The organism is Acinetobacter sp. BIGb0196 (genome assembly GCF_011759595.1).
Lineage (GTDB): Bacteria > Pseudomonadota > Gammaproteobacteria > Pseudomonadales > Moraxellaceae > Acinetobacter > Acinetobacter guillouiae.
Genome location: NZ_JAAOZA010000001.1, coordinates 519,043 through 576,713 on the forward strand (window position 1 = coordinate 519,043; position 57,671 = coordinate 576,713).

Genomic DNA, 57,671 nt, shown 5'->3' on the forward strand with positions numbered 1-57,671 from the left:
GCATGTTGTCTTTGATGCAAATGGCGCGTACCTCTGCGGCGATTCAAAAAATCAAAGATGCGCATCTTCCGTATATCGTGGTATTAACCCATCCAGTGTATGGTGGTGTAACAGCATCATTGGCAATGTTAGGTGATGTACATATTGCTGAACCTAAAGCGATGATCGGTTTCGCGGGTAAACGTGTGATTGAACAAACAGTACGTGAGAAGCTGGAAGAACCGTTCCAACGTGCGGAATTTTTGCTTGATCATGGTGTAATCGATCAAATTGTTCATCGTCACGCATTACGTGATACTGTATATCGTATTGTAGCGAAACTGATGAATTTGCCTTGAACAACCAAACAGCACCTTTAAATACTGATGATTTACAAACATGGCTCGATTATTGGAGCCATGTTCACGTTACAGGGATTGATTTAGGCTTAGAGCGCGTGATTCCTGTGGCAGAACAACTCGGGGTGATTAACCCTAAAGCCAAAGTGATTACCGTTGCTGGAACAAATGGCAAAGGTTCAACCACAACAACACTCGCTGCGATTCTGAATGCGCAAGGGCTGAATGTTGGTTTATACCAGTCTCCACATATTTATCGTTTTAATGAACGGGTTAAACTGGCTGGACAAGAAGTTGATAATCAAACTTTGATTGATGCTTTTGTTGCGGTTGATCAAGCCCGCCGTATTTGTGATTTATCTTTATCTTTTTTTGAAGCCACAACTTTGGCTGCATTTGTTATTTTTAAACAAAAACAATGTGATGTTTGGGTACTTGAAGTTGGTCTTGGTGGTCGTTTGGATGTTGTCAATGTGATTGATCCAGATGTGGCTGTGATTACCAATATTGGTTTAGACCATACTGATTGGCTTGGCGATACAATTGAAAAAATTGCTTATGAAAAAGCCGGTATTATTCGAGCAAATATCCCTGTCATTTTTGCCGGTACACAAGACATACCACAAGCGATACAACATAAAGTACAAGAAACCAATGCCACGCTGTATGCGCTAAACCATGATTATTTTTATGATAATTCAGAAGATGGTCAATCTTGGAATTTTGCAAGCTCAGGAACGACTTTAAAACTTCCTTTAGGACACTTGGCACTGGAAAATATTTCTGCTGCTGTCGCTGCAATTTTGGTGAGCGGTTTAACGGTTTCACAACAGGCGATTTCGCAAGGTATTCAGAACGCACAATTGTCAGGGCGCTTTGAAATTAGAAAAATACACGATAAAACAGTAATTTTTGATGCGGGACACAATCCGCATGGTGTAGAATTTTTGTTAAAGCAATTGCGAAAATTCCTAGAATACAATAAACAGTACACAGAAGTTGTCTCTGTTTTTTCAATGTTGTCCGACAAAGATGTAGATTCTGTGGTCAAGTTGTTGAAAAATACTGTATTAAAGTGGAAAATTGCACCGTTAACTGTGCCTCGTGCGGCATCATTGGAACAATTACAAACTGCTTTACAGCATGAGACAGTTGAACAGTTTGATTGTGTACAAGCAGCATTTCAATCAGCGCTTGCAGAAACCAATAATAATCAGCTGATTTTGGTGTGTGGTTCATTCCATACCTTAGAAGCGGTCTGGGAGTATTTAGACGAATGTCAATGAATAACAAACAACGCTGGATGGGTGGTGTTGTTTTATTAAGTGGTGGTGTTCTATTGGCGGCATTGCTTCTAAAAGGTAAAGAAGAAATCCACCAAAGCCAAGCAGAGACACAGCCGACAAGCCAAGCTCAGCAAAATAAAGCGGCACCTGCTGGTGAGCCTGTACAATTGCAGCCGTTGACTGTCGATGTTGCGACTGAAAAACGTCTGTTAGAAGAGCAGAAGCGTGCCCGTGAAAAAGCGGTTGCTGAACAAGAAGCAAAAGCAGCAGATTTTTTACGTATGCAACAACAGGCAGAAGCAGATGCTGCACGTAAAGCAGCTGAAGAGTATGCTGCTGCAAATGCAAGACGTGGTGCAGCTGCTGCGGCAGCACAGGAAGGGGCTGATATTCCTCCTGAGCTGGTACAGGATGAAAAAGCCAAAGCACAACAGAAAGCAGCAGAGCAGAAAAAACTTGAACAGCAAAATGCTCAATTAAAGCAAAAAGCCGATGCTGAAAAAAAGTTAGCTGAGCAGAAGCGTCAAGCTACCGCAGAAGCAGATAAAAAAGCCGCTGAAGAAAAGAAACGTAAATTAGAAGAACAACAAAAAGCAGATGAAAAACGTAAGCTAGATGCTGAAAAGAAAGCCGCTGCTGAGAAAAAGCAAGCGGAAGACAAGAAAGCAGAAGCGGATAAAAAACACAAAGCACAAGAAGAAGCAAAGAAAAAAGCGGAAGCTGAAAAAGCACGTGATTTGCTTGAAAATGGTGATAAGCAATGGATGGTACAAGTTGCGCTTGCCGCCAATGAAGCCAATGCCGATGCTGTCGCTGCTAAATTACGTGCCAAAGGGTATAAAGTGACCAAGAGTCCAACCTCAAAAGGTATTCGTATTATGGTTGGACCATCGAAAGATCGAGAGACTGCGGATTCAGCACGTAAGAAGATCAATTCTGATGCGAGTCTAGGCATGAAGTCGGCTTGGGTAATCGAGTGGGTACCTCTAGACCGACGTTAAACGCTATGAGTTAGGTATTTGTGGTTAAAGATGGATTCGCGAGCTGCTCACGGATCCATTTTATATTTTCAGGGGTAAAAAGTTTTTCAATATTGCCCCAGATTGGATGAAAGCCATAACCGCCATGCTTCATTTCATTTAAAGCATCATTCACAGACCAGTTCTCAAAAATAATTCGGTACATTGCAACACTTGCCCCAGTACGATCAGAACCATGATAGCAATGGATTAAAACCTTCTGGTTGTGGGCTTTTGCGATTTGAATTGTTTTCATGACATTGAGTAGATCATGACGATCAATTGCCCAAGTATTGATCGGGATATGAACCAATTGAAAGTTTTGTTTTGAAAGTACTGTTTTATCTTTATTGCGACTTCTTAAATTAATCACGACATCAATTTGATTGGTTTTTAACTCAGGAATAAGTTCAGCACTGGGTTGTTCACTACGAAAAACGGTGTCACTGATCCGATAAAAATTATACTGTGGAGCAACGATGCTTCCCCATTGTTTTGGGCGCTCATGATCTGGAAGTGCAGCAGTTGTCATACATGCTGAAAGCTGTACGCTGAGTGCGAAAATAGTGGTATAACGTAATAATTGAGATTTAAGCATGTTTTAAATATCGGTCTAGTTCAACAGGATCGTGGGCACAGATAATTTCAATTTTTGCTTCATTCTGTGCAAGCTGTTGCAGTTGTGATAATGTTTTTAAGCGCAATGTATTATCTTCCGCTAGGAGATATTCAATTTTGTCGAGCGCGCGTAATCTATTCTTGGGGTTGAGTTCTAGATGATTAAAATAAGCATCGCCACAGAACAATAACCATCTATCTTGTTGTTTGATCGCTATACCGCAGTGTCCTACAGTATGGCCGACTAAAGGAATCAATAGAATTTCATCATTGAAAATATTAAAACCTTGAACTTTTTGGAAATTGAACCATGCTTCGCCATTTTTAGGTTCAAGAAAATTCCAGTAACGATGATTTTTAAATTGTTGCGGCCGATAGCGCAATTTGTTCATGACTGAAAGTTTTTGTGCTGCATTAAACTCACTGGATAAGATGTGAACTGTTGCATTGGGAAAGTCTGAAATACCACCAGCATGATCTAAGTCTAAATGACTCACCAAAATATGTTGAACATCAGATGGTTTAAAACCCAATTGTTGAATTTGAGAAATGGCTGTGAGATTGAAATCAGCTTGTATCCCACTGATTTTAGTAAAAGCTTTACCTAAGCGGGTTTGCGGATGTAGGTAGTCTTGCATCCCAAAACCGGTATCGACCAATACAAGACCTTTGTCTGTTTCAATCAATAGGCAATGACACACCATTTTGCCATACAAACCTTTTTGTCCGTATAGTGGTGCGCATATCGGACACATGGTTCCACAATGTAAATGATGTACCTTATAAATCATAATTAAGCATTTGTTTTTAGGATTGTGCTTTGTTTATAAACTGAATTGAGAAAAATACCAATCTAAAAATATAATTGTTGTGTAATTGATAGATCTCAAATCACAGCTCATGGAATGGTGATTTTTAAGCGTTTACGTGTTGAAAAACCAGAGCCGTTGTTTCCCCAGACCGAAACAATATAAGTTTCATTTTTTAATAAACACGGTTTTGCTGTGGGGTGTTGGAATGCACTTCCCCAAATACTCAGTTCATCATTGAACCCTTTTTTGAGCCTGATCTGTTGCTTATTATTTGCTTGATGAATGCTTACTTGATGAGTATTAACCTGTTGCTGATCTTCGGGGTGAGGCATGTGGGAGTGTTCAATTTCACAAATAAGGGTATGATTTTGTATAGATTGAATTTTTAGCTTATTGAAACCTAAATAATATTCATCCAAGAAAATGTTTTCTAAAATGATTTCATGCTGTTCATGATAAATATGAACATTGGGTGATTTAATAAAGGGATAGCTGATAAGTACCCCAAGAATAATGACCAAGACATAAAGAATTTTTTTCATATTTAATCTTAATTTTAAAGATGTTAAATAATTTAATTTTTTTCAAGGGCATGTTCGATAATTAAATAGCACATCTCTCTTAAACAAACATTTCGAGTTTCAAACTGCAAGACCAAACGTTTTAGTTCATTGACTGCTAAAAAGAACTGAAAGTTTTTTGCTAAGGGATTTTTAACGAAAGAGACATGTAACACACGAACTTGTGATTCCGGTGTCCAAGGCTTTTCAACAAATAAAATTTGATCATTTTGTACATTATTAATATTTAATAATGTGGTGAATAAATCCATCGCATCTTACTTCTATCAAGCCTTGATTCTTTAATCACTTAACAATGATTAAATATATTTCGGTACTTATTCAAAAGCGCTTACATCGCCTACACCACGACGGATAATTTCAGGGTTCGTTCCTGATAAATCAACGATACTGGTGGTGGTTAAGGTACCTAAACCACTGTCAATAAACACATCAATACGTTTTTCCAATAATTGTTCAATATCGTAGGGATCATCCATTGGTGCATCTTGACCAGGTAAAATCAAAGTACTGGTCAGTAAGGGTTCTCCCAACTCTTTTAATAGCATCTGACAGACGGGATTACTTGGAACACGTAAGCCGATGGTTTTTTTCTTGGGATGCATCAAGCGTCGCGGAACTTCACTGGTTGCGGGTAAAATATATGTGGTTACGGCTGGGGTATTGGCTTTAAGTAGACGATACATTGCATTGTCTACTTTGGCATAGGTTGCAATATCAGATAAATCTGCACAGATAATCGCGTATTGATGCTTTGCCCCTAGACCGCGGATCTGAGCAATACGCTCCATTGCACTTTTATTTCCAATCTGACAGCCGATTGCATAAGCCGCATCAGTTGGGTAAACCACAACATCACCTGCTCGAATTCTTTCGACTGCTTGGCTGATTAAACGTGGTTGAGGATTGTCAGGATGTACTCTTAAATGCAGCATATTTATTCTCCTGATTTATTGTTAATTCAATTATTACTTGGGAAAGTAAATCGTTGCAATCAATGTTTTAAAAAATTACGGGTTTAATCAAGATCGTTACGATTAAATTCAGTGCTTTGTAATGTTTTGCCACCTCGAGTACATAGACAAATACACTGAATGAAGTGCTTTGCATCGCGTGGAAGTTTGGTTTTACCCGAAAAAAAATCCTGAACTTGTGCATAAACATTGTCTTTAAATGTCGAGCCGTCACCACCTTCACCAGTCAGATTATCCAGCGAAACTCGAAATTTTCGTCCAAATGCTTTGGAAAATAACCATTCAATGGCTTGAGGCTTGATTTCAACCTGCTCAAATAAGGCTTGTTGTTCAGCTGTACGACCATCGGGTGCATACCAATAACCGAGATCAGGCAATAAACGGCGCTGTTCTCCGGCAATGCTCCAATGACTAATTTCGTGCAGAGCGCTGTTGAAAAAACCATGCGCAAACTGAATACGGGCAGGGCTGTGTTGGCTAGCAGGGAAATACTCTGGTTCAAAATCACCACGAACAAGCGTCACATTTAAGTGGGAAAACCAGTGATTAAAGTGTAAGATAAGCCAATCAACGTGTTGCACTTCTGTTTGTAAGTTAGCCCATGATAAGCGTTGCACATCGGTGGCTTGCAATGTGTTTTCAGAAGTTAAATGCGTATTGAATTGTAATGAAGTAGTGACTTCAGGTTGCGGCTGCAACTGATGCATGGCTTGTATTACTCAAGAGATCTGTCTAAATAAGTACAAAATTGTATCTTAATCTTTGACAGAGTACCTATGAATTTGTAGAATTGCCGCCTTAATTATGTCAGCAAATACCTTTCCGGCACAGATAGAGCCGTTTAAATGGGCTGAACAAGGCTTTACATGGTCAGGTACCCTGCCATTGTCTCGCTTTGTTCGTATTTCCCGTGAAGCTGTTGGATCAATTGATGATCAATTGATCAATATAGACTGTAAGCTATCAATGGATGCGTATCATCGTATTGTTTGGCTAGATGGTCATGTAGATACTAAAGTTCCAATGGAATGTCAGCGTTGTCTGGATTCTGTTGAAATTACGTTAGTTTCTGACTTCCATTTGGCTTTAATAGATGATGAGTCACTGATAGAGCGCTTGGATGAGGATGCTGATTTCATCGTACTAGGTGAAAGTGAAGCAACAATTAAAGGGGATTATCTAACCAATACTCCTTCGACTGTTGATTTACTTGCACTTTTAGAAGATGAATTGTTATTGTTGATGCCTCTGTCTCCTAAGCATGACGCTTGTGAACATAAGCATCAACCAGCCGTTCAGGACACTGTTGAAGAAAAACGGGATAATCCGTTTGAAGTTTTGGCAGGTTTGAAGGGTAAACTTAACTAAATTTTGTGTTATACTGTTAAGTTAAGACAACCGAATTTGTTCTGATCCATTTTTTCGATTTGTAAGGAGCCATCATGGCCGTTCAGCAAAACCGTAAAAGTCGCTCTCGCCGTGACATGCGCCGTTCACATGACGCTTTAACCGAGAATGCATTAACTGTAGACCAAACTACTGGTGAAACTCACCGTCGTCACCACGTGACTAAAGATGGTTTCTACCGTGGTCGTCAATTATTCGCTAAAGCAGCTGATGCTGAATAATTGGTGAACTATTAAGCGCAAGCTTAGTAAAAAAATGGGAGCGAAAGCTCCCTTTTTTTGTTTTCAATGACTGGGTTTTTTGTTGTATTTCGCAATTAAATAAATTTTTTTTTAATGTAAAATTGCGCCATCGGAAACGATCAAGATTAAATAAGGGACTTTTTATATGTCTGCCAAACGACTCGAACAAGCAGCTCAAGCAACAAAAACTGCATTTTTGTTTCCAGGTCAAGGTTCACAAAAAGTGGGTATGCTTGCTGAACTTGCAGAACAGTTTAGTGGTGTACAAGAAACCTTTACTGAAGCATCAGATGCCATCGGTTTTGATTTATGGCACATTGCACAAAGCGGTGAAGGTTTAGATCAAACTGAAAATACTCAACCTGTTTTATTGACAGCAAGTATTGCTTTATGGCGTGTATGGTTAGATCTTGGTGGTGTTGTACCAAAATACCTCGCAGGTCATTCCTTAGGCGAATACAGTGCTTTAGTTGCTGCAGAGTCGATGACTTTGGCAGATGCAGTCAAGTTGGTAAATTTACGCGGTAAATTAATGCAAAGTGCTGTGCCTCAGGGGCAAGGCGCGATGGCGGCTATTCTCGGTCTAGATGACGCGAAAGTACTTGAACTGTGCGAGCAAGCCAATGTGCAAGGCCGTGGTTCTGTTGAAGCTGCAAACTATAATGCACAAGGCCAAGTTGTTATCGCAGGAGACAAAACTCTAGTCGAAGCTGTCATGACTGTTGCCAAAGAAAACGGCGGTAAAGCAATTGCATTACCTGTATCTGTACCATCACATTGTTCTCTAATGAAACCTGCTGCCGAACAGTTTGCAGAAGCTTTGGAACAAACTGCCATTGAGCTACCAAGTATTCCTGTAATACAAAATGTCAATGCTGGAATCGCGACAGATACAAGCCAATTACGCTTAGCATTAACGGCGCAACTGTATCAGTCAGTACAGTGGACTAAAACCATGCAATTCATCCAAGACCAAGGTATTCAGTATGTTGCTGAATGTGGTCCAGGTAATGTATTGGCGAATTTAGCAAAACGTTTACCAAATATCGAAAAAGCATTTCCACTCGATACACAAAGTCGTATGGAAGATGCACTGAATGCTATCTTAGTGGCTGAAGGGAAAATTGCATGACACAAGAACGCAAAGTCGCATTAGTGACAGGCGCGAGCCGAGGGATTGGTGCTGCCATCGCTCAGCAATTGATTCAAGACGGTTATTTTGTTGTAGGTACGGCAACATCAGCAGCGGGCGCAGAAAAACTTTCAACAGTTTTTGCTGAAAACGGTGCTGGTGCATTACTTGATGTACGTGATGGTGCTGCAATTGATGCATTGGTATCTGACATTGAACAAAAATATGGTTCAGTGATGATACTTGTGAACAATGCAGGGATTACCAAAGACAATTTATTGTTACGTATGTCTGAAGATGATTGGGACGATATTCTGAATATTCATCTTAAAGCTGTATTCCGCTTATCTAAACGTGTATTGAAAGGTATGACCAAAGCTCGCTTTGGACGCATTATCAATATCAGTTCTGTTGTTGCGCATTTTGCTAACCCAGGACAAGCCAACTATTCTGCTGCAAAAGCAGGGATTGAGGCTTTCAGTCGCAGTCTTGCAAAAGAAATGGGAAGCCGTCAGATTACAGTTAACTGTATTGCACCTGGTTTTATCGCAACAGAAATGACTGAGCAGTTAAGTGAAGATATTCGCAAAAAAATGAGTGATCAAGTTGCGTTAAACCGATTTGGTCAACCAGAAGATATTGCAAATGCAGTAAGTTTTTTGGCTTCTGACAAAGCCAGTTACATTACAGGCACAGTATTACACGTAAATGGTGGTTTATACATGGCGTAATGCGATGTATAAACTTTGAAAAAAGTAAATATTCAATTAAACTATCAGGCAATTAAAAGCCGCCACAAGCAATGAGGAGAATTCCTGTGAGCGATATCGAACAACGCATTAAACAAGCTGTTGCAGAACAATTAGGTATCAAAGCTGAAGAAATCAAAAACGAAGCATCTTTCATGGATGATTTGGGTGCTGATTCTCTAGACCTAGTAGAACTTGTTATGTCTTTCGAAAATGACTTCGACATCACTATTCCAGATGAAGATTCTAACGAAATCACAACTGTTCAATCAGCTATCGACTATGTAACTAAAAAACTTGGTTAATGTGTTGATTGTATAGCACGTTGTTGTTATACGTAAAAAGACCACCTTTAGGTGGTTTTTTTATGCCTGAATTTAGCTGTATTGAGTGAATGCTTGCTTGGCGATCCTTAAGCTAAAAAAGCAATTAAATAAGTTTAAAATCAAAAGCATTGGTTACATACCGTTACCTTTTTATCACCAATGACAACGCACACCCTGACACTTTTTCGCTATAAAAATAGAGTTCTTAAATTTGTATAACAGTTCACAGTAATACATTCACAGTAAAACAATTTTCAATAATGATATGGAGTACGACATATGGGTCTTTTTGATTTTATTAAAGGAATTGGCAAGAAAAATACTGCACCAGCTGAGCCACAAGCGGCACCAGCAACGCCAGCAGAACCGTCTGCACAAGAAATTGCCAATAAGTTGTTGGGGCACATTAAAGCGTTAGGCTTGCCAGTAACAGGGCTTTCGGTAAGTTATAATGGTACTTCTGATTTGGCCACGATTCACGGTCAGGTACAAACTCAGGCAGATAAAGAGAAAATCATTCTTGCTGTGGGGAATATTGACCATGTGGCGCAAGTTGATGATCAAATGACAGTTGCCACACCTGAGCCTGAAAGTAAGTTCTATACGGTTAAATCAGGCGATAATTTGTCTAAAATTTCAAAAGAATTTTATGGTGATGCCAACCAATATAATAAAATTTTTGAAGCGAACCGCCCATTGTTAAAAAATGCGGATGATATTTTCCCAGGACAAGTTTTACGTATTCCTGCATAACATTTGTTCGCTGATCTTTGATCATAAAAGGCACTTCGGTGCCTTTTTTTTAAATGATTTTGCTTTTATTTTAGTATTTGCTGTTTGGTGTATTTTGAAGGGGGAAAAGAGTTTCATTGCAATCAGTGGATATATTAAAAAAGACCACATCAAGTTTGGATGTGATCTTTTGAAGTTAGTTAGGGTCTGTTGATAATTCGTCTATGTTTGCGACTTCGAGTGGTTTTTAGATGATACAAGGCACGAAATATGAAATTTAGTCATTCTAAATGAATAGTTCGTAACGATGTAGCGGCAAAAACCACTCTAGTCCCGAAGGGTTGTGGCTAAAATTATCTCAGTCTGTGTTATGAAACTCAAAAATAGTCTCGCTATTCTCCTCGTTTCATACCTTGTCTGCTCAATTTTAACCTACAACGCAAGCCATTTATGAAATGTCAACAGACCCAAGTCCGATCTAAAAAATCAATATTGCATATTATTTATTGGGTTGTGGGGTAAGACGAAGATAAGGCTTAACCGCCGTATAACCTTTTGGGAAGCGTTCTTTAAGCTCCGCTTCATCTTTGATCGACGGGACGATGACAACATCTTCACCATCTTGCCAGTTTGCAGGTGTGGCAACTTTATAATTGTCAGTCAGTTGTAATGAATCAAGCACACGTAGAATTTCTTTAAAATTACGTCCAGTTGATGCAGGGTAAGTAATGATTAAGCGAACTTTCTTATTGGGATCAATAATAATTAAAGAACGTACGGTGAGCGTTTCACTGGCATTTGGATGAATGAAATCATACAGCGTTGACACCTTACGATCTTTGTCTGCAATGATTGGGAAGTTTACAGTAGTATTTTGCGTTTCATTGATGTCGTTGATCCAACCTTTATGTGATTCAACATCATCGACTGAAAGGGCAATGGCTTTTACCCCACGCTGTTCAAACTCATCTTTTAGTTTTGCGGTATAGCCCAGCTCAGTGGTACATACTGGCGTATAATCAGCAGGGTGTGAGAATAAAACACCCCAACTGTCGCCCAAGTAATCATAAAACTTAATTGGACCTTCACTAGATTCCTGAGTGAAATCTGGTGCAATGTCACCTAATCGTAAAGTCATTTTGAAACCTCAATATTTAAAAATGTTGTTTGTTATTTGGCTCGTCCAAACTACTATTACCCAGTTTTTTTATAATTAAAAATAGTGTTTTTGTATTTCTTTATGAAGAAAATAGATATTAATAAAAGAAGCATATGAAAAAAAACATATAATTGATCTCTACCTCACTGCAAATATCGGTTAAATTTGCTACATTAATGCGCCTTAGCTGATACGTGCTAGAACTAATCGTCAGATTTTTTTGATTGGATTTGTGCAAAACCCTTGTACTTCAAATTTCTACCACCATAATATCGTCTGAGAAAAATTTATTTCACAAAGATTTAGAGAGTTTATATGTTGGCAAGTCTGATCGGAGGAATCTTCGGTACTAAAAACGAGCGCGAACTAAAACGTATGCGTAAAATTGTCGATAAGATCAATGCGCTCGAGCCGACGACATCTGCACTCAGCGATGCAGACTTATCTGCAAAAACTGAAGAATTCAAACAAAGATATAAGAAAGGTGAAAGCCTAGATAAATTAATGCCAGAAGCGTTTGCGGTGTGTCGTGAAGCAGCAAAACGTGTCATGGGTATGCGTCATTATGATGTGCAGCTCATTGGTGGTATTACTTTGCATGAAGGAAAAATTGCAGAAATGCGTACAGGTGAAGGTAAAACCCTGATGGGTACTTTGGCTGTATATTTAAATGCAATTAGTGAGCAAGGTGTTCATGTCATCACGGTCAACGATTACTTGGCACAACGTGATGCTGAATTAAACCGTCCGCTTTATGAGTTCTTGGGCTTAAGCGTTGGTGTAATCTATTCGATGCAATCACCAATAGAGAAAGCTGAGGCATATCGTTCAGATATTACTTACGGTACCAATAATGAATTTGGTTTCGATTATCTGCGCGATAACATGGTTTTCTCTATGGCAGAGAAAAAGCAACGTGGTTTGATTTATGCGATTATCGATGAGGTCGATTCGATCTTGATCGATGAAGCACGTACACCGTTGATCATTTCTGGTCAAAGTGATGACTCATCACAGCTTTATGTTGCAATCAATAGTATTCCACCAAAGTTGCATGCTCAAAAAGAAGAAAAAGTCGCAGATGGCGGTCATTTCTGGATTGATGAAAAGCAACGTCAAGTTGAAATGACTGAAGTCGGTTATGAAACTGTTGAAGATGAATTGATTAAAATGGGTTTATTGGCTGAAGGCGAAAGCTTATATTCACCATCAAATCTAAACCTCGTTCATCACGTGTCTGCTGCAATTCGTGCACATTTCCTGTATCAACGTAATGTTCACTACATTGTACATGATGGTGAAGTAATCATTGTCGATGAGAATACTGGTCGTACTATGCCAGGTCGTCGTTGGTCTGAAGGTTTGCACCAAGCTGTTGAAGCCAAAGAAGCACTCGAAGTTCAACCTGAAAACCAAACTTTAGCAACAACCACATTCCAGAACTATTTCCGTTTATACAAAAAGCTTTCAGGTATGACAGGTACTGCTGATACTGAAGCTGCGGAAATGAAAGAAATTTATGGTTTGGATGTTGTGCTTATTCCAACCCATCGTCCGATGATTCGTAATGACCAAAACGATTTAATTTATTTAAACCGTAATGGTAAATACAACGCAATTATTGAAGAAATTCAGAAAATTCATGAAGCAGGTGTTGCGCCTATCTTGATTGGTACTGCAACCATTGAGGCTTCAGAAATTTTATCTGATAAGTTACGAGATGCGGGTATTACCCATGAAGTCTTGAACGCTAAACAACATGAGCGTGAAGCAGACATTATTGCCCAAGCGGGTTCACCACGTGCAGTGACCATTGCAACCAATATGGCAGGTCGTGGTACCGATATTTTGCTTGGTGGTAACTGGAAAGCAAAACTTGCCAAAATTGAAAACCATACTGCGGAAGATGAAGCTCGTCTTAAAGCAGAATGGGAACAAAACAATGAAATGGTGTTGAGTTCAGGTGGTTTACACATCATCGGTTCTGAACGTCATGAATCACGTCGTATTGATAACCAGTTGCGTGGTCGTTCTGGTCGTCAAGGTGACCCAGGTGTTTCACGTTTCTTCTTGTCATTAGAAGATGATTTGATGCGTATCTTCGCAGGTGATCGTGTTGTTGCAATGATGCGTGCGATGGGACTACAAGAGAATGAAGCCATTGAACATAAAATGGTGTCGCGTTCTATTGAAAATGCACAACGCAAAGTTGAAGCACGTAACTTTGACATTCGTAAAAACTTGTTGAAATACGATGATGTAAATAACGAACAACGTAAAATTATTTACTCTCAACGTGATGAAATTTTAGAAGAAAGCTCACTTCAAGATTATATTGAAGAAATGCATCGTGAAGTCGTAAAAGGCTTAATCGAAACCTATATTCCACCTGAATCAATCCATGATCAATGGGATATTCAAGGGCTTGAAAATGCATTGAATGAAGACTTAGGCATTAATCTTCCTGTAAATCAATGGTTGGAAGAAGATCGTCGTCTTGATGAAGAAGCCTTGGTTGAACGTATTTCTGATGAGATTGTCACGCGTTACCGTAATCGTCGTGAACAAATGGGCGATGATACTGCTGCGACACTTGAACGTCACTTCATGCTGGGTTCTTTAGATCGTCATTGGAAAGACCATTTGGCTGCGATGGATTATTTGCGTCAAGGGATTCACTTACGTGGTTATGCACAAAAGAACCCTGAACAAGAATATAAGAAGGAAGCCTTCAATTTATTCGTCAATATGTTGGGTGTGATTAAGTCAGACGTGGTTACTGATATTTCTCGTGTGCATATCCCAACACCTGAAGAGCTTGCTGAAATGGAAGCTCAACAACAGGCTCAAGCTGAATCTATGCGTCTTAACTTCGCACATGATGAAGTGGATGGCTTAAGCGGTACGGTAAGTAATGAGATTGTTGATGCACAATTCACTCATAGTGATGAGGTTGTAGCTCCAGAAAGCCGTAATGCACCTTGTCCTTGTGGTTCAGGTTTGAAATACAAACAATGTCACGGCAAAATCTAATTGAGTGAATAGACCCTGAAAGTGTTACAAAAAAGCAGAACAATTGTTCTGCTTTTTTTACAAGTTATTACCATGCGTTAATTTTTATTGCAGGAAATGTGATTAAGTGGTATTAAGTTGCTCAATTGGAAAAGATCTTTGGGAAGATAATGAAAAAATTATTAAAACCTTTATTTGTTGCAACTTTAGCAGTTCCAGCATTGGCATTTGCAGATACGGCACCACAAACGACGACAGTGGAAAAAGTACAAGCTGCTACAGGCGCAGTGACAGCCCAAGCAGAAGTAAAAAATGAAACCACGACTGTAATCAGTCCACGTACTGGTATTCGTTATACTTTAGGGAATACAGGCGGACGCCCAATTATTTTAAAAACTGCGGCGATTGCAGCAGTAACACCTGCTACGGTTAATCGCGTTGTTGCTTCAAATCCAGCGTTGTCAGTATCTAGTCAAGAAAAAGTAAAGCAAGCATTATTGGCTGCGGATACCACGACTGCTGTTCAACAGTAAGGTATTAATGATGTGATGAAAGCCAGTATATTTACTGGCTTTTTTATTTTATATTCAAATGAATAAGCTTTTCTTATAGTAAAAATAAATAAGCATTTTAATAAGCTCGATTTTTATAGAGAATTCTAATAAGCTGTGTTTTCATTCTAATTCATATGGACATTTGAAAATGGCTGTTGGTGACGTGTCTATGCCGCATATGCATGTGGTACAAGGTGTAAAAATTGGCTCTGCTGAGGCGTATGTCCGTTATCCAAATCGACGAGATTTAGTTATTTTTGAATTTGCACAAGATACCAATGTTGCGGGGGTATTTACCCAAAATGCATTTTGTGCAGCGCCCGTTCATGTGTCCAAAGCACATTTAGCACAAGCCAATCCACGCTATTTGGTCATCAATACCGGGAATGCCAATGCGGGTACAGGCAAATTGGGCATGCAAAATGCACAATTGACCTGTTTAAAGCTTGCTGAGTTAGCGCAGGTAGAAGAATTTGAGGTATTGCCATTCTCTACAGGGGTCATTGGCGAACAGCTGCCGATTGAGCGTTTAACGCAAGGTTTACAGCCTGCACTAAATAGTTTGAATGACGCTTCATGGCCGGACGCTGCGACTGGGATCATGACCACAGATACCACACCAAAAGGTGCCTCAGAACAGTTCGAGCTTGATGGTATAACGTATACAATGACTGGGATTTCTAAAGGTGCAGGCATGATTCGCCCAAATATGGCGACCATGCTGAGTTTTGTTGCAACCGATGCGCCAATTGCACGAAATCTTGTGCAAAAAATGTTAAAAATTAGCGCAGACCAATCATTTAACCGAATTACTGTGGATGGTGATACTTCTACCAATGATTCATGCATCTTTGCTGCAACAGGCATGGCTGGTGGTGTAGAAATTAGCAGTGAAGATGATGCACGCTATACGGTGGTCTTGGATGTTTTATCGCGTGTGATGAAGCGTTTGGCACAACTGATTATTCGTGATGGAGAAGGGGCAACCAAATTCATTACTATCATGGTTGACGGTGGAAACGACACACAAGAATGTTGTGATATTGCTTATAGCATTGCCCATTCACCATTGGTCAAAACGGCAATTTTTGCGTCTGATCCAAACTGGGGGCGTATCCTTGCTGCGATTGGTTATGCTGGCGTGAAAGATTTGGATGTTGAAAAAATTCAAGTCTGGTTAGACGACGTGCAAATTTGTAAAGATGGTGGTGCTGCTGAAGACTATACCGAAGAAGCTGGTGCGCGTGTAATGTCACAGACAGAAATGACCATTCATGTAAATCTTGGTCGAGGGCAGGCCAAAGATACGGTCTATACCTGTGACCTATCATATGATTATGTGAAAATTAATGCGGACTATCGTTCTTAATTGCTGATTTTTTAAGGAGCCTCATTCGTGAGGCTTTTTTATAACAAAACATTTTTCGTGGTGAATTTATGTGCGCTAAACCGTACAATCAATTCACAAGTGTATAAACGCTAGCATGATGCCAGCGACAAGGGAAGAGAAGACCTCTTATGAATGATGCGAATAATTTAATTGCCAACGAAGCAAAATCGGTTGTGCAAGCGCATTTAGATCGTTTAGGTGAACCTAAGGACAATAGTCTGAGTCCAGCGGTAAAACAGCAGAAGTTTGCGCAAATTAAAGCTGAGTTGCAAAAGAACAATGCTGTTTTGGTGGCACATTATTATTGTGATCCAGATGTACAAGAACTTGCGGAAGCGACAGGTGGTTGTGTTTCTGATTCTTTAGAAATGGCACGTTTTGGACGTGATCATGAGGCATCTACTCTGGTGGTCGCTGGGGTTAAATTTATGGGAGAAACCTCAAAAATTCTTTCTCCTGAAAAAACAGTACTTATGCCAACTTTGGAAGCAACCTGTTCGCTTGATCTCGGTTGTCCTGTAGATGAATTTACCGCATTTTGTGATGCGCATCCTGAGCATACTGTTGTGGTCTATGCCAATACCTCAGCAGCAGTTAAAGCACGTGCAGATTGGGTAGTGACTTCAAGTTGTGCCGTAGAGATCATTGAACATTTAGACAGTTTGGGCGAGAAAATTATTTGGGCACCAGATCAACATTTAGGCCGTTATATTCAAAAGAAAACCGGTGCTGATATGTTGCTTTGGGATGGTGCTTGTATCGTGCATGAAGAGTTTCGTGCCCGTGGTATTGAAAAGATGAAAGCGCTGTATCCGAATGCAGCTGTATTGGTACATCCTGAGTCACCAGAATCCGTGATTGATATTGCGGATGCGGTGGGAAGTACCTCACAACTGATCAAAGCAGCTCAAACATTGCCACAAGACACTCTAATTGTGGCTACAGACCGTGGTATTTTCTATAAAATGCAACAAGCTGTACCGCATAAGACCTTGATTGAAGCACCTACAGCAGGTGAGGGTGCAACTTGTCGTTCTTGTGCGCATTGCCCGTGGATGGCAATGAATGAATTAGATGGTATTTTGGCAGTTTTGCAAAAGGCCGATCAAGAAATATTCGTAGATGCTGCTTTGGCTGAACGTGCTAAATTACCTTTAGATCGTATGTTGAACTTTAGTGCTCAATTAAAACGATAGAAATTGTATAAAAAACATCTGAAATGTTTGATTAATATACATTTGACGTGTTTTTTTAACTTTTTTTCAAGATAGGTGTTGACGTCTTGTGGCGTCACGCCTAGAATGCACACCGTACCGCACGATGTGCGATACACAAAAGCTGAGATGAACGGAGCATAGCACAGCCTGGTAGTGCACCTGGTTTGGGACCAGGGGGTCGTAGGTTCGAATCCTACTGCTCCGACCAATTCTTCAAGGCAAGTTAATCTGTGATATTAGTATCATTGGTCATGCGCCTGTAGCTCAGTTGGATAGAGCATCCGCCTTCTAAGCGGATGGTCACAGGTTCGAATCCTGTCAGGCGCACCATATGTTGCTTGATACTATAGATCCTAAAACTTAATGTGACGGTGGATGTAGCTCAGTTGGTAGAGCCCCGGATTGTGATTCCGGTTGTCGTGGGTTCGAGCCCCATCATTCACCCCAATTCCTTAAGTTTGTTGTAAATTCGGAGCATAGCACAGCCTGGTAGTGCACCTGGTTTGGGACCAGGGGGTCGTAGGTTCGAATCCTACTGCTCCGACCATTTAAGCATCAGCTTAAATATAAATTATCCGCTTAAAGGCGGTTTTTTTATGCCTGAAATTTGTGTTTTTCAACGAAGCGTCAAATTCTATAGATCTAAAAAAAGATCTCCGTAGAGATCTTTTTTTTAATAAAGAGAAGATTATCAAGGAATAATAATCACCGCAACACGACGGTTTTCAGCTTTATTCTCTTCTGAATCATTTGATTTAAGTGGCTGGTCAGCCCCTTTTCCTATCACTTGGATATTTTGTGGATTAAATTTTTGCTCAATGAATATATTTGAAACATTTTGAGCACGTTCTTTGGATAATTTTAAATTGTATTCAGGATTTCCGATATTATCGGTATGACCTACAATTTTAAGCTTATCGAGATGATATTTATTTAATTGCGTGGCTAAACGAACCAATTCAGTTTGGCGCTCGGTATTAATATTCGATTCATTAAAACCAAACAATAAACGTTCTGGTAGACCTAGACTCCAGCCTTCATCCGTTAATACAAAACCTTCTTTCTTAAGTACACGAGCTTGTTTATAGCTCAACCCACCTAGATTCATACAACCTGTAAGTGCTAGGCAGAGTATTGCAAGAATAGAAAGTTGTACGTTTTTTAAAGTCATAAAAACCCCCTAATATTATGAATGGTAAATAAACCAATGATGCTGTAAAGATTTTGCTTTGTACATGGCTTGATCTGCTTGAGAAATTAAGTCTTCTGGGCTTGAGGCCTGGCTAGAGATAGCAATACCGATACTAAAGCTAAAAGAAATCGATTGTCCTTTATAGATTAAAGGATCGTCACAACATTTAATCAGATTTTCCGCAATAGAGATGAGGTGTTCAATTTTAGAAATGGAACGTAAAATAATTGCAAACTCATCCCCTGCAAGACGCGCGACAAAATCATCTTGGCGAATATGGCGTCTTAATCGAGAAGCCATTTCTTTTAAAACTTCATCACCGACCAAATGTCCATATTGATCATTAATAGCTTTAAAATTATTATTATCAATAAATAATAAAGCTAAATTTTCACGTTGATTGGTGTCTTCATATAAATTACATAACACTTGATAAAAATAATTACGATTAGGTAATTCGGTTAAATGATCATGTTGAACTTGATAAGAAAGTTCACTATTCTCATTTTGAAGATGGGTATGCCAAGATTGAATTTCATCTAAGAGTTGGTTGAACACACTGTTTAAGTCTTGAAATTCTTTTACATCACTTTTTGGAAACCTTAAGTTATACGCCTTTTGATTTCTTAAGAGTTGTGCAATTTGTATAATTGGTAAAAAAGAACCCATAATATGGCGATAGGTTAAGTTTACTGACCACCATACAGCAAAAACCATAAAGAGCATGCCAAACGCTAAGCCGGTAAAAATTTTAAAAATAAACATTAAAATTTCATTGGAACTTCCATATAGCACAACTTGACCAACCAGCTTTCCTTGATGTTGGACGTTTAACTTGATGGAATCTTTTAAAAAGATATGATCAAAAAAGTTTTGAATATAAGAATAGTGTTCAACATTTTTTAGGCTTTCAGCAACTTTATGACCTTGATTATCATAAACCTCAATCAGGCGTACTGAATGTTGAAAGGTGTATTCATTGATAATCTGCGAAATCGCGATTCTATCAGAGAACACCAGCGCAGGTTGAACACGTTCAGACACGGTGCGGCTGATTAATAATAGGTTTTGTTTCGCATAAGATTCAACGGTAAATACTGAAATCGTGACAAAAGTAGACGTACTAATAAATAAAGTGATTGCAAAGGTCGTAAATTGAGATTTACGAAACAATGTTTGTAGAGAACTCGATTTAAAAAATTTATTCATCATTATTTTAATCCGAATTCTTTGCCAGCAATAAAACACGTGGGTCAACATGTATTTTAGACTGAGCTAAACTATCAAGATTCACTTTAAAAATAGTATTTCCTGTTTTGTTGGTGGATAAGCAAAAAACGCTGCCAATTTCACATTCAGAATTACTTGAGCTAAACGATAAAATAGATGAATTTAATGATTTCCCAATAAGGGCCTGTTCGGTTTGTGCTGAAGTATTGGAAAAAAATACCGCATCACAATGACGATTTTTTAGATCGGCGGAATGTATCGCACTTATATTAAAAGGAGACTTATTTGATTTGATATAAGCAGAAAATTGGTTTGCATAAGATGCATTATCAACGACGCATAATTCTGGATTCGGAGTGTTCCATTTTGCATAACTTAATATCGACAATGTCATCATGAAAATATTATGTGACGAATTGGCTGAGGAATAGTTGCAGCAAAAGAGCAAAATTCCTAAACAGAAGCTTCTTCTATTTATAAAACGGGCCATATTCGACTTAATTTATTAAATGATAAAATTATTTCAAATAGTTTAAAGAAAAAAAACAAATATAAATAGCTTAAAATTTAAATAAAAACATGTTCTGCTTTATTAGTATGAGAAAAAATGGTGCAAAAAATAGCTAAAAATGGACTTTTTTTGCTATTTTGGTCGAAAAAATGTCCAGTTGATGAAAAAGTTTAAAAAAAGGGGTTGTGTTGGATTGGGAATGCTGTAGAATGCACATCCATCGGTGGTGATGTTAAATAAAACTTCTGATAAATCAGACACTTGATTAAGTTGTTAAGATTTCGAATTGAGATTTTAAGATGAGGTTGAAGTTGGGTTTGTTAGAAAAAATAATTAACATTATTGATTGACTTTTTAGAGATAGAGAGTAGTATAGCCGACCTAGCTTGATGCTGACGAAGCATTGAGAAGATCATTAAGAGAATATGAAGAACAACTTGTGTGGATTTTTACTGATTGATTGATCGAAATATTATCATTGATTGATTGGTTTAAATTACTCGAAGTTTATTTGAGAGAATTTGTCAGTACATTGATGAGCCAGAATTGTGACCTTAAGTCACTAATGATTTTTAACTGAAGAGTTTGATCATGGCTCAGATTGAACGCTGGCGGCAGGCTTAACACATGCAAGTCGAGCGGGGGAGGTTGCTTCGGTAACTGACCTAGCGGCGGACGGGTGAGTAATACTTAGGAATCTGCCTATTAATGGGGGACAACATCTCGAAAGGGATGCTAATACCGCATACGCCCTACGGGGGAAAGCAGGGGATCACTTGTGACCTTGCGTTAATAGATGAGCCTAAGTCGGATTAGCTAGTTGGTGGGGTAAAGGCCTACCAAGGCGACGATCTGTAGCGGGTCTGAGAGGATGATCCGCCACACTGGGACTGAGACACGGCCCAGACTCCTACGGGAGGCAGCAGTGGGGAATATTGGACAATGGGGGGAACCCTGATCCAGCCATGCCGCGTGTGTGAAGAAGGCCTTATGGTTGTAAAGCACTTTAAGCGAGGAGGAGGCTCTCTTGGTTAATACCCAAGATGAGTGGACGTTACTCGCAGAATAAGCACCGGCTAACTCTGTGCCAGCAGCCGCGGTAATACAGAGGGTGCGAGCGTTAATCGGATTTACTGGGCGTAAAGCGTGCGTAGGCGGCTTTTTAAGTCGGATGTGAAATCCCCGAGCTTAACTTGGGAATTGCATTCGATACTGGGAAGCTAGAGTATGGGAGAGGATGGTAGAATTCCAGGTGTAGCGGTGAAATGCGTAGAGATCTGGAGGAATACCGATGGCGAAGGCAGCCATCTGGCCTAATACTGACGCTGAGGTACGAAAGCATGGGGAGCAAACAGGATTAGATACCCTGGTAGTCCATGCCGTAAACGATGTCTACTAGCCGTTGGGGCCTTTGAGGCTTTAGTGGCGCAGCTAACGCGATAAGTAGACCGCCTGGGGAGTACGGTCGCAAGACTAAAACTCAAATGAATTGACGGGGGCCCGCACAAGCGGTGGAGCATGTGGTTTAATTCGATGCAACGCGAAGAACCTTACCTGGTCTTGACATAGTAAGAACTTTCCAGAGATGGATTGGTGCCTTCGGGAACTTACATACAGGTGCTGCATGGCTGTCGTCAGCTCGTGTCGTGAGATGTTGGGTTAAGTCCCGCAACGAGCGCAACCCTTTTCCTTATTTGCCAGCACTTCGGGTGGGAACTTTAAGGATACTGCCAGTGACAAACTGGAGGAAGGCGGGGACGACGTCAAGTCATCATGGCCCTTACGACCAGGGCTACACACGTGCTACAATGGTCGGTACAAAGGGTTGCTACCTAGCGATAGGATGCTAATCTCAAAAAGCCGATCGTAGTCCGGATTGGAGTCTGCAACTCGACTCCATGAAGTCGGAATCGCTAGTAATCGCGGATCAGAATGCCGCGGTGAATACGTTCCCGGGCCTTGTACACACCGCCCGTCACACCATGGGAGTTTGTTGCACCAGAAGTAGGTAGTCTAACCGTAAGGAGGACGCTTACCACGGTGTGGCCGATGACTGGGGTGAAGTCGTAACAAGGTAGCCGTAGGGGAACCTGCGGCTGGATCACCTCCTTAACGAAAGATTGACGATTGGTAAGAATCCACAACAAGTTGTTCTTCATTGATGTATCTGAGGGTCTGTAGCTCAGTTGGTTAGAGCACACGCTTGATAAGCGTGGGGTCACAAGTTCAAGTCTTGTCAGACCCACCAAGTCTACTGAACACAGAAGAGCAGATATATTAAGATCTTAAGCTGGGGACTTAGCTTAGTTGGTAGAGCGCCTGCTTTGCACGCAGGAGGTCAACGGTTCGACTCCGTTAGTCTCCACCACTAATTAAAGACTAAGTGATTACAGAACTTAGTAAGCAGATAGCTTATTAAGTTCTGTGATTTATCACAGTTAACTACTCGCTGACGAGGCGGTAGTGAATCATTAACAGAATATATTTGAGTTGAAATAATTGTTTAAACTCGTTTTAGTTGATGTTAGCAAGCAATTGTTAATGTTGAATGAAATGAGCACTAGCGATAAAACTGAATCAAGCGTTTTGGTATATGAATTAAATTGAAGCTGTATAGTGATTAAATTCACAGGCAACAAATAGAAGTGATTAAGTTCACATTGTTGATCCTCCTTGTAGGGATTAACGACTGTTTGGGGTTGTATAGTCAAGTAATTAAGTGCATGTGGTGGATGCCTTGGCAGTCAGAGGCGATGAAAGACGTAATAGCCTGCGATAAGCTTCGGGGAGGCGGCAAATATCCTGTGATCCGGAGATTTCTGAATGGGGAAACCCACTTACCATAAGGTAGGTATCGCATGATGAATACATAGTCATGCGAGGCGAACGAGGGGAAGTGAAACATCTCAGTACCCTTAGGAAAAGAAATCAATTGAGATTCCCTCAGTAGCGGCGAGCGAACGGGGATCAGCCCATTAAGTTATATGTGTTTTAGCGGAAAGCTCTGGGAAGTGCTACCGTAGAGGGTGATAGTCCCGTACACGAAAGGGCACATATAATGATGACGAGTAGGGCGAGGCACGTGAAACCTTGTCTGAATATGGGGGGACCATCCTCCAAGGCTAAATACTCCTGACTGACCGATAGTGAACCAGTACCGTGAGGGAAAGGCGAAAAGAACCCCTGTGAGGGGAGTGAAATAGATCCTGAAACCGCATGCATACAAGCAGTGGGAGCCAACTTGTTTGGTGACTGCGTACCTTTTGTATAATGGGTCAGCGACTTATATTCAGTAGCAAGGTTAACCGTATAGGGGAGCCGTAGAGAAATCGAGTCTTAATAGGGCGTTTAGTTGCTGGGTATAGACCCGAAACCGGGTGATCTATCCATGAGCAGGTTGAAGGTTGGGTAACACTAACTGGAGGACCGAACCCACTGTCGTTGAAAAGCCAGGGGATGACTTGTGGATAGGGGTGAAAGGCTAATCAAACTCGGTGATAGCTGGTTCTCCCCGAAAGCTATTTAGGTAGCGCCTCGGACGAATACCATAGGGGGTAGAGCACTGTTTCGGCTAGGGGGTCATCCCGACTTACCAAACCGATGCAAACTCCGAATACCTATGAGTACTATCCGGGAGACAGACTGCGGGTGCTAACGTCCGTAGTCAAGAGGAAAACAATCCAGACCGCCAGCTAAGGCCCCCAAATTATAGTTAAGTGGGAAACGATGTGGGAAGGCATAGACAGCTAGGAGGTTGGCTTAGAAGCAGCCACCCTTTAAAGAAAGCGTAATAGCTCACTAGTCGAGTCGGCCTGCGCGGAAGATGTAACGGGGCTAAAACTATATGCCGAAGCTGCGGATGTATACTATGTATACGTGGTAGGGGAGCGTTCTGTAAGCCGATGAAGGTGTATTGAGAAGTATGCTGGAGGTATCAGAAGTGCGAATGCTGACGTGAGTAACGACAAAACGGGTGAAAAACCCGTTCGCTGAAAGACCAAGGGTTCCAGTCCAACGTTAATCGGGGCTGGGTGAGTCGACCCCTAAGGCGAGGCCGAGAGGCGTAGTCGATGGGAAATTGGTTAATATTCCAATACTTCTGTGTAATGCGATGAGAGGACGGAGAAAGTTAAGTCAGCCTGGCGTTGGTTGTCCAGGTGAAAGGCAGTAGGCATGCATCTTAGGCAAATCCGGGGTGCTCTATGCTGAGAGCTGATAGCAAGCTAGTTTACTAGCGAAGTGGCTGATACTATGCTTCCAGGAAAAGTCTCTAAGCTTCAGTTACACAGGAATCGTACCCTAAACCGACACAGGTGGTCAGGTCGAGTAGACCAAAGCGCTTGAGAGAACTCTGCTGAAGGAACTAGGCAAAATGGTACCGTAACTTCGGGAGAAGGTACGCTGCTGACGGTGATAGGACTTGCTCCTTGAGCTATTGGCAGCCACAGAAACCAGGCCCCTGCAACTGTTTATTAAAAACATAGCACTCTGCAAACACGAAAGTGGACGTATAGGGTGTGATGCCTGCCCGGTGCTGGAAGGTTAATTGATGGGGTTAGCGTAAGCGAAGCTCTTGATCGAAGCCCCAGTAAACGGCGGCCGTAACTATAACGGTCCTAAGGTAGCGAAATTCCTTGTCGGGTAAGTTCCGACCTGCACGAATGGCATAATGATGGGGGCGCTGTCTCCAGCAGAGGCTCAGTGAAATCGAAATCGCCGTGAAGATGCGGTGTACCCGCGGCTAGACGGAAAGACCCCGTGAACCTTTACTGCAGCTTGACATTGAACTTTGATCTTACTTGTGTAGGATAGGTGGGAGGCTTTGAAGTAGTGACGCCAGTTGCTATGGAGCCATCCTTGAAATACCACCCTGGTAATATTGAGGTTCTAACTCTGTCCCGTTATCCGGGACGAGGACCATGTCTGGTGGGTAGTTTGACTGGGGCGGTCTCCTCCTAAAGAGTAACGGAGGAGTACGAAGGTGCGCTCAGCGTGGTCGGAAATCACGCGTAGAGTATAAAGGCAAAAGCGCGCTTAACTGCGAGACCCACAAGTCGAGCAGGTACGAAAGTAGGTCTTAGTGATCCGGTGGTTCTGTATGGAAGGGCCATCGCTCAACGGATAAAAGGTACTCTGGGGATAACAGGCTGATACCGCCCAAGAGTTCATATCGACGGCGGTGTTTGGCACCTCGATGTCGGCTCATCTCATCCTGGGGCTGAAGCAGGTCCCAAGGGTATGGCTGTTCGCCATTTAAAGAGGTACGCGAGCTGGGTTTAGAACGTCGTGAGACAGTTCGGTCCCTATCTACCGTGGGCGTTGGAAATTTGAGAGGATCTGCTCCTAGTACGAGAGGACCAGAGTGGACGAACCTCTGGTGTACCGGTTGTGACGCCAGTCGCATCGCCGGGTAGCTATGTTCGGAAGGGATAACCGCTGAAAGCATCTAAGCGGGAAGCCTACCTCAAGATAAGATTTCCCTAGGACTTTATGTCCTCTAAAGAGCCGTTGAAGACTACGACGTTGATAGGTTGGATGTGGAAGTGCGGTGACGCATGAAGCTGACCAATACTAATTGCTCGTGAGGCTTGACTATACAACACCCAAGCAGTTGTATACGAAGCATCATTTGATTCATAAAAGATCAAACATACTTGATTTAGTTGTAAAGCTAGTTACAATACCCAACTCAAATGTTCTGTTAAACTCATTTGGTACGAAGTAAGGCATTTAAATAAGACCCGAACAAGTCCATAACAGTTTGCTGGCGACAATAGCAAGAGTGAACCACCTGATCCCTTCCCGAACTCAGAAGTGAAACCTCTTAGCGCTGATGGTAGTGTGGGGTTACCCATGTGAGAGTAAGTCATCGCCAGCTTTTAAATCTAAAGCACCCCGATCTCTAGCGAGAACGGGGTGTTTTTTTATGCCCAGATGAAAGAAAAAGATAAGAAATTAAGAAGCAAAATAAAAGCTCTAGCCTTAGCAGGAGCTTTTAAAGACCATTAAAAAGATTCTACTTAAACAGTAAAATTATTAATCTTTAAAATGAACAGGAATCCATTGATAGCTCTTCCCATCTGCTGAGTAAATATGTCCAATGCCCGGGAATGGCAAATGTGGCGCTGCAATGGTCTGTCCATTTTTGGCATAATCTGCAAACTGCTTTAATCGGGTTTGAACAGCTGTTTTCGGGTCAATATCATATTCTATTGCTGTTTCTGGTTTATCGAATTGTACTGTATGAGAGTGGACAATATCCCCAATAAAAACAATATCTTCACCCGTTGTTTTTAGTTTGTAACTAAAATGTCCCGGGGTATGACCTGCTGTGTTGATCACTTCAAATCCATTGATGTTGTCACCCAGTTTAAATGTTTTAAACTGCTTTTTAGCTTGATAGGGTGCAAGGGCGGCTTTGATCTTTTCTACAGTTGCTAAGTAATTGGCACGTTTATCTTGTGCTATTTTTTCAGCCTGTTTCGGATTCAACCAATAATTTTCTTCATCTTCAGAGACATAGATGGTGGCATTTGGGTAGTTTGCTATGCCATTTTTACTGACACCACAAGAATGATCAGGATGTAAATGTGTCAGTAAAATCGTATTGATTTGTTCAGGTTGATGACCTGAAGCTTTGAGATTTTTTAATACAGAGCCTAGATGCGCACCGAAACAATCTGCAGTACCACTATCCACCAAAACCAGTGATTTACCTGTGTTAACTAAAAATGCATTCACCGATGTTTGTACACCTTTGGCTTGATCTGCATGATATTTCTTTAAAATTTCTTGAACCTTATCCTGTGAAATATCTTTAAATAGTGTGGGAGACATAAAGTTGGTGCCATCTAGCAAGGCGGTAATTTGTGTATTGCCCAGCTGATGTTGGTAAAATCCTGCTACTTGTGCTTGTTGTTCAATGATCGGTAATGTTTTAGTGACTTCTGCTTGTGATGTAAGAGGGAATAAGCCGAATAAAAGTACTGATAATGATAGGGCGGTTTTTTTCATTGGATTTGATCAAAATTAATTTAACGAATTATTTTTTAACATGGATTCGTTCAGCACTGCGCTTTTTATATATGAAAAAAAATCTACTTTTTTGTAAGCGAATTTTTTATTAATATGCACAATGATCGAATCAGCTATGTGAGGTCATTCATTTATATCCTGACGATTTCTGGCTCTTTTCCATTCAATAAAAGTACAAATCAGCGTTGTTGGTAGTATAAGGACAAACTGGAGGTAAAGAAAAGTGAATAAAGGGGACGGCGTGACTATAGCAATGATAAGAATAAAAGGGGCTAGCATAAAGCTTAAAAGACACCCATAGATAAAACTATAACGCCAAGAGGCTAACACTAATTTACTTGCAAAAAAGTGTTTAAATAAGAGATTGGTAATGATGGCTGGAATGCACCCTAGGAGATAACCAAATGGAGTAATCAAGATGAATGCAGCGATCATTGGAAATATAATAGATGGTGTAATGAGTCCTTTTAAAAACCGCATTGGATTATAAAAAATAATTTCGCTGTGAAATGTGATTGCGATAATAAATGTACCGATGAATGGACCACAGAGGATAAATGCAGATATTTTTCTTTTGTTATTTTTTGACATATCCATATTGAGGCTAGCCCCTTTTTTTCATTTTTATAATGATAGTGTAGTAAAACATTAGCATAAAAAAAGACTTCCGAAGAAGCCTTTTAGTGATTTATGATCGTCTAGGATGAGATAATCAATAATTAAGAAACTTTATCACCTGGTTTCGCACCAGATTCAGGTGAAATCACCCAAACACCATCACCATTTCCAGCAGCAAGCACCATACCATTTGAAATACCAAAACGCATTTTACGCGGCGCAAGGTTTGCAACCATAACCACCAATTTGCCAGTTAAGTCTTCAGGTTTGTAGAACTCACGGATCCCACTGAATACATTACGTGGTTCAGCTTCACCGACATTTAGAGTCAATTGAAGCAGCTTATCAGAACCTTCTACTGTTGTAGCTTCTAAGACTTCAGCAACACGCAAGTCGACTTTGATAAAGTCATCAATCGTAATGATTTCTGCTTCACCCACTTTGGCTTCAGGCTTTTTCTCTTTGGTTTTTTCAGTTTTCTTTTCTGCTTTCGCTGGTGTTGCAGCAGCTAAAGATTCTTTTGATGCATCAACCATTGCAGCAACTGCTTTGGGATCAACACGTTGCATCAATGGTTGGAATTGAGCAATTTCATGCGCAACTAAAACCGTTTTTCCTGAAGTAAAATCAAAACTTTCAAGTTTTAAGAAGTCTTGAACTTGTTTTGCCAAAGTTGGAAGTACTGGTGCCAAGTAAACAGCCAATTGGCGGAATAGATTGATCCCAACAGAACAGACATCATGAACTTGTTGTTCCTGACCTTCTTGTTTTGCCAAAGCCCATGGTTTTTTCTCATCAATATACTGATTTGCACGATCAGCAAGTGCCATGATTTCACGTATAGCGGTTGAAAACTCACGCGCTTCATAAGATTGAGCAATCGAATCACCCGCATCAATGAAACTTTGAACCAGTTCAGGTTCAGCACATGTTGTAGACAAGCTATTATTAAAATTGCTGTTAATGAATTTTGCACAACGACTGGCAATATTCACAACTTTTCCTACTAAATCTGAATTTACTTTTTGTACAAAGTCATCAAGATTCAAATCAGAATCTTCAACTTTATCAGAGAGTTTAGAAGCAAAGTAATAACGTAAATATTCAGGATTTAAGTGCTGTAAATAGGTTTCAGCTTTAATAAATGTGCCACGCGATTTTGACATTTTTTGACCATTTACAGTCAAGAAACCATTTACGAATAGACCTGTAGGGGTGCGGTAATTTGCACCTTCTAACATCGCAGGCCAGAACAACGCATGGAAATATACAATGTCTTTACCAATGAAGTGATAGACCTCATTTTTAGAATCTTTTTTCCAGTAGTCGTCAAAGCTTAATTCTGGGCGTTTCGTTTTGATGTAATTTTCAAAACTTGACATATAACCAATCGGGGCATCAACCCAAACATAGAAATATTTATTTGGTGCATCTGGAATTTCAAAGCCGAAATAAGGTGCATCACGAGAGATATCCCAATCGTTTAGACCATTTTCAAACCATTCATCTAACTTATTGGCGATCGAAACAGGTAAACGACCTTCGTCACGCGTCCATTTTTGCAAGTATTCGGCAAAATTTGGGAGTTTAAAGAAATAATGATCTGATGATTTTTCAACAGGTGTCGCACCACTTAATGTTGAGCGTGGATTTAATAGCTCTGTCGCATTATAGGTCGTACCACACACTTCGCAAGAGTCGCCATACTGATCTTCTGATTTACATTTTGGACAAGTCCCTTTAATGAAACGGTCTGACAAGAACATGCTTTTTTCAGGATCAAACAACTGAGTAACAGGACGAATCGCAATATTGCCTGCCTCACGGTTTTTAATATAGATTTCCTCAGAGCGTGCTTTATTTTCATCGCTATTGGTTGAATCATAGTGATCGAAATGTACGCCAAAGCCATCAAAATCACGGATATGCTCTTTTTGCACATTGGCAATTTGTGCTTCTGGGCTAATCCCATTTGCTTCTGCACGGAGCATGATTGCTGTACCGTGTGCATCATCCGCGCAGACATAAGTCACTTCATGACCCATTGCACGCATGGCACGAACCCAGATATCTGCTTGGATGTAGCCGAGTAGGTGACCCATATGAATAGGACCATTTGCGTATGGAAGGGCGTTAGTGACTAAAATATTTCGCACGGATATAACTCTCTTTCTCAAAGTTAATGCAAGGGCATTGATTTTAGCGTAATTGCTATGAAGATGCACAACAGAATAGGTGAATTCTTTTCAAATGTAGATTTTTATGCATATTCTTATATCTGCCAATTCATTATTATAGAATGACGTATTCGTGTATTTCCCAAGAGTAATAAATCTATGATTGATGATGAATATTTTGATGATGACCAGCCTGTAACTCGTATTCCACAAAATCAAAATAGTAAAAATCTGATTGAAAAAAATATTCTGAAACAAGCTGAACGCTATTTTGAAGATATTTCTGAAGATGAACATCAGTATCTTATTGAAACACTCAATGGGTTTGCTCAAGAAGAGCCTTATTTTGAAGTTCTAGCCAATCAATTGGATCAGCCTGTAGGGGCTAAAATTGCCAATGATGCTCTCAATCTATTACATTTTTGGCAATTGATACATGAAGCTGAGGATATTGCTCAGTTTAATCTTTTAGATGTGATCAACTGTGCGTTTTTTCAGTCCGAGATGTTTAAAGCTTTTGATCAATTAGCGCTGGGTGAGCAGAAGTCACAATACCAAGCTGTGTTAGAACAAAGCTTTAAACTCTATCAATTAGAGTTGTATGCGGGATGTATTCCATTGCTTTATGCCCAATTGGAAGGTTTGTTAACAGCTGTTTTAGTTCAAAATGGTTATTTAAAACAACAGGACACCAAGTTTATTGATGTCTATAAAATCGTTCCTGGGTTAAAAGGTCATGAGATTAAAAGTTTGTGGCATAAAGCTAAAATTGCCAATGAATTGAATCATTATTTTTTAGAGTTGGCTGCTTATAAGATGGATAGTAGTTCAACGGTAAGTATGACACGGCATAACATTCTACATGGTACAGATTTGAATCATTTTAATCAGGGACGCAGTTTTGTATTGTTTATTTGGCTATTTGCGGCAGTCAGTTTTATGGGAAATGTCCGATCATAAAGTTCGAATCGTGATGATTCTTCACCTAAACTTCACATCCTAATCAAACACTTTACATTTTAATTTTAGAAACTAACACCAAGATCGAAGCAGGAGAAAATCATGCGGTCTTGGTATGTCTTTGTCGCCTCAGCTTTTGCGAGTTTGGGCGCTGTTCTCAGTTTAATTGTGCCATTTTGTCTTTTTCTATATTTTTATCAGGGCGATTTATTTATTTCAGCTTCTGAACGAACTTCAAGTCGAGGCATGGAAGTCGTATTGTATTTAACCCCATTTTTATTGCTGGTCGGGTTTCTTAGTTACACAGTTATTTTTAAAGTATTTAAAGCACCTCAAAAAATTATCGAAACAACACAGATTATAAAATCTATGACTTTGATCTTTATCATGATGCTAAGTTTTTTATTGTTAGTTTTATGTTTAGATGGTGCTCTATCTAGTTTTATCGAGGCATTGAGTTATTTACTCTTCGTTTATTTACTGTTATTGCTCCCGTTTTGTATCGGTCTAATTCTCGGAAATGCAATTTATTTCATTTTATACAGAAAATTTAATGCGCAGAATATGTTTAGAAAACAAGTACATCATTGGGTTTAAATTTGCGTTTCATGTTATGTTCGAACTTCGATATCAATAAGAAATTATCTATGCTTAAACTGATTGCCGAAGACTTTATCCAAGTGGATAAAATTGATTTAGTTTTACCTTTATATCAACAATTAGTTGAGCAAACTAAACGAGAAGCGGGCTGTATTGCCTATGATTTATATCATGATTTACGCAATACAGGGCATTTTGTATTTATTGAGGAATGGGTGGATCGAGCTGCTTTAGATGCCCATGTCCAATCCTCCCATTTTCAGGATTTAGTCCCGCAAATTGATCAACATAGAAGACAAGATGGAATTTTTACCCATATGCAACATTATGATGAATTGTTTAAAAAATGAATTTTTAGCGTTCATCTTCAATCATTTTCTTAATTTTGATTGCCTTTTCAAAATGATCAAGCTGATGGGTTTTAATCCACCATTCTGCCACTTGCATTAAGGTTTCTGGGTCATTATTTTTATTGGCAAAGAATGCATAAAAAGATAAACCAACATCATCTCCCTTTTTAGCAATTTTATCATTACAGACTCGGATAATTTTTTCTTTCATTAAGTGTTGCATTCGATAAGACTCAGTGTTTGTTTTAATTCAATGATTTTCAATCAATCAGAATAGGCTATTTTATTCATTTTGAAACAAAAAAACACATCGCTACAAACTGTGTATGAATTGTTAAAGAAATGCATCTTTTTACATTTTATGGAGTTTCAGTTGTTATAACTAGGGTGAGACTTAATTAAATAGGAAGAAAATCATGACAAATTTAGACGATTTAAAAAACAAAGCTTCTGAAGTAATTGATGATGTGAAGTTAAAAGCCAAAGAAGCAAAATTAGGTGCTGAAAAGGTTGCAGATGATCTCAAACATAAAGCAAAAGAAACACTGCTTAAAGGTGAGCAAGCTGTAAATGATTTGAAGCACAAAAAAGATGATGAAAAGTAATTTGAACAATCACTGAACAGCGCCACGCTGTTCAGTGATACTTTTTAATTAAGGTTCTTTACGAATCCACTCAATTTCACGAATCTGATTATTCACCACCGTAAAAGTATAAGTTACATTCTCAATCTCATAGATATAGTTGGATACGGTAACCGTCGTTTTACCTTCTTTACGTTCATAAGTGTTCATTGAAATTGGAGATTGGCCAATACGTGTCGACATTTCCGTCAAACTATCACCTACAGAAACCAATTGCCCTGAAGATGTACGCACCGCAGTTGTAGAGGTTCCAGCAACAGCTGAACTCGAAATGATTACAGAAAAAACTAAAAATAATAGAGACTTCATAGACCTACCTTATTATTGTCAAAAACCACACAAAGTTGTTATTTACCCAACGTGACTATAGCTATTTTTTATCCAGTATTTGTATGGGAATTATTAAGAAGGTGTTTGTCATAGAAATTTAAATCGCAAAAACAAAAAGTTCATTCTGAACAATGAGATAAAATGATTGAATAGATTATTTTGGATGCTAAACCAACTAAATCAGTAGGATTAATAACAACATTCAAAAAGCTGAATAGAAGTTTGCTTAACCTCAGGTCAATTTACAGTTAAACTATCTGTTCTCAGTATTTATTGTATTTGCAAATTTGGAGCAAATCTATGTCGTGGCTTTCTTCGCTTAAATCAGTTTTTTCTCCTGCGCAGGAGGTGAAAGAGGAAGAAGTCCAATCTGTTTTGCAAAACTATATTTTGCCAAATTCAAATGTCTTAAAAGATCGTATTACTCAAGTGAATGTTGTAGGCCGAGTATTACAACTGACAATTAATACTTATCCAGAAGAGGCAGATCATTTACAAAAAATTCATGATGATCTCGCAGATGCATTGGAGAAGTGTGGTATTCAAGAGTTGAATTTGCATGTGATCCAACAAAAAATTCAACATGATTCGAGTTGTGGCAGTGACCAACATGGAAAAGCAGGGCATAGTTGCGCTTCAAAGCCCAAAGAGCAACATCCTAATCTTCCTCCAGTTGTCGATGCTTCTGCTAAAATGGCAAATACACAAGAAGATCCTAATAATCCACCGATTCAAAAAGCAGCACCACAACAACGAGATATTCCGAAACACCCTCGAATTGAAAATGTGATCCTCATATCATCGGGTAAAGGTGGTGTGGGTAAATCAACCACCACAGTAAATATCGCATTGGCTTTGCACAAACTAGGCTTAAAAGTCGGGGTTTTGGATGCTGATATCTATGGTCCAAGTATTCCAACAATGCTGGGGAATGCAGGGCAAACACCTAAAATAGAAGGTGAAAATTTTGTACCATTAGAAGCTTATGGTATGGCGGTACTTTCGATCGGTCATTTGATTGGAAAAGAAAATACACCAGTTGCTTGGCGTGGTGCAAAAGCCACAGGTGCATTGATGCAACTGTTTAATCAAGCGTTATGGCCTGATTTAGATGTTCTAGTTATCGATATGCCACCTGGTACAGGTGATATTCAATTAACCCTTGCCCAGCGTATTCCTGTAACTGGCGCTGTGATTGTGACGACACCACAGAATGTAGCCTTGATGGATGCGGTTAAAGGGATCGAACTGTTTAATAAAGTGCATATTCCAGTTATGGGTGTTGTGGAAAATATGTCGACACATATCTGTTCAAATTGTGGTCATGAAGAACAAATTTTTGGTACTGGTGGCGGAGATAAATTGTCTGAGCAATATAATATTCCGTTGCTGGGTCGATTACCTTTAAATGTTCAAATTCGTGAAAATGCTGATGCTGGTAAACCTTCTGTGATTGCAGGAGATGTTGCTGCAGAAAACTATATGGCTATTGCTGAAAAAATTGCACAAGCTTTACCTAAAGCCGAAAAAGATCCGCATAGAATTTTCTAAGAATTGACCTCTTAAGCGTCCTCTCTTTATCTTAACAATCGAATTAAAGAGAGGATACTTGAGAATGAATCAATGAAATATTTAAACTTACTCGATAATAAGATTTTATAAACATTGCCCATTTTTAATATCCCAAAGAAATTCAAATAATTACTGTTAAATATGAAGGGTATGCTACAAATAGGACTGATCAACAGATCATACTAAACTGATTGAAGATATTTTTAATTCAAAAATAAAATTTAAAAGACTTTTTCTTAAATATAGGTATAAAAATATAGAAAATTGATCAACTGGTATATTCATTGCTTAGGTATAATTTCTTATTTAAACCATTGAGTAGACCATGCTATTAAAAAAAATCTTATGTGCCTTGGGAATCTGTAGTTCGATGTTCTTGACTGCATGTAATGATAGTGATTCAGATAAAACCAATTCTAATTCAACGGCACAGAAATCATTGCAACCCATCATTATTCAAGGTGCTTTACCTGTAGAGTCTGAGCAAATGGCCTCAAAACTAAGCAATTCTACAGTCGAAACGTTCGGTGGTTGGAAGTTTTGGAAAGGCACCTACCAAGGTTATCCGGTGATTATCTCTAAAACAAGAATGGGAATGAGCAACTCTGCTGCCGCAACAGCAATTGCGATTGAACGTTATAAACCCATTGCGATTATTAACCAAGGAACATCAGGTGGACATGATCCTGATCTTAATGTCTATGATATTGTTTTAGGTCGTTACACCACCAATATTGGTGCATTTAGAACACCTAAAAAAGCGGTTGGAGAGGGTTCGAATTCTCTTGAATGGACAGAAGCTTTTGATGTGCTGCCTACGGATGAGTCTGATCCTGAACCGATTGCGATTCGTAAATTTGAAGCAGATAAAGATCTGTTATTGGCGGCGCAGCGTGCAAAAACCAATTATAGCAAGGGCCGTGTGGTTGAAGGTACTATTGGTTCAGCAGATGTTTGGAACAATGAATTGGATCGAATTGCTTTTTTCCATAAAAACTATGGCACTTCTGTAGAGGAAATGGAGGCTGCATCTGTGGCACAAATTGCCAGCCAATATAAAGTACCATTCCTTGGTGTTCGTATTTTATCGAACAATATTACCAATGGCGGTGCATATGACCCAGGCACTGGAGAAGCATGCCAGCATTATGTTTTAGATGTAGTTGTTGAATATATGAAAGCTAAACAAGCCGCTTTGAAGTAAATTTTTTATCAGAATAAGTTGGAGCTTGTTTAAAGAATGTTTGGCTGTTTTTTACGGTTATTCCATTTTTTAATCACGCTCCAACGCCAGTAAATACGTGTCACAATAAAGAGTAGCGATGCAAATACAAATGCTTCAATAAACAAACCAGTTGCAAGAATTTTGGCTAGACTAAAATCAATATGCCCATGGCCAAAGTTTTTGATCCAATGAATGATTTGATGGAAAACACCGAGTAACATTTCCTTATTGATCATATGCACATGATAAATTTTGGAACCAATCCAAAAGGCAAAAATCAAAATTGGCACAATGGTTAAGGGATTCATGATCCAAGCTAAAATTAAACCAATCGGTAAGTTTGCCTCAAAGAATAAAACTGAAAAAATAATTAATAAGGTGTGGAATGGGATAGGCAAGATGCCCCAAAAGGTACCAATAAACATTGCTTTAGAAATCGATTTTCGATTGACATACCAAAGCTGAGGACTTAAGGCTTTATCGCCAAAAATCTTCATGAATTTCAAATTGTTGACTCGCTCTGGACTAGGGAGCCAAGACTGAAAAAAATGCTTTGCCATAAAAGTAGAAAATGCAAGAAAGGTAACTATTGTGCATCAATGTAGATAAAAACGACAACCTTTCTGACAAAAAACCTAATGAGTAAGAGAGAAATATGGATAAAGAATAGTCAATAAAACTGAAAATTTACTTAAAAAGCCCTTGATTCGTACCAAAGATGGCCTTTAACGGAACTACTTGTTATTTTACCGCTAATCAGTGTGCTATTTGGGAATAAACTTACTGATTTAAAAGGTATTCTTATTGATTTTAAAGTTTGATTTTGGACATAAAAACAGCATTTCTTTGATCAGTGACTTTGCGGTTTTTATCTGACTTTACGTTTTTAAGATATTGAAAATAATATATATTTTCATTTATAGGACTGTTCTTCAATAAGTTCTCTTACAATTATTTTTTTGCCAATTCAATTTAAAAGATTTAATCTGCGATCAATCCATTGATGAGGTCATTTAATGATTTCATGGTTTTTTATTGGCTTGGTGGTGACGATTCTTTTAACACCAGGACCAACCAATACGCTTTTAGCATCTTCTGGGATTCAAGTTGGAATTCGAAAATCTCTTGCATTAATTCCAGCGGAAGCGCTTGGCTATCTTATCTCCATTACCATTTGGGGATTAATTATTGGATCTGTGTCTAAACAGTTTCCAAGTGTACCCGTTATTCTCAAATTATTTAGTGCAGGTTATATTTTATTCCTGGCTTTGAAATTATGGCGTACAGCAAATCGAGATGAAAACTTTAATCACGCGACAATTCGGGCGCGTGAGTTATTTTTTGCAACCCTTTTAAACCCGAAAGCACTTCTTTTCGCTTCTGCAATTTTCCCAACACATGTATGGCAAAATGCGTCTGCTTATACTTCACATATGTTGGTGTTTTTATTATTAATCGTACCCATTGCATTTTTTTGGACATTTATTGGTTCTGTGATTTGCAGTAATAAAGTGACGTGGCTCAATCAGCGCAATATGCAAAGAACTGCGTCTTTAGTTTTAGTGAGTTTTACTGTACCACTGAGCTATTCAGCACTTTTAAGCCTTTAACAATCGATTATAGTTGAACTTAAGTTTGTACGTTTACTTACAGACTTGGGTTGCTCTATTTCGTCATAAACATTCCTTTCAAAAGCAATTTCAGTTAAAGTACAGCGCAGTAAATAGCACAGTTTTGGGATAGAGATAAATGGCAATTAAGTCTGATCGTTGGATTCGTGAAATGAGCGAAAAGCACGGTATGATTGAACCGTATGCAGAAAACCAAGTGCGTTATGATGAACAAGGTGAAAAGCTGATTTCTTATGGCGTATCTAGCTATGGTTATGACGTACGTTGTGCACGTGAGTTTAAAGTCTTTACCAATGTTCACTCTGCTATTGTAGACCCTAAAAATTTCGATGAGCGTAGTTTTATCGACATTGAATCTGATGTCTGTATCATCCCTCCAAATTCATTTGCATTAGCACGTACTGTTGAATATTTCCGTATTCCACGAAATGTTTTGACGATTTGCCTAGGTAAATCGACTTATGCGCGTTGCGGTATCATTGTAAATGTAACGCCACTTGAACCTGAGTGGGAAGGTCACGTGACATTAGAGTTTTCAAATACGACGAATTTACCTGCGCGTATTTATGCTGGTGAAGGCGTTGCTCAAATGCTGTTTTTTGAATCTGATGAAGTTTGTGAAACGTCTTATAAAGATCGTGGTGGTAAATACCAAGGTCAGGTTGGGGTAACCTTACCTAAAGCTTAAATTAAAAATGAGTTTGGAAAAAAGCAAGTGTAAATCACTTGCTTTTTTTATGTATATATCAATATGATAAATATGTTTAATGCATTATTTTTCAATAAAAATTTTTAAATAAAATCATAATTAAACAGAACAAAATGAGATTTAAATGTATTTGAAATTATTGTTTTTTATCGGAAAGTATAAAAAATTTATCGGAATAAATTTTAATCTATGGTATAAAAATATGCTAAATATAAATGTGATTTATATTATTTTATTTGTTCAAGATTCGAATGGTAATTTAGTGTTGGTATAAAAATAAGGTCAAGCTTTGCTCAGGATGGAAGCGTACGATGTTCGAAAGAAAATATCTAAATGTTGTATTACTAATATTGAGTGTTTTAGCGATGAGTATGACTCATGCTGCGACTTTACAAGCCTTGACTGACGAACAATTGTCAGAAACCACTGGTCAAGCACTGATGAGTTTGAGTTATATTGCACCAACAGATATTGCGAATTTAGAGGCTCGCCGTACAGGTGGAGATAGTAGTGTTGGGTTTTATAAATTAGGCTTAGAAGCGAATGTTGAATTAAATGCAAATATCAAAAAACTTCAGTTAGGTTGTGGTGGTATCAATGGAAGTGGCGGTTGTGATTTAGATTTAGATAGCGTTTCTTTTGGCTGTATTACAGGCGCAGCAGGTTATTGTATTACCTCTGCAACAACAAACCCGAATCAACCTAGTGGTCTTGATAGTAATAACGCCATCAGTAATCAAAAGAATATGAAGGATTTTGTCTTAACAAATCCTTATTTCCAATTTGCAATTAAAAATCCTAATAGTGCTTCTACTCGGGAAGTGGTGGGTATACGCATAGGAGCTGAAAAAGCAGAAGGTCCATTATCTATTGGTAATTTAAATAGTTTTAGTGGTTATTTTACAGGAAAGGCAAATTTAACCATGTTAGGTGAAACAAATGTTTCTCCTGTAACTTCAACAACCTGGAATTCAAAAGCAATATCAACGCCTAGTGCTTTTCTGGGGTTAGATGATGCTACAATTTTAGATGTACTCCTCGCTTCAGTAAAATATAGTGAAATTACCGCAAATTATTCAACTGTAAGTAGAAATGGTTTAGCTGTTTCTGTCGTTGGTAACCGTGTTAGTCAAGCAAAAATAATAGGTTTAGATTTGAGTTCGGTTGTAGATGATATTATAAATGGTACTGCAACTACTTCAGCACTGGAGTTAAATACCAGTAACTCTTGTGTACGGATTTTGGGTGCTTGCACAGGATCTTTTGGGGCAAATGTTGGTAATCTTTTACTACCAAGATTAAGAGGTGGTATTTCTGATTATATTAAACAACAATTAGCAACAGGGCTTGGTACTTCTGTTTCGGGATTGAGTACCTATCAAATGCCTTATAATTTAAGTAACGTGCATCAAATAGATGTGAATTCAAATACTTTTGGTATTGCTCTATCTGCACAAAATTTACAATATCCTGACTATGCAGCAGCAGTGAGTAAAGGTTGGAGTATGTATCTTCAAGATGCTTTTACGCTTAATATTTCAGATAAAGTAAGTAATCTTGTGAGTAATATTGCTTCAAGTTCAAATGCGAAAGATGGAAATATTACTTTATTAGAACAGCCTTATCGTAATTGTTATGGTTCATTAAAATTCTGTTAATTTTTGGCTTCTAGAGGCTTAAAAATAAAGAAATTTAGCACTCATGATGAATCAGCTTTCTATATCAAACGTTTTAAAACCCACTTCATTCCAGTGGGTTTTTTATAGTTTAAATTGTATTCTCGCAGATGTCTTTCGTGTTGGAAGAATAGTTTAAAGTCATTTGGCTACGCTCAAAGATAAGCGTTTCTCTTGGTTGATAAGTGCCTATTAGCGATGTTGGATAACCACCTACAAGACCAAACATTTGGAAGCTGATTTGAGTGGCTGAGTCTGATAAGGGGGTATTGTTAATATAGCCTTTATCTATACCATTTAAATTTATTCCAATTTGTTTTGAATCCTGATCTAAATAAAGGCCGATTTTATAATTATTTGCAGAGCTATAAGCTATATCAAATTCTTTTTCATAATTAATGCCTGCACCCAAATCAGAAAAACTAACATAGACTTTTTTTGTTTTCGTATCATCTGAATTTGTAAGCCATACGAAGCCTCCATACTTCAGGTTTCCATTTTTGATACCATAAAAATTATATCCTAATGTATATACACCACTCTGATTTCCAGAATGAGATCCTATAGGGATATCTGCAAAGTTATCAATTTTTAGCTCTACTGCGTACATTCCTGTACTCGATAGATTCTTATCGCCTAGAATTGTGTTGTTTGTTCCATTTATATAGTTTTTATAAGATTGCGCAAATGAAGAAGTACTTGCATGATATTGATATGACGAATTCTCGAGTAGAAAACTAGCAGTTGCTCCATTTAAATATGGAAATTTTTTTGCAGGCGGAATAGGATTTCCAATCATCTGTTGGATTTCAGCAGCTGTTGCATCAAAATCATAACTACATGCAGCCCAACTGCTTATACAGATTGAATTTATCATTAAGCCGCATATCATTTTTTTCATGGTGTATCCCTTTTTATTTTGAGATTTTACTATAAGATTAAAATGGAATAGGTGTGAAAATATCCGATAAAAAGGTTCAAAAAATTTAAATATTAAATACTTGCTTTAAATGGATTCATTTTAATTAAAATATTTGAACTATTTTTATATCTATCATTAATTTTTTATTTATATTTGAATTTAAATAATTTTTTATCATTGATAATTTCTATGGAATATTTTTCATGTTTTGTGATGGTGCTGGATGTCTTAATTTTTAACAAAAATTACAGTCATTTTGTCGGAAATTTAACCTGTATTTGAAAACATTATGATAGATTAATCACATTATATTTCTCTATTGAAAACTAAAATACATTTCCATAACAGTAAGAGCCTAAATTATATGAAGTTTATCTAAGATTAGGTTTGGTTATTGGAATAATAGAGTTTCACAATTTTGAACATAATCTAAGGATAAGGAGATGTTCATGCTTAAAATTAAGGCTTTGTGTGTAACACTTTTTTCATTCAGTGTCTTTGCAATGTCTGCTGTATATGCACAGCCAACAACCTTAAAAAGTATGTCTGATGAACAACTGTCTGAAACGACAGGTCAAGCTTTAATGAGTTTGACTTATGTTGCACCCACCGATTCAGCAAATATGGAAGCGAAACGGACAGGTGGTGATAAAAATATTGGATTTTATAAGCTAGGTCTAGAAGCTGAGCTTGAGTTAAATGCCAATATTAAAAAATTACAGTTAGGTTGTGGTGGCGTTAACGGCGCAAATGGTTGTGATATTGATATTGATAATTTAGGTTTAAGTGGCTTAGGAAACTCTGCAACATCAAATACTGGTAGCGATGCTGATCGTGCTGCACGTGTAGGATCAAGTGCTGTTTTAACCAATCCTTTTATTCAATTTGCAATTAAAAATCCAGGAAGCGCTTCTACACGACAAGTCGTGGGAATAAATTTAAGCTCTGAAAAAGCAGTGGGACTACTGACGTTTGGTACAGAAAATAGTAGTACAAAAAATGGAATTAATTCCTTAAGTGGATATATGCAAGTTGCTGCTACCACAGGAACAGCATTGGTTAATGGTTTTGGTACAAGTACTATTGCTGGAGAAGCAGCCAGAACACAGTTAAGACAATCTGATGGTTATAATGCAATTAACGGTAAGGCTTGTTGTCTTTTTTTTGTTGGAAATTTAGATTTTACCACAACAGCATACAACTTAAATTTGCGTGACCAAGCAACGGGCAGTAATATTTTAAAAGGAGATTTGGTTTTAGAACAGCAAGCTATAACTGGTAAGCGTATTAATAGTGCGCTACTGAAAGCAAGTGCAAATGTTCGCGATATTGATTTAACAGGCAATATTATTGCCAATGTAATCGGGTTAAATTTAAATAAGGAAACACAGGGGACTATCAAAAATTTAACAGTTGATGTGGATATCAATGAGGATTTGGGATATTTCCATAAGGCCAGTTTAAATGGGACGCCTGCTTCCTTATCTTTGCAAGGACAAGATATTCAATGGACTGGAAATAAATCAGTTGCACAAAAAGGATGGTGGTTAGAATTTTCCAATCCGATTGATATTGGCAAGATTGATCCGACTGATCGGGTAGATATTCCTAAAGCCACATTAAATGAAGTGATGAATCAAGTAAGTACATATTTGCAAGAAAAGCCAGTACAGTGTGGTCCAGTGGGATTGTTAAATTGTCTTTTAGGGAGCTCTATTCCTTTAAAAGAGGTGGATTTGGCAAATGCACCTAGACCTAATATGACATTAAATAACTTACAATTAGCTAAACAGGATTTTACTCCAAACTGTTACGGCTCATTAAAGTTTTGTTAATAATTAGATGGTTATTATGCTTTGACAGTAATTGTGCCAAACCTTATGGCTGGTTTCTTGTTTAAAAAGATTCATTTGTCGGAAATGATAGATTTTAACCAAAAAAACTTTGTCATAATTAAAAAAATTACATAGTATGAAGTGTGATAGACATAACAAAACTGTATAAACAAGGATATGTGTTTTTGTGCAGTTTGAAGTTGGAAATTTAAGAAATAAAATAAAATATGGTGCGGAGCATCGTATAACACAGGAAGGTCGTGGATGACTACACTCAATTATACGGTAAAATTTCATAAAACCGTTTTGGTGAGTTTGATTGGTTTATGCTTAAGCCAATCTTGCTTCGCACTCGAAGAAATGTCTGATGAAAAGTTAAGTGATACCACAGGCGAAGGTATTGCCTTATTGCCTAGAGACACTTATATGGTTTTTCAGGGCGCTGGAGTAAACCAAACTCAAGATACTGTGCTTACAAATCGTAGTTTAGACACTGGCTATATCTATTATGTTCCTGTGGGACCATTGTCATCAATCGTTCAAGATACCAATAAAGATGGTGTTGTGAATGCCAGTGACCATTCAGTCGGCAAAGCTGATTTATATCTATATGGTTTGGCGTTGTCAAAAAATGCAAGCAATAATGCCAACCTTAGATTAGATGCGGGATCAACCAATGGCGTAGCGAACGCTGCGATTAAAAGCTGGGGAACTGCAACCAACCCTTGGATATTCAATGTAAAAACAGACCTCAATGTACCTGACTTTGGTGCAGGTGCGGGTTCTGTAACGTATTTAAATTTTGAAGCGCCGTTATATGAAAATTTATATTCATTTGCTGCTGATAAGAAAACAGTGACGACAAGTGCTTTTGTCAATGATGTTGGTGGGGAAGATGCATATAACCTTAAACTTGCATTTTGGGCAGATGGTTTTGTACGCGATCAAAGTAAGGCTGACAAAGATCCAAATCAATTTAATTTAGGCGAGGGGTTTAGTACCACTGCGACGGGGCGAGCAAACCGTATTCGCTTACAAGGTATCTTTAACGGTTTTGGATTAAATGGCAGTAAAATTCAATTATTCCAAACGCTCGGTGGTGCTACAAATACGGGTGGTATGAGTGCTTTTTATAACAATACTTTAGGTTTGGCTGGTGTTATACGACTAAATAGTGGTGATGGTTCAAAATTATTGGGAACATCTACAGCAAACTCATGGACTGCTCCAGCGAATTTGATGAGCCATGTTTTTAGAATTAGTACTCAGGAATGTGGGGTTGGTAACTTAAATGGTTGTACCACGCCTTCAGCACAAGATATCTTGTCGACTCCAGCAATTAATGGCGGAACAGCACCGACTTTTTCAGATAAAGAAGGTATTTATATTTATAATTTGAACACCAATTTGGTGCTTGGTTCATTATATCAGCCTTTGATTCTCGGATCTGATGGCACAAACTTTAGTATAGAACTGGCTAGAATCCCAAATAAAGAATCAATTTATAAGAAGATCTATACGGATTATACAGGGGCGGATACTTCATATACTGGGTCTACTTGTAATGTTTATAACTGTGGCACAAGTTCAATAGCGGGTTATCAAGGCAGTTCGGCAACACACAGTAGTATTAGTATAGGTACTGTTTATAGTATGGATGCAGGGAAGACTTTACTTGCAGATAAATCTGCAGGTGCTGTAGGGGTTTCATTTAATCAGTTAAATAATGCGACCAGTTCAAATGCACAGAATAACTTAGGATCAGCCTTGATTGATGGAATGCTGATTCAGCATATGAAAATAACCACCAAAGGCCTATAGGATAGGAAGAACTATAATGAAAAAAACAGTAATTCTTATTTTAACTAGCTTGGTGAGTTTTCATTTGGCAGCGATGGAGGCTTTAACTGATTCAGACATGCAGCAAGTTGAAGGGCAAGCTGGTGCAGATTTATCTTTAAAATTGGTACTGAATCAAATTAATGCAAGTGATTCATATTACACCACAAATAATGCCTATAAGTTTGATAATGGGTCTGGCGGTATTTGTGAGAAATTACAATTTTGCCATTTGGCATTGTCTGTCAATAATCGATATGTTGATGCAAATGGTTTAGCCAGTAGTACTGAAGGGAACAAACTTTGGGTCGTCTTTAAAGGTGTACAAGGGACGATTAATATTCAGAAATTGGGTTTGGATGGCGTTGATTTGGTCTATAAAAATACCACAGCTATGCAGATGATCAAACCCGCAATTCAGTTATCTTTTGATGCGAATCAACCGATCCAAATTCGTAATTTTGGATTCAATTCTCTTTCTATAGAAAAAGATGATTTCACCAGTAAAACTAATGCAGATGGGACAGTTACGGAAAGTTCATCGGGTGCAACAGAAGGCCAGTATGGTTATTTAAAAGCCAATAAATATGTAGCAAAACCTCAAACAACGGGTTTTAATGGCTCTACCGCAGATAATTATGATGTTGGTCGAGAAACGGGCTTTATGGGTGTACAAATGAACGGTAATCTTGTTCTGCAGGGCAAGCTGATGATGTTTAGTTGTGACTCTACAATGAATAAGCGTTGCTAAAATAAATCTGAGGGTTTAGGGATGAACATTAAAAAACAACAACATGGAAAAAGATTTATTTTAAATACATTGGCTTTGAGTTTGTTGGCTATACATGCGCCTGTTTATGCATTACAAGCTTTAGATGATAGCGATTTAAGAAACGTAAATGGCCAGGATGGCGTACATATAGAGGCAAGCTTAAAAGAAGCCAATATCAAAACATTGTACTGGACAGATCAGGCGGGTCGCGCAGAAGCAGATGCAACCAGTCAAGCGCTCGTTGCAACAGCAGATACGGTTAAAATACAACAGAGCAATACTTCTACAGATCCATTAAAAGCAGATATCAAGCTTAATATGGGCACTGTTGCGGGCAAAACTGGAGTGAATTTAGATTTATCACTCTCTCCTATGCTGATGACCGTCGATTCATTTCGTGTTTGTGATAGTGATCCAAGTGGGGCGCGTTGTAGTGCAAAGTTGGGTAATTTAGCGGTACAGACGGCTTCAAATACCAGTATTGGATTAAAAACAAGCAATGGTCTTTTAAGTAAAACAGATCAAGTTGAGCTAACTTTAGGGCTTCAAAATGCCAACATCTATTTAGGCCAAAGCAGTGCCACAAATCAATTAAATCAACTGATTTTAAAGAATTTTAACTTTAACTTTAAAGGAAAAGGTTTTGCGTTTATCGATGCAGCTGAAGGCTTTAAATTACAAACGAATTCTGGAACTAATATCGCGGGTGCAAATCAGGCACCAGATACGAACTATGGTTATGTGGATTTAACCCGTGTGGTTGATCCCGCTTCATTAAAGGCGGGTTTTATAAACACAGGCAGTTATGGAAATGGGACTTCCACAACCAATGCGGGTTTAAATCTTGAAATTATGGTGAATAATAAAGGGATCAATCCTACATCGCTTTATGATGTCGATAGCTATAATACCCCAACAGGTGCTAAAGGGCTGATTCGCGTGGGTGCCAGTGGGCGTATGGTGAATGGTTCATTGCAATTTCGTGGTGTACAGAATGCCAGTAGTTTAATTGGTTCTGCTGTTAATTCGAGTGGTGCAGACACTGGAAAAGATATTGTTGGTGGTTCTGGTATCGCATTTCGTATGAAGACGGATTTCACCAAAGAAGGTGACACAATGCTTGCTGGTGGTGGCGATGCAACCACTTTGGAAATTGGTGGCGCTGGATTAAATAGTTACGGTTTTGAGTTTGGTAATTTAACCGGTTTACAAAAGGGAACGCGTGCTTCTTTTGACACAGGGAATGTTTTTTTAAACCTTACCGACTCTAAGCAAGTTACGATACCTGTAAACACAACCTTCCAAAATTCAAGTTTTGGTAATGGCCAAGCTTTAACCAATTTAAGTGATTATAAACAAGATATTTATACGACCCTATCAGCTGGTAATCGTCCTTATGCTGTGGTCGCTTCAATTCGTGGTGGGGAATTCCAAGCCATCTCTAGACGAGGGAGATTTACCACTGCCGCTGGTGTTGCTGCTGGTAATTTATTTACAGAGAGTGGTTTAAATAATCAGTGGGGACTGGCTTTACCCTTTTATAACTTAAATGCCAATTTAGCGATGTATGGCACAACCGTTGATGCTGATAAAGCCTATTATTATTCAGCAGATGGTGCGAAAAGCAGTGTCTCAAATACAGCCGGTATGCAAACCTCTAGACTCGGTTTTTCTTTAGGTTTAAGTACAGAGGGTGTGGATAAAAATGGTACAACTAAGCTTGGCAATAAAACAACCTCGATTCTGGTGATTGATGGTGGTCAGGTGAAAAATGATGCAGGTATTCCAATTGCGGGTACCTCTAAAGACTATTATTTAGGTTTAAGAAACATCGATATGTTGCTGAAAGGTAATGGCAGTATTGGAGTTGAAAACGGAAGTTTAAATTTAAGTTTAAAAAATATGTTGGTGGTGATGGCAGCTGAAGTTGCGGCAGGTTATTTACCTGGAACAACTTATGCATCATGTGCAGGTGGTATTGCGACAGCAAGTGTCGCTTGTGGCAACAAGGGAGCATCTGATTCCAATAATTTCGCCAAAAGTGATGATGTCTTGTTTGGTCTAAAACTTCGCTTTGGTGGTGATATGGATTTGTCACTTATTCCAAATAGTGAAATTAAAGCAGATGGCACAGGCAATCGTTTAACTGTGGTCGGTGATTTAAAATTAGCAGCTACAAATAACACCATCCAGATTAGTGATCCTGTCAATGGTTCTATACTCGGTTTAGATAACTTGACGGGTGATATTCGCTTTAACAATGCTATTGTGCTCAGTAAAAACTCAACGAGTGGGACTGGTCAGGTTGGATTTAATGCAAGTTTACAATTTAATCCAACACAGTCAGTCGGCGGTGTATTTAGAGCGAGAGATTTAAATTTCTATCCTCCATCTATAAATGGTGCTTTAGTATCAGGTGCGCGCTTAGGTGAAATTGCGTTAACAGGAGGCCGGTTGACCAGTGAATTCAACATTGTTCCACGGAATTAATTCGTTATTGGTCGGCTTGTGCTTTTATCGTACAGAATTTCTGATTAGACTGTGATGTGGTAGGCAGTATATAAATTTTCCTAAGGATTAGGATAATGAAAAAAAATAGAAACCTAGGATGTATATCATTATTGATACTGAGTCCAATTGCGCTGGCAATGGAACCTATGGATGATCAAAGTCTTTCCCAAACAACGGGGCAAGATGGGATAAATGTTGGTATAAATCTGAGTAAAGTTCAACTCAATCAAATTTCAATTATTGATCGTGACGGATTAGGCTCAACTGTGAATGATGCAAATAAAGCATCGCTGGTTCTTGCGGGTAAAAGTGCTGGTACGCTTGCTGACCAAACTGTTGATATCACTTTTCTAGGGGCTTCAAATACCCCAACGATGAATATAGTTATGGATACCGATGGGGGCGCTACAGGTGGAGCAAGTGGTAAACCTTTTGCCAATATCGGAATGAGCTTTGCAAGTAATATTACCGGGATTAAAGTTTCTCCATTTGCACTTTACTTGGCTGGAGCGAGTTCATCTTCAGGGCCTGCTGGATATCAATCTATTTTTACAGGTACCAGTGAAAAATCCGATGTCATTAAATTTTTAAAACTGAGTGATGGTTTTGATATCAACTTTGCTGCATCCAAACCCACCATTAATTTACAGTTTGGCAATGCGCCTCAAGGGCGTATGATTGCCTTTGGTGGTGCAATTCAATCGATTTGTGGTACAGGATCAGGCTGTGCTATTGCACTTTTATCGGATGATAGTGATATTGGTGCAAATTTTAACTTCCAATTAACTGGAACAGATAAGGTCAATGGTTTTTCATTAAACGGTTTCTATGCTGGCGTTGAACCAACAGGTTTTGTCTTTGGTAATACAGGTGAATCGAGTAAGTTTGATCTGGGTATCAATCAGATGATTATGGGAACGAGTGGGGCAAGTGCGACAGGGACTTTTAATGGTCTGCAAAATGGCTCGATGGGGAACTTTGGGGCAATCGGAACATCAGTTACAGATTTAAAAGTAAAAATTAATGGTCTGTAATGATGGTCTATAAAATACCAAAGCATAAAAAACCCTATAAGTTGTGTGCTTATAGGGTTTAGTTTATTTCAGAGCTTTTTTAATGCGGTTGAAAAATTACTTCACCAATTTAGCCATTAAATCATCTTTGCTTAAATTTACAGATTCGGCATCTCTACGACCTTTATATTCAAAAGTACCTGCATCTAAGCCTTTTTCACCAATGACAATACGGTGAGGAATACCTGTTAGTTCCAAGTCAGAGAACTTAACACCAGGACGCTCATTACGATCATCCAGTAATACATCATAGCCTGCAGCTTGTAATTCAGTATAAAGCGCTTCAGCTGCTTCAAGCGTACGTGGAGATTTTTGCGCATTCATTGGCACAATTGCAACTTCGAAAGGGGCAATTGCAGATGGCCAAATAATACCTTTCTCATCAAAGTTTTGTTCGATCGCGGAAGCAACTACACGGGTTACACCAATTCCATAACAGCCCATTGTCACTACCAATGGTTTGCCATCATCACCCAAAACTTTACAACCGAGTGCTTCTGAGTATTTGGTGCCCAATTGGAAAATATGACCAACTTCAATACCACGTTTAATTAAAATCGTGCCTTGACCATCTGGAGATGGGTCACCTTCAACCACATTACGTAAGTCAAAAACTTCGGTAAATGTTGCATCACGGTCCCAGTTGATACCAGTGGCATGCTTATCTACTTCATTGGCACCCGCAACAAAATCTGAAAGCACAGAGGCTGCACGGTCAATAATCACAGTTAAGCCTTTCTCAACCAGTCCTTGTGGTCCGCAGAATCCCGCAGTTAAACCAAGAGCATTCAGTTGAACATCTGTTGCAAATGTTAAAGGTGCTGCAATCAGTGGATGCTTTTCAGCTTTAATTTCATTGAGCTCATGGTCGCCACGTAGGAATAACGCGATTACAGGAACATGACCCTTTTCATCAGCAATACCTTGTACAAGTAAGGCTTTTACGGATTGCGCTGGATCTGTATTTAAAAATGCAGAAACATCAGCAATGGTTTTTTGATTTGGTGTCTCTACAATTTTTAGATCTTGGGTGGGTGCTGCGCGTTCACCAGTCAATACTGCTTCAGCCATTTCAACATTGGCAGCATAGTCAGATTGTGTTGAGAAAGCGATATCGTCTTCACCACTTGATGCAAGTACGTGAAACTCATGTGAACCTGAACCACCAATCGATCCTGTGTCTGCTTGAACAGGGCGAAAATTTAAACCTAAGCGGGTGAAAATTCGGCAATACGTGTCGTACATAACATCATAAGTTTCTTGTAATGACGCTTGATCGACATGAAAAGAATAAGCATCTTTCATAATAAATTCACGCGAACGCATCACACCGAAACGTGGACGAATTTCATCACGGAACTTAGTTTGAATTTGATAGAAATTCATTGGAAGTTGTTTATAACTTTTTAATTCATTGCGAGCCAAATCCGTAATGACTTCTTCATGAGTAGGACCAAGAACAAAGTCATTGCTATGGCGGTCTTTAAAACGCAACAGTTCTGGGCCGTATTGTACATAACGACCAGATTCTTCCCATAGTGAAGCCGGCTGCGTCACGGGCATTAATGTTTCCAAAGAACCTGCACGATTCATTTCCTCACGAACAATCGCTTCAACTTTATTGAGCACACGTACACCCATCGGCAACCAAGTGTATAAACCTGAAGCCAATTTACGGATCATCCCAGCACGTAACATGAGCTGATGTGAAATGACTTCAGCATCGTTTGGGGTTTCTCTTAACGTTGCAAATAAAAAGCGACTCGCGCGCATGGAAACTGTCCTAAAATTTTTAGATTTAAAGGAATGATTATACGATAAAAAAATACGATAAAAAAATAAGCTGAACATTTTTAATGATTGTTTAAATTGAAAACTTTCTATTCTTATATTGGCGATGCGATCAGAGCTCGGTTTTAACTTGAAATTATCCGATATCGTGATCGGTTGTTCAAATCATTTATATTGTTTTGTTAAGTTTTTATCAACAATAGGGTCAAGAAGTTTCGAATTAAAAAGTGATTATTCAAGTTTTTTAAGGCGATTAATAATATCATCATAGTAGGTTTGTGTCTTGCGGTAGTTGTCTTGTAGGCTTCCAATATAATTCTTTGTTTTATCTATGTTTTCAGAATTGTATTTAATCCGATCTTTGAGTGTAACAGGAACAGAGTTACCTTTGCGGTAGTATTCCATTTCTTGTCTTTTAAGTATAATACGATCACTTTGAAGCTGTTTAAGTGTTTGGTTTTGTAGTGTTATTTGTTGTTTTATATTGCTTAGAAGTTCATTTCTTTTGTTAACAGCGACAGATGAGTTGCCATAGGCACGCTTTAAGCGCGCATCTTGTTCTAATTTACGCATTTCAGATGCGCGTGATGTCGATTGTTGTAAATCTTTTTCGACATTATAAGCGTGATTTCGTTTGATCACTTGCATGTTGCGATCCAGCGCTTCATAACCATTTTTTATGTGTGCTGGTGTGACCGAGGTGCTGATATTGGCCACTCCATTTTTATCATAATATCGATACCATACCGCTTTAGCCTGAGGCGTATCGGCATAGACCGATAAAGTACAGATGAGTAAGCTGACTGAAAGGGCGGTATTGCATATTTTTTTTGTTTTTGACGCTATATTTTGGTAATAGATTATTCTATCCATTTAAAGTCTACCATCCCCAAAAAATCAATGTAAGTTATATGATTTTGAAACTATCTTTGGTCATTTTATGTGGTTACAAAATTTTAATAAACAATTAACTTCTAAAAAAAAGCAGAATATTTTTTTTTATGTGAGCTTTACTGTGTTTTACTGTTTGAAGTGAGATTTCCGACAAGAAATGTTCATTGATAAAGTGAGTTAATATATGTTAAAAAAACATGATTAATTGTAAAAATAAATCTGTACAGCACAATTCATTCCAAGCTTACGGAAAGGGGCATTAAATGGACGATAAATTTCAAAATCTAAAAGTCATGGTGATCGATGATTCTAAAACCATTCGTCGTACTGCTGAAACATTATTACAAAGAGAAGGTTGTGAAGTTGTCACTGCTGTAGACGGTTTTGAAGCCTTATCTAAAATTGCTGAAGCAAATCCAGATATTGTTTTTGTCGATATCATGATGCCTCGTCTAGATGGCTACCAAACCTGCGCTTTGATTAAAAACTCCCAAAATTATCAAAATATTCCAGTCATCATGTTATCTAGTAAAGATGGCTTATTTGATCAAGCAAAAGGTCGTGTTGTCGGTTCTGACGAATATTTAACAAAACCATTTAGTAAAGATGAACTATTAAATGCTATTCGCAATCATGTGACTGCTTAACTGAACGGTTAATTTGGGGGAAATAATGACAAAAATTTTAATAGTTGATGATTCACCAACAGAAATGTTTAGATTTAAAGAAATTCTAGCTAAGCATGGATTTGAAGTGATTGAAGCAACCAATGGTGCAGATGGTATTACACTCGCGCAAGCTGAATTGCCGGATCTTGTGTTAATGGATGTTGTTATGCCTGGTGTAAATGGTTTCCAAGCGACTCGTCAGATCGCACGTGGTGCAGCGACCAAGCATATTCCAATTGTGATTGTAAGTACTAAAGATCAAGAAACCGACCGCGTTTGGGGAAAACGTCAAGGGGCTTGTGACTACTTAACCAAACCGATTGATGAGAATCAGCTGATCAGTACGATTAAGCAACATCTACAAGCAGGATAATGTATGGCAGCAAATGGATTTATCGAATTACTTCGATTGTCTAAGCGAGGAAATAAAAATTACGCTGACAATGAAAATGAAGTAAACCGATGGTCAGGCATTGCATTTGAAATGATGGGGCAATATTTTGTTGCGCCTTTGGGTGAGGTTTCAGAAGTTATTTATCCGCCAAAATACACACCCGTTCCCAATGTTCAGGGATGGGTGAGAGGTTTAGCGAATATTCGCGGACGGTTATTGTCAGTTTCTGATTTGGCTTTTTATTTAACGGGGCAAAGAAGCCAATTTCTACCTACTCAAAAAGTCTTATGTATTAGTCATAATGACCACTATGTTGGTCTGATCGTAGATCAGGTTTTGGGGATTCAACATTTTAATAAAAAAGGTTTTTTTTCTAAAAACAATCAATTAGAAGAAAACCTTCAAACCTATTGTCAGGGATATTTTCAGCAGCATAATCAGGCTTGGAATATATTCTTGTTTAGTCGTTTGTTAAATGATCCTCAATACATGAATGCATCAGAAAAATTTATAAACTAGCTTTGACGCCTAATGAGAGTTAAGCGAATCGGGAGAAGCTGAATGGGCTTTAAACTAAAGAAGAAAAATACAGGGGATACTGCTCAAAAAAGTAGTTCAGGCGTATTAACCAAAACCAAATCAAAAATTGATGAATTTGCTAAGTTGTTTGGGGAAAGCGACAAATCAAAGCCATTTATTCAAATGGCAATTGCCAGCATCATCGTTGCGATTATTTTGCTTTTGGTTCTATTCTATACAGTTCCTCGAAATAACGACTTAACTCGTAGCTTGGGTGAATTAAAACTTTTATCACAGACCTTATCTCGTCAAGCAGCTGAAGCCACTGGATCAGGTTCGACAAAATCAATAGAGGCTTTAGTTGCATCACAAAAGAAATTTAAAGAAAACTTAGATGTTGTCAAAGATATTCATGCATCTTCAAAACAAGTGGAAGACGTTGAAAAAACATGGAAACAAGTTTCTGCTGATATCGACATGATTGCGACACATCAAAAGATCATTAATCAATTATATGATACCAATATCGCTGTTGCGGATGTGATCCCTGGCATGCAGGCTGAATATAATGCAATGGTTGACCAAATGGCACGTGACAATATGTCAAGTACTCAGGTTGTTATCGCAAAAAACCAAGTATTCCTTGCGGAACGTATTTTACGTTCTATTGGTTCAGTATTAAGTGGTTCAGAGAATACCCGTGTTTCAGCAGATGACTTTAATGCGGATACCGAAACATTTGGTACGTATTTAAATGCGCAACTTAATGGTAGTGCCGATTTAGGTGTAATACGTATTGATAAACCTGAACTACGTGAGTCTTTAGAAAGTATTAAAGCGGATTACAATGAAATTGTGCAATTGGCATCAACTTCTGTACTAAAGAATTCTGATCAGATTTTTAAAGTACGTCAGGCATCGTCAGACATCTTTGCGCAATCGGATAATTTATTAAAAGGTTTGGATCGACTTTCGGTAAATACTGGTGTGGGTACGATTTTACCTGCATTGATTTTACTCCTTGCACTTGGCGCATTCTTATTTGCTGTATTTAAACTACTCGGTTTACGTAGTGAGTCAGATAAAGTTCGTGTAACACGTTTACAAGATGAGTATGACCGTAACCAGAATGCGATTTTACGTTTACTTGATGAAATTGCCGATTTGGCAGATGGTGATTTAAGTTCGTATGCTACGGTATCGGAAGACTTTACTGGTGCAATTGCCGACTCGATTAACTTTGCGATTGACCAATTACGTGACCTGGTATCTCGAATTAATGACACTTCTCAAGAAGTTGCACAATATACGCAGAATACGCAACAGATTACTAACCAGTTGGCTGAAGCTTCTGAGCATCAGGCGCAAGAGATTGCAGGGGCATCAACAGCGATTAATGAAATTGCACAGTCGATTGACCACGTATCTGCAAATGCTGCTGAATCAGCAGAGGTAGCACAGCGTTCTGTACAAATTGCATCAAATGGTGCAGATGTGGTAAACCGTTCAATCGAGGGGATGGATACGATTCGTGAGCAGATTCAAGAAACTTCTAAGCGTATTAAACGTTTGGGTGAATCTTCTCAAGAGATTGGTAACATCGTATCGCTGATTAATGATATTGCCGACCAAACCAACATCTTGGCATTAAACGCAGCAATTCAGGCATCTATGGCAGGTGAAGCGGGTCGTGGTTTCGCCGTGGTTGCGGACGAGGTACAGCGTCTTGCTGAACGTTCAGCATCTGCAACCAAGCAGATTGAAACACTGGTTAAAACCATTCAGACCGATACCAACGAAGCAGTAATTTCAATGGAACAAACCACCTCGGAAGTTGTGCGTGGTGCGAACCTTGCAAAAGATGCGGGTGTTGCCTTGGGTGAGATTCAAACAGTATCAAGTAACTTGGCTGGTTTGATTGAAAGTATTTCTGAGTCGGCGAAATTGCAGTCTGCTTCAGCAGGTCATATTGCAAATACGATGAATGTCGTACAAGAAATTACTTCACAAACCACTGGTGCAACATTTGATACAGCCCGTTCGGTTTCTGAATTGGCAAGTATGGCGGATTCATTACGTCAATCAGTTTCAGACTTTAAACTGCCTGACTAAAACGATTGATACTTTATATATGTGCAATATCGACTGTAACAAGTGGCTATTGCACAGAATGGAACGCCATCTAAAGCCATTCAGCTTGACTGTATTTTGAAAGGTTTTAGTCCCAAAGACGGGAACTAACATAGAAGCCTGAGCTATGAAAGAAATATTAAAACATTTAGTGGAACACGTTACTTTACCTGAAGATGCGTATCTTGGTCAGGATGAGGAAATTTTAGAAATTTTTGTAGAAGAACTTGAAGAAATTTTTGAACAGCTACAAACCTCTCTTGATCGATGGCAACTCGAAGAGTTTAAAGATACCGAATTGGTCAATATTCGCCGTTATTTTCATACGCTTAAGGGGTCTGGGCGTATGGTGGGGGCTAAACGTTCTGGTGAACTTGCTTGGACTGTTGAAGATACATTAAATCGTATTATTACGAAAAATCTGGAACTTACTTCCGAGATTCAACACTATGTAAGTGCAGTATTTAATATTTATAAATTCAAACTCTACTCAGAGTTTTTAAATCGAAAACCGCATCATTTAGATTTAGCACCTTTGGTGTATTTGGGGCAACAGCTACAACAGAAACAAAGCTTAGAACCTGCTTTAGACGAGTTATTGGCATTATCAAATACACTGGATAATGAAAATGTCATTACGGGGTTGGAGATTGGTGAAGATACTGCAACAGCAGCAGGAACCTCTGTGACCACTCCGCATGTGGTTGATCTCGTTGCAGATGGCTCTACAGATACGACTGAAGAAGAAGTGGTAGTTGAATCGACTGTTGCAGATGATAGTTTAACCTCTGAAACCTTGGAAATCTTTGTTGAAGAGTCAGAGGAGCATCTGGCGGCAATTAAAGACTTTTTGCACTTAGAAGAACATACGCCTGATCAATATAATCGCTTGATTCGTGCCTTGCATACTTTGCGTGGTAGTTCTTCAATGGCGCATGTCAATGAGGTCTTTGAAGCAAGTGGTAAGGTCGAGCATTTATTTAAAGTATTGGTTCAAGAAGATACCGAGTCCTCAAAAAATGAAAATGCGCTACTGACTTACTATGCTGAATTTGTCAGTGATTATCTCTATGTTTTAAAGCTGAAAGGTAATCAAGCTGTTGAGCTACAAACCATTTATCAAAAATTTAATGATGCTTGGGAACGCTACGATTTCCAACACCAATATCAACATTCACAAACGGGTTTAGTCACACAATTGGTTGATCTTGAGATCGATCTATTACTTGATGCCGAGTTTGAGTTTGATAAACGTGCCCAAGTTGAATATCCAGCATATTTCCAACAACTGGCTCAACAAGCGCAGATGTTGATAGATCATACCAATAATCGTGCTGCACAAGGCATTCATGATTTTAGTCTCGCTTTAAAAGATGGTTATGAACAAGTTATTCGCAAGCCTGACTTATTAAATACTGATTATGCTTTTGAAATGTTTTCTAAGGCTCATCAAGAATTTATTCATTTATTCGATACTTTGGCATCAGGACAAAGAGTCAGCCTAAATGAATCAACACAAGCGATTTTGGCTGAGTTACATGACTATTTACACCAAGAAATAGACACAGGTGTTGATGGTCAAAGTGTTGAAACAAGGACTGTGCTAGACACTGAACAGCAGCCAGATACAGTCTCAATTGCAGCGAACCCTGTTGAATCAGTAGGGAACTATGTACTGACGCAAATTAATCTGGATAAACAGAATATTGAATCAGAACATAGTCAACGTGAATTTGATGCTGATGTCCTCGACATTTTTATTGAAGAGGCTGACGAGTTGTTGGTTGGGATGGACCATGACTTAAATACTTGGTCAATTCATCCTGATGACACAACAGCACTAAACAATTTGATGCGTTATTTGCATACCTTAAAAGGTGGTGCAAATATGGTGCAAGCGACCCATATTGGTTTGATTGCGCATGAGTTAGAAACCATTTATGAACGCGTGATTAAAGGTCAACTCAAAGCAGAACCACACATTATTCAAGCAATTCGTTTAATTCAAGATGATGTGGCAGATCGCATTCAATTGATTCGTGAAAAAACAATTGATTATCCTGCAACTCATATTCTCAATGTTTTACACAATATCGATCAGCAAGATCCGATTGAAACTGTTCAAGCGCCAACAGTGGTTGAACCACAATTTAGCCATGATTCAGCAGATTTACATGAAGTCGCATATGTTGAAGACGATATCGTTTTAGCGGTTGATCAAACTCCAGAATTGCTTGAAACTGAACCCTCGGATCAAGATCAACAACCTGCAATTGATGCTACTCAATTGTTTATAGATGCAAATCAAGATGCAG

Annotated in this window: 51 protein-coding genes, 6 tRNA genes and 3 rRNA genes (2 of these 60 only partly in view); 41 read left to right on the top strand and 19 right to left on the bottom strand. The window is 38.7% G+C overall.

The genetic code is table 11. The features are described 5' to 3' along the window. The 3 genes in view from accD to FHR28_RS02445 are tightly spaced (each overlapping or abutting the next) and all read left to right on the top strand, a layout consistent with a single transcriptional unit that may run on beyond the window. Positions 1 to 338 carry the final stretch of an acetyl-CoA carboxylase, carboxyltransferase subunit beta gene (accD, locus tag FHR28_RS02435; protein ID WP_004723984.1) on the top strand. 559 nt of this gene lie to the left of the window's left edge, so only the last 338 of its 897 coding nucleotides appear in the window; its start codon lies beyond the left edge, outside the window; its stop codon occupies positions 336 to 338. Then, positions 335 to 1,624: a bifunctional tetrahydrofolate synthase/dihydrofolate synthase gene (folC, locus tag FHR28_RS02440; protein ID WP_154130640.1), complete on the top strand. Its 1,290-nt coding sequence runs from the start codon at positions 335 to 337 to the stop codon at positions 1,622 to 1,624. Before accD ends, folC begins: the two co-directional genes overlap by 4 nt. Beyond that, positions 1,615 to 2,625: an SPOR domain-containing protein gene (locus tag FHR28_RS02445; RefSeq protein WP_056514007.1), complete on the top strand. Its 1,011-nt coding sequence runs from the start codon at positions 1,615 to 1,617 to the stop codon at positions 2,623 to 2,625. The genes folC and FHR28_RS02445 overlap by 10 nt, the downstream gene beginning before the upstream one ends. A 10-nt stretch (positions 2,626 to 2,635) precedes the next feature. Here the strand turns inward: FHR28_RS02445 and FHR28_RS02450 are convergent, their stop codons facing one another. From FHR28_RS02450 to FHR28_RS02475, 6 genes are all read right to left on the bottom strand, one after another. After that, the gene (locus FHR28_RS02450) at positions 2,636 to 3,241 is read right to left on the bottom strand and encodes a dual specificity protein phosphatase family protein (RefSeq protein WP_151802959.1); all 606 of its coding nucleotides are present in this window, start codon (positions 3,239 to 3,241) and stop codon (positions 2,636 to 2,638) included. Next, positions 3,234 to 4,052: an MBL fold metallo-hydrolase gene (locus FHR28_RS02455; protein ID WP_154130639.1), complete on the bottom strand. Its 819-nt coding sequence runs from the start codon at positions 4,050 to 4,052 to the stop codon at positions 3,234 to 3,236. The genes FHR28_RS02450 and FHR28_RS02455 overlap by 8 nt, the downstream gene beginning before the upstream one ends. Before the next feature lie 107 nt (positions 4,053 to 4,159). Beyond that, positions 4,160 to 4,615, bottom strand: coding sequence for a hypothetical protein (locus FHR28_RS02460; RefSeq protein WP_154130638.1), 456 nt, complete (start codon positions 4,613 to 4,615; stop codon positions 4,160 to 4,162). Between the two features lie 32 nt (positions 4,616 to 4,647). Then, on the bottom strand, positions 4,648 to 4,905 hold the full coding sequence (locus FHR28_RS02465) for a hypothetical protein (protein WP_154130637.1): 258 nt from the start codon (positions 4,903 to 4,905) through the stop codon (positions 4,648 to 4,650). Between the two features lie 66 nt (positions 4,906 to 4,971). Further along, a complete protein-coding gene (locus FHR28_RS02470) occupies positions 4,972 to 5,589 on the bottom strand; it encodes an L-threonylcarbamoyladenylate synthase (protein ID WP_004723971.1) in 618 nt (205 codons plus the stop codon). A gap of 83 nt (positions 5,590 to 5,672) precedes the next feature. Then, a complete protein-coding gene (locus tag FHR28_RS02475; RefSeq protein WP_166781864.1) occupies positions 5,673 to 6,335 on the bottom strand; it encodes an elongation factor P hydroxylase in 663 nt (220 codons plus the stop codon). A gap of 97 nt (positions 6,336 to 6,432) precedes the next feature. On the opposite strand from FHR28_RS02475, the gene FHR28_RS02480 reads away from it, so the two are divergent. From FHR28_RS02480 to lysM, 6 genes are all read left to right on the top strand, one after another. Further along, a complete protein-coding gene (locus FHR28_RS02480) occupies positions 6,433 to 6,996 on the top strand; it encodes a YceD family protein (RefSeq protein WP_004723966.1) in 564 nt (187 codons plus the stop codon). A gap of 74 nt (positions 6,997 to 7,070) precedes the next feature. After that, positions 7,071 to 7,256, top strand: coding sequence for a 50S ribosomal protein L32 (gene rpmF, locus FHR28_RS02485; protein ID WP_004723964.1), 186 nt, complete (start codon positions 7,071 to 7,073; stop codon positions 7,254 to 7,256). 166 nt (positions 7,257 to 7,422) lie between these two features. Further along, positions 7,423 to 8,409 carry an ACP S-malonyltransferase gene (fabD, locus tag FHR28_RS02490; protein WP_004723962.1) on the top strand — a complete coding sequence of 329 codons (987 nt, stop codon included), beginning with the start codon at positions 7,423 to 7,425 and terminating at the stop codon, positions 8,407 to 8,409. Continuing rightward, on the top strand, positions 8,406 to 9,140 hold the full coding sequence (gene fabG, locus FHR28_RS02495) for a 3-oxoacyl-ACP reductase FabG (RefSeq protein ID WP_004723960.1): 735 nt from the start codon (positions 8,406 to 8,408) through the stop codon (positions 9,138 to 9,140). Before fabD ends, fabG begins: the two co-directional genes overlap by 4 nt. Before the next feature lie 86 nt (positions 9,141 to 9,226). After that, positions 9,227 to 9,463, top strand: coding sequence for an acyl carrier protein (gene acpP, locus FHR28_RS02500; protein WP_004723957.1), 237 nt, complete (start codon positions 9,227 to 9,229; stop codon positions 9,461 to 9,463). A 300-nt stretch (positions 9,464 to 9,763) separates the two neighbouring features. After that, positions 9,764 to 10,237, top strand: a complete 474-nt coding sequence (lysM, locus tag FHR28_RS02505; RefSeq protein WP_004723955.1) for a peptidoglycan-binding protein LysM — start codon at positions 9,764 to 9,766, stop codon at positions 10,235 to 10,237. A 478-nt stretch (positions 10,238 to 10,715) separates the two neighbouring features. Here the strand turns inward: lysM and FHR28_RS02510 are convergent, their stop codons facing one another. Next, positions 10,716 to 11,354 carry a peroxiredoxin gene (locus FHR28_RS02510; protein ID WP_166781865.1) on the bottom strand — a complete coding sequence of 213 codons (639 nt, stop codon included), beginning with the start codon at positions 11,352 to 11,354 and terminating at the stop codon, positions 10,716 to 10,718. A 336-nt stretch (positions 11,355 to 11,690) separates the two neighbouring features. Here FHR28_RS02510 and secA point away from each other — a divergent pair, with 336 nt between their 5' ends. From secA to FHR28_RS02550, 8 genes are all read left to right on the top strand, one after another. After that, positions 11,691 to 14,408 (top strand): preprotein translocase subunit SecA, encoded by a 2,718-nt coding sequence (gene secA / locus FHR28_RS02515; RefSeq protein ID WP_004723952.1) that lies wholly within the window; start codon positions 11,691 to 11,693, stop codon positions 14,406 to 14,408. 149 nt (positions 14,409 to 14,557) lie between these two features. Then, entirely contained in the window at positions 14,558 to 14,920 is a 363-nt protein-coding gene (locus tag FHR28_RS02520) for a hypothetical protein (protein WP_004817737.1), read from the top strand. Positions 14,921 to 15,089: 169 nt separating this feature from the next. Continuing rightward, entirely contained in the window at positions 15,090 to 16,310 is a 1,221-nt protein-coding gene (argJ, locus tag FHR28_RS02525) for a bifunctional glutamate N-acetyltransferase/amino-acid acetyltransferase ArgJ (RefSeq protein WP_166781866.1), read from the top strand. A 149-nt stretch (positions 16,311 to 16,459) separates the two neighbouring features. After that, positions 16,460 to 17,527, top strand: coding sequence for a quinolinate synthase NadA (nadA, locus tag FHR28_RS02530; RefSeq protein ID WP_004817734.1), 1,068 nt, complete (start codon positions 16,460 to 16,462; stop codon positions 17,525 to 17,527). 152 nt (positions 17,528 to 17,679) lie between these two features. Further along, positions 17,680 to 17,756: transfer RNA gene (locus FHR28_RS02535), tRNA-Pro, on the top strand. Positions 17,757 to 17,801: 45 nt separating this feature from the next. Beyond that, positions 17,802 to 17,878, top strand: a tRNA-Arg gene (locus FHR28_RS02540). A 41-nt stretch (positions 17,879 to 17,919) separates the two neighbouring features. After that, a tRNA-His gene (locus FHR28_RS02545) sits at positions 17,920 to 17,995 on the top strand. 23 nt (positions 17,996 to 18,018) lie between these two features. Beyond that, positions 18,019 to 18,095 (top strand) — tRNA-Pro (locus tag FHR28_RS02550). A 144-nt stretch (positions 18,096 to 18,239) separates the two neighbouring features. Here FHR28_RS02550 and FHR28_RS02555 read toward each other — a convergent pair. The 3 genes from FHR28_RS02555 to FHR28_RS02565 are packed head-to-tail and all read right to left on the bottom strand — an operon-like array spanning position 18,240 to position 20,364. Next, on the bottom strand, positions 18,240 to 18,719 hold the full coding sequence (locus FHR28_RS02555; RefSeq protein ID WP_004723848.1) for an OmpA family protein: 480 nt from the start codon (positions 18,717 to 18,719) through the stop codon (positions 18,240 to 18,242). 15 nt (positions 18,720 to 18,734) lie between these two features. Further along, positions 18,735 to 19,952: a sensor domain-containing diguanylate cyclase gene (locus FHR28_RS02560; RefSeq protein WP_004723846.1), complete on the bottom strand. Its 1,218-nt coding sequence runs from the start codon at positions 19,950 to 19,952 to the stop codon at positions 18,735 to 18,737. 4 nt (positions 19,953 to 19,956) lie between these two features. After that, positions 19,957 to 20,364, bottom strand: coding sequence for a YfiR family protein (locus FHR28_RS02565; protein WP_227504303.1), 408 nt, complete (start codon positions 20,362 to 20,364; stop codon positions 19,957 to 19,959). 690 nt (positions 20,365 to 21,054) lie between these two features. Here FHR28_RS02565 and FHR28_RS02570 point away from each other — a divergent pair. From FHR28_RS02570 to rrf, 5 genes are all read left to right on the top strand, one after another. Next, positions 21,055 to 22,593: ribosomal RNA gene (locus tag FHR28_RS02570) — 16S ribosomal RNA — on the top strand. Positions 22,594 to 22,652: 59 nt separating this feature from the next. Continuing rightward, positions 22,653 to 22,729: transfer RNA gene (locus tag FHR28_RS02575), tRNA-Ile, on the top strand. Positions 22,730 to 22,773: 44 nt separating this feature from the next. Further along, positions 22,774 to 22,849: transfer RNA gene (locus tag FHR28_RS02580), tRNA-Ala, on the top strand. 337 nt (positions 22,850 to 23,186) lie between these two features. Further along, positions 23,187 to 26,077 (top strand): 23S ribosomal RNA (locus tag FHR28_RS02585). Positions 26,078 to 26,244: 167 nt separating this feature from the next. Next, positions 26,245 to 26,359, top strand: a 5S ribosomal RNA gene (gene rrf, locus FHR28_RS02590). Together the 16S, 23S and 5S rRNA genes with 2 tRNA genes alongside form the textbook arrangement of a ribosomal RNA operon. 158 nt (positions 26,360 to 26,517) lie before the next feature. Here rrf and FHR28_RS02595 read toward each other — a convergent pair. The 3 genes from FHR28_RS02595 to metG all read right to left on the bottom strand — a co-directional run bounded on the left by FHR28_RS02595 (position 26,518) and on the right by metG (position 30,290). Beyond that, positions 26,518 to 27,495, bottom strand: coding sequence for an MBL fold metallo-hydrolase (locus FHR28_RS02595; RefSeq protein ID WP_166781867.1), 978 nt, complete (start codon positions 27,493 to 27,495; stop codon positions 26,518 to 26,520). A gap of 144 nt (positions 27,496 to 27,639) precedes the next feature. Continuing rightward, positions 27,640 to 28,113 (bottom strand): hypothetical protein, encoded by a 474-nt coding sequence (locus tag FHR28_RS02600; protein WP_166781868.1) that lies wholly within the window; start codon positions 28,111 to 28,113, stop codon positions 27,640 to 27,642. Between the two features lie 122 nt (positions 28,114 to 28,235). Next, complete coding sequence (gene metG, locus FHR28_RS02605; RefSeq protein WP_166781869.1) at positions 28,236 to 30,290, bottom strand: methionine--tRNA ligase; 2,055 nt, start codon at positions 30,288 to 30,290, stop codon at positions 28,236 to 28,238. Between the two features lie 180 nt (positions 30,291 to 30,470). Here metG and FHR28_RS02610 point away from each other — a divergent pair, with 180 nt between their 5' ends. The 3 genes from FHR28_RS02610 (at position 30,471) to FHR28_RS02620 (ending at position 32,221) form a co-directional block, all read left to right on the top strand. Further along, positions 30,471 to 31,271 carry a hypothetical protein gene (locus FHR28_RS02610; protein ID WP_166781870.1) on the top strand — a complete coding sequence of 267 codons (801 nt, stop codon included), beginning with the start codon at positions 30,471 to 30,473 and terminating at the stop codon, positions 31,269 to 31,271. A 102-nt stretch (positions 31,272 to 31,373) separates the two neighbouring features. Next, positions 31,374 to 31,868: a hypothetical protein gene (locus FHR28_RS02615; protein ID WP_166781871.1), complete on the top strand. Its 495-nt coding sequence runs from the start codon at positions 31,374 to 31,376 to the stop codon at positions 31,866 to 31,868. Positions 31,869 to 31,918: 50 nt separating this feature from the next. Next, on the top strand, positions 31,919 to 32,221 hold the full coding sequence (locus tag FHR28_RS02620) for a putative quinol monooxygenase (RefSeq protein WP_056515254.1): 303 nt from the start codon (positions 31,919 to 31,921) through the stop codon (positions 32,219 to 32,221). A 4-nt stretch (positions 32,222 to 32,225) separates the two neighbouring features. On the opposite strand, the gene FHR28_RS02625 is transcribed toward FHR28_RS02620, so the two are convergent. Further along, entirely contained in the window at positions 32,226 to 32,444 is a 219-nt protein-coding gene (locus tag FHR28_RS02625; protein ID WP_166781872.1) for a DUF6500 family protein, read from the bottom strand. A 193-nt stretch (positions 32,445 to 32,637) separates the two neighbouring features. Between FHR28_RS02625 and FHR28_RS02630 the strand changes: the two genes are divergently transcribed. Continuing rightward, a complete protein-coding gene (locus FHR28_RS02630) occupies positions 32,638 to 32,826 on the top strand; it encodes a hypothetical protein (RefSeq protein WP_004723829.1) in 189 nt (62 codons plus the stop codon). 48 nt (positions 32,827 to 32,874) lie between these two features. On the opposite strand, the gene FHR28_RS02635 is transcribed toward FHR28_RS02630, so the two are convergent. Continuing rightward, positions 32,875 to 33,174 carry a hypothetical protein gene (locus tag FHR28_RS02635; RefSeq protein WP_056515248.1) on the bottom strand — a complete coding sequence of 100 codons (300 nt, stop codon included), beginning with the start codon at positions 33,172 to 33,174 and terminating at the stop codon, positions 32,875 to 32,877. 321 nt (positions 33,175 to 33,495) lie between these two features. On the opposite strand from FHR28_RS02635, the gene apbC reads away from it, so the two are divergent. Both apbC and FHR28_RS02645 read left to right on the top strand, forming a co-directional pair. Continuing rightward, the gene (apbC, locus tag FHR28_RS02640; protein ID WP_105714364.1) at positions 33,496 to 34,746 is read left to right on the top strand and encodes an iron-sulfur cluster carrier protein ApbC; all 1,251 of its coding nucleotides are present in this window, start codon (positions 33,496 to 33,498) and stop codon (positions 34,744 to 34,746) included. A gap of 346 nt (positions 34,747 to 35,092) precedes the next feature. Further along, on the top strand, positions 35,093 to 35,971 hold the full coding sequence (locus FHR28_RS02645; RefSeq protein ID WP_154130965.1) for a 5'-methylthioadenosine/S-adenosylhomocysteine nucleosidase: 879 nt from the start codon (positions 35,093 to 35,095) through the stop codon (positions 35,969 to 35,971). Between the two features lie 29 nt (positions 35,972 to 36,000). Here FHR28_RS02645 and FHR28_RS02650 read toward each other — a convergent pair whose 3' ends face one another. Continuing rightward, positions 36,001 to 36,552 carry a DUF2062 domain-containing protein gene (locus tag FHR28_RS02650; RefSeq protein ID WP_105714362.1) on the bottom strand — a complete coding sequence of 184 codons (552 nt, stop codon included), beginning with the start codon at positions 36,550 to 36,552 and terminating at the stop codon, positions 36,001 to 36,003. A 456-nt stretch (positions 36,553 to 37,008) separates the two neighbouring features. Here FHR28_RS02650 and FHR28_RS02655 point away from each other — a divergent pair, with 456 nt between their 5' ends. The 3 genes from FHR28_RS02655 (at position 37,009) to FHR28_RS02665 (ending at position 39,990) form a co-directional block, all read left to right on the top strand. Then, the gene (locus tag FHR28_RS02655) at positions 37,009 to 37,602 is read left to right on the top strand and encodes a LysE family translocator (protein WP_004723817.1); all 594 of its coding nucleotides are present in this window, start codon (positions 37,009 to 37,011) and stop codon (positions 37,600 to 37,602) included. A 139-nt stretch (positions 37,603 to 37,741) separates the two neighbouring features. Continuing rightward, the gene (gene dcd, locus FHR28_RS02660; RefSeq protein WP_056515236.1) at positions 37,742 to 38,311 is read left to right on the top strand and encodes a dCTP deaminase; all 570 of its coding nucleotides are present in this window, start codon (positions 37,742 to 37,744) and stop codon (positions 38,309 to 38,311) included. 332 nt (positions 38,312 to 38,643) lie between these two features. After that, a complete protein-coding gene (locus FHR28_RS02665; RefSeq protein ID WP_105714361.1) occupies positions 38,644 to 39,990 on the top strand; it encodes a hypothetical protein in 1,347 nt (448 codons plus the stop codon). Between the two features lie 109 nt (positions 39,991 to 40,099). On the opposite strand, the gene FHR28_RS02670 is transcribed toward FHR28_RS02665, so the two are convergent. Continuing rightward, a complete protein-coding gene (locus FHR28_RS02670) occupies positions 40,100 to 40,909 on the bottom strand; it encodes a DUF4882 family protein (RefSeq protein ID WP_166781873.1) in 810 nt (269 codons plus the stop codon). Positions 40,910 to 41,379: 470 nt separating this feature from the next. Here FHR28_RS02670 and FHR28_RS02675 point away from each other — a divergent pair, with 470 nt between their 5' ends. From FHR28_RS02675 to FHR28_RS02695, 5 genes are all read left to right on the top strand, one after another. Further along, positions 41,380 to 42,765, top strand: coding sequence for a hypothetical protein (locus tag FHR28_RS02675; protein WP_056515230.1), 1,386 nt, complete (start codon positions 41,380 to 41,382; stop codon positions 42,763 to 42,765). A gap of 264 nt (positions 42,766 to 43,029) precedes the next feature. Further along, positions 43,030 to 44,586 (top strand): hypothetical protein, encoded by a 1,557-nt coding sequence (locus FHR28_RS02680; RefSeq protein ID WP_004723809.1) that lies wholly within the window; start codon positions 43,030 to 43,032, stop codon positions 44,584 to 44,586. A 16-nt stretch (positions 44,587 to 44,602) separates the two neighbouring features. Beyond that, positions 44,603 to 45,355 (top strand): DUF6160 family protein, encoded by a 753-nt coding sequence (locus FHR28_RS02685; protein WP_166781874.1) that lies wholly within the window; start codon positions 44,603 to 44,605, stop codon positions 45,353 to 45,355. Positions 45,356 to 45,376: 21 nt separating this feature from the next. Next, on the top strand, positions 45,377 to 47,866 hold the full coding sequence (locus FHR28_RS02690) for a DUF6160 family protein (protein WP_166781875.1): 2,490 nt from the start codon (positions 45,377 to 45,379) through the stop codon (positions 47,864 to 47,866). 95 nt (positions 47,867 to 47,961) lie between these two features. After that, positions 47,962 to 48,921: a DUF6160 family protein gene (locus FHR28_RS02695; protein ID WP_166781876.1), complete on the top strand. Its 960-nt coding sequence runs from the start codon at positions 47,962 to 47,964 to the stop codon at positions 48,919 to 48,921. 96 nt (positions 48,922 to 49,017) lie between these two features. On the opposite strand, the gene FHR28_RS02700 is transcribed toward FHR28_RS02695, so the two are convergent. Both FHR28_RS02700 and FHR28_RS02705 read right to left on the bottom strand, forming a co-directional pair. Further along, positions 49,018 to 50,733 (bottom strand): proline--tRNA ligase, encoded by a 1,716-nt coding sequence (locus tag FHR28_RS02700; RefSeq protein WP_166781877.1) that lies wholly within the window; start codon positions 50,731 to 50,733, stop codon positions 49,018 to 49,020. 249 nt (positions 50,734 to 50,982) lie between these two features. Further along, positions 50,983 to 51,624, bottom strand: coding sequence for a hypothetical protein (locus FHR28_RS02705; RefSeq protein WP_004723804.1), 642 nt, complete (start codon positions 51,622 to 51,624; stop codon positions 50,983 to 50,985). A 284-nt stretch (positions 51,625 to 51,908) separates the two neighbouring features. Here FHR28_RS02705 and pilG point away from each other — a divergent pair, with 284 nt between their 5' ends. The 5 genes from pilG to FHR28_RS02730 form a co-directional block, all read left to right on the top strand. Then, positions 51,909 to 52,292 carry a twitching motility response regulator PilG gene (gene pilG / locus FHR28_RS02710; protein ID WP_004723803.1) on the top strand — a complete coding sequence of 128 codons (384 nt, stop codon included), beginning with the start codon at positions 51,909 to 51,911 and terminating at the stop codon, positions 52,290 to 52,292. 25 nt (positions 52,293 to 52,317) lie between these two features. Next, complete coding sequence (locus tag FHR28_RS02715) at positions 52,318 to 52,686, top strand: response regulator (protein WP_004723801.1); 369 nt, start codon at positions 52,318 to 52,320, stop codon at positions 52,684 to 52,686. Positions 52,687 to 52,689: 3 nt separating this feature from the next. Then, positions 52,690 to 53,226, top strand: a complete 537-nt coding sequence (locus tag FHR28_RS02720) for a chemotaxis protein CheW (protein WP_004723799.1) — start codon at positions 52,690 to 52,692, stop codon at positions 53,224 to 53,226. Positions 53,227 to 53,268: 42 nt separating this feature from the next. Continuing rightward, complete coding sequence (locus FHR28_RS02725; protein WP_105714354.1) at positions 53,269 to 55,338, top strand: methyl-accepting chemotaxis protein; 2,070 nt, start codon at positions 53,269 to 53,271, stop codon at positions 55,336 to 55,338. Positions 55,339 to 55,483: 145 nt separating this feature from the next. Next, on the top strand, positions 55,484 to 57,671 hold the start of the coding sequence (locus tag FHR28_RS02730) for an Hpt domain-containing protein (protein ID WP_166781878.1). The gene runs 2,339 nt beyond the window's last position; the window shows 2,188 of its 4,527 coding nt (coding positions 1-2,188); it begins with the start codon at positions 55,484 to 55,486; its stop codon lies off the right edge, out of view.

Coding starts and splice junctions, on each gene's coding strand:
- FHR28_RS02445 (WP_056514007.1), top strand. CDS start 1,615: ATGTCAATGAATAACAAACAACGCTGGATGGGTGGTGTTGTTTTATTA.
- FHR28_RS02450 (WP_151802959.1), bottom strand. CDS start 3,241: ATGCTTAAATCTCAATTATTACGTTATACCACTATTTTCGCACTCAGC.
- FHR28_RS02455 (WP_154130639.1), bottom strand. CDS start 4,052: ATGATTTATAAGGTACATCATTTACATTGTGGAACCATGTGTCCGATA.
- FHR28_RS02460 (WP_154130638.1), bottom strand. CDS start 4,615: ATGAAAAAAATTCTTTATGTCTTGGTCATTATTCTTGGGGTACTTATC.
- FHR28_RS02465 (WP_154130637.1), bottom strand. CDS start 4,905: ATGGATTTATTCACCACATTATTAAATATTAATAATGTACAAAATGAT.
- FHR28_RS02470 (WP_004723971.1), bottom strand. CDS start 5,589: ATGCTGCATTTAAGAGTACATCCTGACAATCCTCAACCACGTTTAATC.
- FHR28_RS02475 (WP_166781864.1), bottom strand. CDS start 6,335: ATGCATCAGTTGCAGCCGCAACCTGAAGTCACTACTTCATTACAATTC.
- FHR28_RS02480 (WP_004723966.1), top strand. CDS start 6,433: ATGTCAGCAAATACCTTTCCGGCACAGATAGAGCCGTTTAAATGGGCT.
- rpmF (WP_004723964.1), top strand. CDS start 7,071: ATGGCCGTTCAGCAAAACCGTAAAAGTCGCTCTCGCCGTGACATGCGC.
- fabD (WP_004723962.1), top strand. CDS start 7,423: ATGTCTGCCAAACGACTCGAACAAGCAGCTCAAGCAACAAAAACTGCA.
- fabG (WP_004723960.1), top strand. CDS start 8,406: ATGACACAAGAACGCAAAGTCGCATTAGTGACAGGCGCGAGCCGAGGG.
- lysM (WP_004723955.1), top strand. CDS start 9,764: ATGGGTCTTTTTGATTTTATTAAAGGAATTGGCAAGAAAAATACTGCA.
- FHR28_RS02510 (WP_166781865.1), bottom strand. CDS start 11,354: ATGACTTTACGATTAGGTGACATTGCACCAGATTTCACTCAGGAATCT.
- secA (WP_004723952.1), top strand. CDS start 11,691: ATGTTGGCAAGTCTGATCGGAGGAATCTTCGGTACTAAAAACGAGCGC.
- FHR28_RS02520 (WP_004817737.1), top strand. CDS start 14,558: ATGAAAAAATTATTAAAACCTTTATTTGTTGCAACTTTAGCAGTTCCA.
- argJ (WP_166781866.1), top strand. CDS start 15,090: ATGGCTGTTGGTGACGTGTCTATGCCGCATATGCATGTGGTACAAGGT.
- nadA (WP_004817734.1), top strand. CDS start 16,460: ATGAATGATGCGAATAATTTAATTGCCAACGAAGCAAAATCGGTTGTG.
- FHR28_RS02555 (WP_004723848.1), bottom strand. CDS start 18,719: ATGACTTTAAAAAACGTACAACTTTCTATTCTTGCAATACTCTGCCTA.
- FHR28_RS02560 (WP_004723846.1), bottom strand. CDS start 19,952: ATGATGAATAAATTTTTTAAATCGAGTTCTCTACAAACATTGTTTCGT.
- FHR28_RS02565 (WP_227504303.1), bottom strand. CDS start 20,364: ATGACATTGTCGATATTAAGTTATGCAAAATGGAACACTCCGAATCCA.
- FHR28_RS02595 (WP_166781867.1), bottom strand. CDS start 27,495: ATGAAAAAAACCGCCCTATCATTATCAGTACTTTTATTCGGCTTATTC.
- FHR28_RS02600 (WP_166781868.1), bottom strand. CDS start 28,113: ATGGATATGTCAAAAAATAACAAAAGAAAAATATCTGCATTTATCCTC.
- FHR28_RS02610 (WP_166781870.1), top strand. CDS start 30,471: ATGATTGATGATGAATATTTTGATGATGACCAGCCTGTAACTCGTATT.
- FHR28_RS02615 (WP_166781871.1), top strand. CDS start 31,374: ATGCGGTCTTGGTATGTCTTTGTCGCCTCAGCTTTTGCGAGTTTGGGC.
- FHR28_RS02620 (WP_056515254.1), top strand. CDS start 31,919: ATGCTTAAACTGATTGCCGAAGACTTTATCCAAGTGGATAAAATTGAT.
- FHR28_RS02625 (WP_166781872.1), bottom strand. CDS start 32,444: ATGCAACACTTAATGAAAGAAAAAATTATCCGAGTCTGTAATGATAAA.
- FHR28_RS02630 (WP_004723829.1), top strand. CDS start 32,638: ATGACAAATTTAGACGATTTAAAAAACAAAGCTTCTGAAGTAATTGAT.
- FHR28_RS02635 (WP_056515248.1), bottom strand. CDS start 33,174: ATGAAGTCTCTATTATTTTTAGTTTTTTCTGTAATCATTTCGAGTTCA.
- apbC (WP_105714364.1), top strand. CDS start 33,496: ATGTCGTGGCTTTCTTCGCTTAAATCAGTTTTTTCTCCTGCGCAGGAG.
- FHR28_RS02645 (WP_154130965.1), top strand. CDS start 35,093: ATGCTATTAAAAAAAATCTTATGTGCCTTGGGAATCTGTAGTTCGATG.
- FHR28_RS02650 (WP_105714362.1), bottom strand. CDS start 36,552: ATGGCAAAGCATTTTTTTCAGTCTTGGCTCCCTAGTCCAGAGCGAGTC.
- FHR28_RS02655 (WP_004723817.1), top strand. CDS start 37,009: ATGATTTCATGGTTTTTTATTGGCTTGGTGGTGACGATTCTTTTAACA.
- dcd (WP_056515236.1), top strand. CDS start 37,742: ATGGCAATTAAGTCTGATCGTTGGATTCGTGAAATGAGCGAAAAGCAC.
- FHR28_RS02665 (WP_105714361.1), top strand. CDS start 38,644: ATGTTCGAAAGAAAATATCTAAATGTTGTATTACTAATATTGAGTGTT.
- FHR28_RS02670 (WP_166781873.1), bottom strand. CDS start 40,909: ATGAAAAAAATGATATGCGGCTTAATGATAAATTCAATCTGTATAAGC.
- FHR28_RS02675 (WP_056515230.1), top strand. CDS start 41,380: ATGCTTAAAATTAAGGCTTTGTGTGTAACACTTTTTTCATTCAGTGTC.
- FHR28_RS02680 (WP_004723809.1), top strand. CDS start 43,030: ATGACTACACTCAATTATACGGTAAAATTTCATAAAACCGTTTTGGTG.
- FHR28_RS02685 (WP_166781874.1), top strand. CDS start 44,603: ATGAAAAAAACAGTAATTCTTATTTTAACTAGCTTGGTGAGTTTTCAT.
- FHR28_RS02690 (WP_166781875.1), top strand. CDS start 45,377: ATGAACATTAAAAAACAACAACATGGAAAAAGATTTATTTTAAATACA.
- FHR28_RS02695 (WP_166781876.1), top strand. CDS start 47,962: ATGAAAAAAAATAGAAACCTAGGATGTATATCATTATTGATACTGAGT.
- FHR28_RS02700 (WP_166781877.1), bottom strand. CDS start 50,733: ATGCGCGCGAGTCGCTTTTTATTTGCAACGTTAAGAGAAACCCCAAAC.
- FHR28_RS02705 (WP_004723804.1), bottom strand. CDS start 51,624: ATGGATAGAATAATCTATTACCAAAATATAGCGTCAAAAACAAAAAAA.
- pilG (WP_004723803.1), top strand. CDS start 51,909: ATGGACGATAAATTTCAAAATCTAAAAGTCATGGTGATCGATGATTCT.
- FHR28_RS02715 (WP_004723801.1), top strand. CDS start 52,318: ATGACAAAAATTTTAATAGTTGATGATTCACCAACAGAAATGTTTAGA.
- FHR28_RS02720 (WP_004723799.1), top strand. CDS start 52,690: ATGGCAGCAAATGGATTTATCGAATTACTTCGATTGTCTAAGCGAGGA.
- FHR28_RS02725 (WP_105714354.1), top strand. CDS start 53,269: ATGGGCTTTAAACTAAAGAAGAAAAATACAGGGGATACTGCTCAAAAA.